Annotated in this window: 46 protein-coding genes (1 of these 46 running past the window's edge); 17 read left to right on the top strand and 29 right to left on the bottom strand. The window is 71.0% G+C overall.

What is annotated here, in order from left to right; genetic code table 11:
• Window positions 1-1,907 carry the 5' portion of an ATP-dependent DNA helicase UvrD2 gene (locus OO69_RS19695; RefSeq protein ID WP_078652488.1) on the bottom strand. The gene continues 292 nt to the left of window position 1, outside the view, so 1,907 of the gene's 2,199 nt are visible here — the first part of the coding sequence; the start codon lies at window positions 1,905-1,907; its stop codon lies beyond the left edge, outside the window.
• A 184-nt stretch (window positions 1,908-2,091) separates the two neighbouring features.
• Between OO69_RS19695 and OO69_RS19690 the strand changes: the two genes are divergently transcribed.
• The gene (locus OO69_RS19690) at window positions 2,092-2,349 is read left to right on the top strand and encodes a mycoredoxin (protein WP_033282031.1); all 258 of its coding nucleotides are present in this window, start codon (window positions 2,092-2,094) and stop codon (window positions 2,347-2,349) included.
• Between the two features lie 72 nt (window positions 2,350-2,421).
• On the opposite strand, the gene OO69_RS19685 is transcribed toward OO69_RS19690, so the two are convergent.
• The 6 genes from OO69_RS19685 to OO69_RS19660 form a co-directional block, all read right to left on the bottom strand.
• On the bottom strand, window positions 2,422-3,039 hold the full coding sequence (locus OO69_RS19685; RefSeq protein ID WP_033282030.1) for a class I SAM-dependent methyltransferase: 618 nt from the start codon (window positions 3,037-3,039) through the stop codon (window positions 2,422-2,424).
• A 31-nt stretch (window positions 3,040-3,070) separates the two neighbouring features.
• Complete coding sequence (gene nudC / locus OO69_RS19680) at window positions 3,071-4,015, bottom strand: NAD(+) diphosphatase (protein ID WP_033282029.1); 945 nt, start codon at window positions 4,013-4,015, stop codon at window positions 3,071-3,073.
• 155 nt (window positions 4,016-4,170) lie between these two features.
• Window positions 4,171-5,583, bottom strand: a complete 1,413-nt coding sequence (locus OO69_RS19675) for a dipeptidase (protein ID WP_033282148.1) — start codon at window positions 5,581-5,583, stop codon at window positions 4,171-4,173.
• 10 nt (window positions 5,584-5,593) lie between these two features.
• Window positions 5,594-9,166, bottom strand: coding sequence for an ATP-dependent DNA helicase (locus OO69_RS19670; RefSeq protein WP_033282028.1), 3,573 nt, complete (start codon window positions 9,164-9,166; stop codon window positions 5,594-5,596).
• A gap of 100 nt (window positions 9,167-9,266) precedes the next feature.
• Window positions 9,267-12,665: an ATP-dependent helicase gene (locus OO69_RS19665; RefSeq protein WP_078652487.1), complete on the bottom strand. Its 3,399-nt coding sequence runs from the start codon at window positions 12,663-12,665 to the stop codon at window positions 9,267-9,269.
• Between the two features lie 257 nt (window positions 12,666-12,922).
• Window positions 12,923-13,309 carry an MGMT family protein gene (locus tag OO69_RS19660; RefSeq protein WP_033282026.1) on the bottom strand — a complete coding sequence of 129 codons (387 nt, stop codon included), beginning with the start codon at window positions 13,307-13,309 and terminating at the stop codon, window positions 12,923-12,925.
• Between the two features lie 186 nt (window positions 13,310-13,495).
• On the opposite strand from OO69_RS19660, the gene OO69_RS19655 reads away from it, so the two are divergent.
• The 3 genes from OO69_RS19655 (at window position 13,496) to OO69_RS19645 (ending at window position 19,594) form a co-directional block, all read left to right on the top strand.
• The gene (locus OO69_RS19655) at window positions 13,496-16,258 is read left to right on the top strand and encodes a lysylphosphatidylglycerol synthase transmembrane domain-containing protein (RefSeq protein WP_033282025.1); all 2,763 of its coding nucleotides are present in this window, start codon (window positions 13,496-13,498) and stop codon (window positions 16,256-16,258) included.
• Window positions 16,259-16,354: 96 nt separating this feature from the next.
• Complete coding sequence (locus OO69_RS19650) at window positions 16,355-17,899, top strand: alpha/beta hydrolase (protein ID WP_033282024.1); 1,545 nt, start codon at window positions 16,355-16,357, stop codon at window positions 17,897-17,899.
• A gap of 138 nt (window positions 17,900-18,037) precedes the next feature.
• Window positions 18,038-19,594, top strand: a complete 1,557-nt coding sequence (locus OO69_RS19645; protein ID WP_033282023.1) for an alpha/beta hydrolase — start codon at window positions 18,038-18,040, stop codon at window positions 19,592-19,594.
• Window positions 19,595-19,692: 98 nt separating this feature from the next.
• On the opposite strand, the gene moeZ is transcribed toward OO69_RS19645, so the two are convergent.
• The 12 genes from moeZ to OO69_RS19585 form a co-directional block, all read right to left on the bottom strand.
• Window positions 19,693-20,871, bottom strand: coding sequence for an adenylyltransferase/sulfurtransferase MoeZ (gene moeZ / locus OO69_RS19640; protein ID WP_033282022.1), 1,179 nt, complete (start codon window positions 20,869-20,871; stop codon window positions 19,693-19,695).
• Window positions 20,872-20,934: 63 nt separating this feature from the next.
• Complete coding sequence (locus tag OO69_RS19635) at window positions 20,935-21,684, bottom strand: spherulation-specific family 4 protein (RefSeq protein ID WP_033282021.1); 750 nt, start codon at window positions 21,682-21,684, stop codon at window positions 20,935-20,937.
• Window positions 21,672-22,631, bottom strand: coding sequence for an NAD-dependent epimerase/dehydratase family protein (locus OO69_RS19630; RefSeq protein WP_033282020.1), 960 nt, complete (start codon window positions 22,629-22,631; stop codon window positions 21,672-21,674). Before OO69_RS19630 ends, OO69_RS19635 begins: the two co-directional genes overlap by 13 nt.
• 143 nt (window positions 22,632-22,774) lie before the next feature.
• On the bottom strand, window positions 22,775-24,166 hold the full coding sequence (locus OO69_RS19625; RefSeq protein WP_234444482.1) for a hypothetical protein: 1,392 nt from the start codon (window positions 24,164-24,166) through the stop codon (window positions 22,775-22,777).
• Between the two features lie 410 nt (window positions 24,167-24,576).
• Window positions 24,577-26,310, bottom strand: coding sequence for a DUF3492 domain-containing protein (locus OO69_RS19615; RefSeq protein WP_078652499.1), 1,734 nt, complete (start codon window positions 26,308-26,310; stop codon window positions 24,577-24,579).
• A gap of 325 nt (window positions 26,311-26,635) precedes the next feature.
• Window positions 26,636-28,261, bottom strand: coding sequence for a dipeptide ABC transporter ATP-binding protein (locus tag OO69_RS19610; RefSeq protein ID WP_033282016.1), 1,626 nt, complete (start codon window positions 28,259-28,261; stop codon window positions 26,636-26,638).
• Complete coding sequence (locus tag OO69_RS19605; protein WP_033282015.1) at window positions 28,258-29,256, bottom strand: ABC transporter permease; 999 nt, start codon at window positions 29,254-29,256, stop codon at window positions 28,258-28,260. Before OO69_RS19605 ends, OO69_RS19610 begins: the two co-directional genes overlap by 4 nt.
• Entirely contained in the window at window positions 29,253-30,359 is a 1,107-nt protein-coding gene (locus tag OO69_RS19600) for an ABC transporter permease (protein WP_033282014.1), read from the bottom strand. Before OO69_RS19600 ends, OO69_RS19605 begins: the two co-directional genes overlap by 4 nt.
• Before the next feature lie 4 nt (window positions 30,360-30,363).
• Complete coding sequence (locus OO69_RS19595) at window positions 30,364-32,082, bottom strand: ABC transporter substrate-binding protein (protein ID WP_033282013.1); 1,719 nt, start codon at window positions 32,080-32,082, stop codon at window positions 30,364-30,366.
• Window positions 32,083-32,290: 208 nt separating this feature from the next.
• On the bottom strand, window positions 32,291-32,383 hold the full coding sequence (locus OO69_RS53730) for an Ms4533A family Cys-rich leader peptide (RefSeq protein ID WP_317773309.1): 93 nt from the start codon (window positions 32,381-32,383) through the stop codon (window positions 32,291-32,293).
• A gap of 56 nt (window positions 32,384-32,439) precedes the next feature.
• Window positions 32,440-34,311 (bottom strand): DUF3152 domain-containing protein, encoded by a 1,872-nt coding sequence (locus OO69_RS19590; protein ID WP_420707893.1) that lies wholly within the window; start codon window positions 34,309-34,311, stop codon window positions 32,440-32,442.
• Window positions 34,312-34,725: 414 nt separating this feature from the next.
• The gene (locus tag OO69_RS19585) at window positions 34,726-35,919 is read right to left on the bottom strand and encodes an alpha/beta fold hydrolase (protein ID WP_051801123.1); all 1,194 of its coding nucleotides are present in this window, start codon (window positions 35,917-35,919) and stop codon (window positions 34,726-34,728) included.
• A gap of 163 nt (window positions 35,920-36,082) precedes the next feature.
• Between OO69_RS19585 and OO69_RS19580 the strand changes: the two genes are divergently transcribed.
• The 4 genes from OO69_RS19580 to OO69_RS19565 all read left to right on the top strand — a co-directional run bounded on the left by OO69_RS19580 (window position 36,083) and on the right by OO69_RS19565 (window position 37,953).
• Window positions 36,083-36,268, top strand: a complete 186-nt coding sequence (locus OO69_RS19580) for a hypothetical protein (RefSeq protein ID WP_033282012.1) — start codon at window positions 36,083-36,085, stop codon at window positions 36,266-36,268.
• Window positions 36,269-36,475: 207 nt separating this feature from the next.
• On the top strand, window positions 36,476-37,120 hold the full coding sequence (locus OO69_RS19575) for a TetR/AcrR family transcriptional regulator (RefSeq protein WP_033282011.1): 645 nt from the start codon (window positions 36,476-36,478) through the stop codon (window positions 37,118-37,120).
• Window positions 37,121-37,264: 144 nt separating this feature from the next.
• A complete protein-coding gene (locus tag OO69_RS19570) occupies window positions 37,265-37,492 on the top strand; it encodes a DUF3107 domain-containing protein (protein WP_019072095.1) in 228 nt (75 codons plus the stop codon).
• Between the two features lie 191 nt (window positions 37,493-37,683).
• Entirely contained in the window at window positions 37,684-37,953 is a 270-nt protein-coding gene (locus OO69_RS19565) for a hypothetical protein (RefSeq protein WP_033282010.1), read from the top strand.
• On the opposite strand, the gene OO69_RS19560 is transcribed toward OO69_RS19565, so the two are convergent.
• The gene (locus OO69_RS19560) at window positions 37,954-38,691 is read right to left on the bottom strand and encodes a ferritin-like fold-containing protein (protein WP_033282009.1); all 738 of its coding nucleotides are present in this window, start codon (window positions 38,689-38,691) and stop codon (window positions 37,954-37,956) included. It abuts the gene before it with no gap.
• Between the two features lie 480 nt (window positions 38,692-39,171).
• On the opposite strand from OO69_RS19560, the gene OO69_RS19555 reads away from it, so the two are divergent.
• Window positions 39,172-41,808, top strand: coding sequence for a DEAD/DEAH box helicase (locus OO69_RS19555; protein WP_033282008.1), 2,637 nt, complete (start codon window positions 39,172-39,174; stop codon window positions 41,806-41,808).
• 130 nt (window positions 41,809-41,938) lie between these two features.
• On the top strand, window positions 41,939-42,817 hold the full coding sequence (locus tag OO69_RS19550; RefSeq protein WP_199810988.1) for an alpha/beta fold hydrolase: 879 nt from the start codon (window positions 41,939-41,941) through the stop codon (window positions 42,815-42,817).
• A gap of 4 nt (window positions 42,818-42,821) precedes the next feature.
• Here the strand turns inward: OO69_RS19550 and OO69_RS19545 are convergent, their stop codons facing one another.
• The gene (locus OO69_RS19545) at window positions 42,822-43,715 is read right to left on the bottom strand and encodes an NYN domain-containing protein (protein WP_033282007.1); all 894 of its coding nucleotides are present in this window, start codon (window positions 43,713-43,715) and stop codon (window positions 42,822-42,824) included.
• Window positions 43,716-43,911: 196 nt separating this feature from the next.
• On the opposite strand from OO69_RS19545, the gene OO69_RS52520 reads away from it, so the two are divergent.
• The gene (locus OO69_RS52520; protein WP_019058373.1) at window positions 43,912-44,064 is read left to right on the top strand and encodes a hypothetical protein; all 153 of its coding nucleotides are present in this window, start codon (window positions 43,912-43,914) and stop codon (window positions 44,062-44,064) included.
• 140 nt (window positions 44,065-44,204) lie between these two features.
• Here OO69_RS52520 and OO69_RS19540 read toward each other — a convergent pair whose 3' ends face one another.
• The 3 genes from OO69_RS19540 to OO69_RS53010 all read right to left on the bottom strand — a co-directional run bounded on the left by OO69_RS19540 (window position 44,205) and on the right by OO69_RS53010 (window position 46,541).
• Window positions 44,205-44,810 (bottom strand): MarC family protein, encoded by a 606-nt coding sequence (locus OO69_RS19540; protein WP_033282006.1) that lies wholly within the window; start codon window positions 44,808-44,810, stop codon window positions 44,205-44,207.
• A 59-nt stretch (window positions 44,811-44,869) separates the two neighbouring features.
• Entirely contained in the window at window positions 44,870-45,727 is an 858-nt protein-coding gene (locus tag OO69_RS19535) for a PHP domain-containing protein (RefSeq protein ID WP_033282005.1), read from the bottom strand.
• Between the two features lie 172 nt (window positions 45,728-45,899).
• Entirely contained in the window at window positions 45,900-46,541 is a 642-nt protein-coding gene (locus OO69_RS53010) for a DUF6758 family protein (RefSeq protein WP_033282004.1), read from the bottom strand.
• A 170-nt stretch (window positions 46,542-46,711) separates the two neighbouring features.
• Here OO69_RS53010 and OO69_RS19525 point away from each other — a divergent pair, with 170 nt between their 5' ends.
• Window positions 46,712-47,950 carry an MFS transporter gene (locus OO69_RS19525; protein WP_033282003.1) on the top strand — a complete coding sequence of 413 codons (1,239 nt, stop codon included), beginning with the start codon at window positions 46,712-46,714 and terminating at the stop codon, window positions 47,948-47,950.
• Window positions 47,951-48,003: 53 nt separating this feature from the next.
• Here OO69_RS19525 and OO69_RS19520 read toward each other — a convergent pair whose 3' ends face one another.
• The gene (locus OO69_RS19520; RefSeq protein ID WP_033282002.1) at window positions 48,004-48,600 is read right to left on the bottom strand and encodes a suppressor of fused domain protein; all 597 of its coding nucleotides are present in this window, start codon (window positions 48,598-48,600) and stop codon (window positions 48,004-48,006) included.
• Between the two features lie 520 nt (window positions 48,601-49,120).
• On the opposite strand from OO69_RS19520, the gene OO69_RS19515 reads away from it, so the two are divergent.
• On the top strand, window positions 49,121-50,239 hold the full coding sequence (locus OO69_RS19515; RefSeq protein WP_033282001.1) for a magnesium and cobalt transport protein CorA: 1,119 nt from the start codon (window positions 49,121-49,123) through the stop codon (window positions 50,237-50,239).
• A gap of 22 nt (window positions 50,240-50,261) precedes the next feature.
• Window positions 50,262-50,780 (top strand): hypothetical protein, encoded by a 519-nt coding sequence (locus tag OO69_RS19510; protein ID WP_033282000.1) that lies wholly within the window; start codon window positions 50,262-50,264, stop codon window positions 50,778-50,780.
• A 46-nt stretch (window positions 50,781-50,826) separates the two neighbouring features.
• Here OO69_RS19510 and OO69_RS19505 read toward each other — a convergent pair whose 3' ends face one another.
• Complete coding sequence (locus OO69_RS19505; protein WP_033281999.1) at window positions 50,827-51,546, bottom strand: hypothetical protein; 720 nt, start codon at window positions 51,544-51,546, stop codon at window positions 50,827-50,829.
• 209 nt (window positions 51,547-51,755) lie between these two features.
• Between OO69_RS19505 and OO69_RS19500 the strand changes: the two genes are divergently transcribed.
• The 3 genes from OO69_RS19500 to OO69_RS19490 are packed head-to-tail and all read left to right on the top strand — an operon-like array spanning window position 51,756 to window position 54,823.
• Window positions 51,756-53,063: a magnesium transporter MgtE N-terminal domain-containing protein gene (locus OO69_RS19500; RefSeq protein ID WP_033281998.1), complete on the top strand. Its 1,308-nt coding sequence runs from the start codon at window positions 51,756-51,758 to the stop codon at window positions 53,061-53,063.
• Window positions 53,053-53,646 carry a DUF1003 domain-containing protein gene (locus OO69_RS19495; protein WP_033281997.1) on the top strand — a complete coding sequence of 198 codons (594 nt, stop codon included), beginning with the start codon at window positions 53,053-53,055 and terminating at the stop codon, window positions 53,644-53,646. The genes OO69_RS19500 and OO69_RS19495 overlap by 11 nt, the downstream gene beginning before the upstream one ends.
• Before the next feature lie 43 nt (window positions 53,647-53,689).
• Window positions 53,690-54,823, top strand: a complete 1,134-nt coding sequence (locus OO69_RS19490) for an Mrp/NBP35 family ATP-binding protein (protein ID WP_033281996.1) — start codon at window positions 53,690-53,692, stop codon at window positions 54,821-54,823.
• 79 nt (window positions 54,824-54,902) lie between these two features.
• Here the strand turns inward: OO69_RS19490 and OO69_RS19485 are convergent, their stop codons facing one another.
• From OO69_RS19485 to OO69_RS19475, 3 genes are all read right to left on the bottom strand, one after another.
• Window positions 54,903-55,562: a hypothetical protein gene (locus tag OO69_RS19485; RefSeq protein WP_033281995.1), complete on the bottom strand. Its 660-nt coding sequence runs from the start codon at window positions 55,560-55,562 to the stop codon at window positions 54,903-54,905.
• A gap of 235 nt (window positions 55,563-55,797) precedes the next feature.
• Complete coding sequence (locus tag OO69_RS19480) at window positions 55,798-56,226, bottom strand: sec-independent translocase (protein WP_033281994.1); 429 nt, start codon at window positions 56,224-56,226, stop codon at window positions 55,798-55,800.
• A gap of 201 nt (window positions 56,227-56,427) precedes the next feature.
• The coding region (locus OO69_RS19475) for a S1C family serine protease (protein ID WP_033281993.1) at window positions 56,428-57,671 on the bottom strand (1,244 nt) is incomplete at its 5' end.

Here is a 57,671-nt window from a genome sequence, read left to right as displayed (position 1 = left end):
TCGGTGAGAGTGCGGCCGCAGACCCGGCAGCGGGCCACGGTGCGCTGCGTCCGCCGTGGGACGGCTTTGGGGCCGCTGCCCGTGAAGCCGCGCTCGATGCCTCCGGGGGCCACCGTGCCGGGCCTGGCCGCACCGCCGGTCGAGCCGGGGCGCAGGCCGTCCAGGAAGCGGCTGGGGCGGCGGTTGGGGCGTCCGCCGGGTGAGCGGGAGAGGGCCCAGGAGACGTGGAGCCGCTCTCTGGCGCGGGTGACGCCGACGTACAGGAGGCGGCGCTCCTCCTCGATCTGTTCGTCGGTCTTCGCGTACGTGATGGGCATCATGCCCTCGGCGACGCCGACCAGGAAGACGACGTCCCACTCCAGTCCCTTGGCCGAGTGCAGGGAGGCGAGGGTGACGCCCTGGACGGTCGGGGCGTGCTGGGCGTTGGCCCGCTCGTCGAGTTCGGCGACCAGGTCGGCGAGGGTGGCCCCGGGTTTCGCCGCGGCGAAGTCCTGGGCGAGGTTGACCAGGGCCGCCAGCGACTCCCAGCGCTCTCTGACGGCGCCGGAGCCGGCCGGGGGCTCGGTGGTCCAGCCCTCGCCGGAGAGGACGGCACGGACCTGGGAGGGCAGGTCGATGACGTCGTCCAGGAGGGAGTCGTTGCCGCCGAAGCGGGCCGCGCCGCGCAGGGCGATGCCGGCCTTGCGCACCTCGGGCCGGTCGAAGAACCGCTCGGCGCCACGCAGTTGGTAGGGCACCCCGGCGTCGGCGAGGGCCTGTTCGTAGGTCTCGGACTGGGAGTTCGTGCGGACCAGGATCGCGATCTCGCTCGCCGGGACGCCCGCGTCCATGAGGTCGCGGATGCGGCGAGCGGCGCCCTCGGCCTCGGCGGGCTCGTCGGTGTACTCGACGTAGACGGGCTCGGGGCCCGCGGCACGCTGGGAGATCAGCTCCAGCCGGTGGTCGGCGGCACGGCCGCGGGCCTGGGAGAGCAGGCCGTTGGCGAGGTGGACGACCTGGGGGGTTGAGCGGTAGTCGCGGACCAGCTTGACGACGGTGGCGCCGGGGTGGCGGGTGCGGAAGTCGAGCAGGTGGTCCGGCGTCGCCCCGGTGAAGGAGTAGATCGTCTGGCTGGCGTCGCCGACGACGCACAGACTGTCGCGGTCGCCCAGCCACAGCTCCAGGAGGCGCTGCTGGAGCGGGCTGACGTCCTGGTACTCGTCGACCACGAAGTGCTGGTACTGCGAGCGGACCTGCTCGGCGATGTCCTGCCGGTCCTGGAGGACGGCGACAGTCAGCAGCAGGACGTCCTCGAAGTCGATGACCGCGCGGTCGCGCTTGACGTCCTCGTAGGCGGCGTAGAGCTGGGCGATCTCGGCGGGGGTGCGGGGGACGTCGCGGCCTGCCTTGGCCGCCGCCGCCGGGTAGTCGGAGGGCACGGTCTGGGTGACCTTGGACCACTCGATCTCACCGGTGACGTCCCGCAGTTCGCCGCGGTCGAGGCGGATGCGGCAGGCGGCCGCCGCGTCGGCGACGAGCTGGATCTTGCGGTCGACGAGCCGGGGCATGGCGCCGCCGATCGCTTTCGGCCAGAAGTACTGCAGCTGGCGCAGCGCGGCCGAGTGGAACGTGCGTGCCTGGACTCCGGTGGCGCCGAGCTGGCGCAGTCGGCCGCGCATCTCGCCGGCGGCGCGGTTGGTGAAGGTGACGGCCAGCACGCTGGAGGACTGCAGGACACCCGCGCGCACTCCGTAGGCGATCCGGTGGGTGATCGCCCGTGTCTTGCCCGTGCCGGCGCCCGCCAGCACGCACACCGGGCCGCGCAGGGCGGTCGCCACCTCGCGCTGCTCGGGGTCGAGTCCTTCGAGCACCGCGTCGGCCGAGTCCGGTACCTGCGGGAAGAGGGAGGAGTGCGTTGCTGCTGTCACACGGCCATGCTGCCAGGTCGCCGGAGACAGATGAGTCGGTTGTCCACAGGGAGGCCCCCGCAGTCGTACTTATGCGGCAGGCGTCACGTGCCGCTGGACTCCCCCGGCGGGAATGGAGGCCGTGTCGCGTACGTTTCCACGTCTGCGAGGTCGTATCCCCCGAGCTGTTGAGGAGCGCGAGAGAATGTCGGGCACTGTGACGATGTACAGCACAACGTGGTGCGGTTACTGCCGTCGGCTGAAGAGCCAGATGGACCGCGAGGGAATCGCGTACAACGAGATCAACATCGAGCAGGACCCGGCTTCGGCGGCGTTCGTCGAGAAGGCGAATGGCGGGAATCAGACGGTGCCCACCGTTCTGGTGGTTCCCGCCCAGGGCGGCTCCGAGGTCGTCATGACGAACCCGAGCCTTGCCCAGGTGAAGCAGGCGCTCGGCGCCTGAACGACGGTCGGCGCACACGGCTCCAAAGAGGGCGGTCCCTGATGTCAGGGGCCGCCCTCTTTGTCGTTCTCCTCAGGAGACCGGTTTGTCCCACACGGCGACGTAGCGCCACAGGAGTCGGCGCCGGAACCGGGCCCCTGGCAACATGCGCCGGACGGCTGCGCGCGCCTCTCCCCAGCACATGGCCGAGTCCTCGACCGGCATGCCGACGGGTCCGAGTTTGCCGCCGTTCCGTCGGGTCAGGAACCGGCTAACGGGCAGTCCGCAGCCGCTGATCACCCAGTCCAGGAGCGTGCGGTTGTACGCCATGCCGACGATCACCAGTCGGCCGCCGGGAGCCAGCAGACTCACGAGCCGTACCACCGCGTCCTCGAACTCCGTGTGGTGGACGACGGCGACCGCGCTGACGAAGTCGTACGTGCCTTCGGCGAGTGAGGTGGCGTCGAGGTAGTCCGCCTCTACGAAGGTGACGTTTTCCGGCGCGTCCACGTGGGCGAGCCGGATCATCTGCGGCGAACGGTCCACGCCCGTCACGGACCCGGCTCTGCCCGCCAGCTTGCGGGCCAGCAGGCCGTCCCCGCAGCCGACGTCCAGGGCTGTGCGGCAGCCGGCGGGCACGGCGTCCACCACCACGGGGTGGTAGTGGACATTGTGGTTCCAGTACGGGTCGGTCGTCCGCACCCCACTCATCCGCGCCCCGCCATCCGGCCTCCGGGCCGCCTCAGACGAAGGTGCGCGTCGGCAGGGGCTTGCCGTACCAGAGCTCGATCAGGCGGGCCGCGATCGAGATGCCGTACGGAGGCAGCACCTCTTCGGACTCGAAGGCCGCCCGCAGTTCCTCGCGGGAGAACCAGCGGGCCTCGTGGATCTCGTCGCCGTCCACGTTGATGTCGGTCGAGGTGGCGCGGGCCATGAAGCCGAGCATGAGGCTGGACGGGAAGGGCCAGGGCTGGCTGGCGACGTACTCGACGTGGCCGACGGTGATGCCGGCCTCCTCGAAGACCTCGCGGCGTACCGACTGCTCGATGGACTCGCCGGGCTCCACGAAGCCGGCGAGCGTCGAGAAGCGGCCCTCGGGCCAGTGGACCTGGCGGCCGAGCAGGATGCGGTCCTCCTCGTCGGTGACGGCCATGATCACGGCGGGGTCGGTGCGCGGGTAGTGCTCGGCGCCGCAGGCGGGGCAGCGGCGGATGTGGCCGGCCGCGGCGATCACCGTGCGCTCGCCGCAGCGGGAGCAGAAGCGGTGCAGGCGCTGCCAGTTCTCCAGGGCGACCGCGTGCACCATGAGGCCCACGTCCCGGGCGGACAGCAGGAGGCCCGCCTCGCGCAGGCCCGCGGGGCGCGCCGACTGGTCGATACGGCCGGGCAGGGCGTCCTTCTGGAGGGCGAAGTAGCTGACGCCGTCGTCGTCGGTGCCCAGGAAGTAGCGGTGGGCCTCGGTGAGGGGGGCCTCGAAGGACGGGGTCATGACGAGTTCGGTCTTGCCGTCGGGTGTCTCGTCGATGAGGACCTGGCCGCCGGAGACCACGAAGCAGCGGGTGGTGGGGTGGCTCCACGCCGCGGCGAGCCAGGCCTCGTCGAGCCGGTGGTGGGCGGCTCGGTCGATGCCGCTCGGGGCGGTGAGCGAGATGGGTCGGTCGGCTGTGTGGTCGGTCCAGGTGGTCACGGGTGCTTCCAACTCCCCCGGCAATGCGGATTGTTTCGGCGGGCGGTTCAGCGGGACGTACGGCAGGAGGCGACCGGGTCCGGCGGGGACGGGGTGTGCGGGGCGGTTCTTCCAGTGTGCCTCGCGCGCGTGGCCGTTCCGGTCGCGCGGGATCGTCAGGGCGCGCGGCGCCAGGTGTCGGCGAGGTCCCCCCACAGGTGGGCGGTGGTTTCGACGCCCTTCAGGAGAAGGTCGATCTCGACCTTCTCGTTCGGGGCGTGCCAGCCGTCGGAGGGGACGGAGATGCCCAGGAAGAGGACAGGTGCCCCGAGGACTTCCTGGAGGTCGGCGGCCGGTCCCGAGCCGCCCTCGCGGGTGAAGAGGACCGGTTTCTCGAAGGCGCGGCCCATCGCGCGGACGACGGACTGCAGGGCCGGGTGATCGAGGGGTGTCAGGCACGGACGCGTGGCCGCGCTGAAGGTGATCTCCTGCCGGATTCCGTCGGGCACCTGCTCGGCGGCCCAGGCTCGGACGACCTTCTCGATGTGGTCGGGGTCCTGGCCCGCGACCAGCCGGAAGGAGAGCTTCACCATGGCCGAGGACGGGATGATCGTCTTGCTGCCGGGGCCCTGGTAGCCGCCGCCGATGCCGTTGACCTCAGCGGTGGGGCGGGCCCAGACGCGCTCCAGGGTGGTGTGTCCGGCCTCGCCGTGGGTGGCGTGCGACTTGGCGGTGCGCAGCCACTCCTTCTCGTCGAAGGGCAGCTCGGCGAAGAGCTCGCGCTCCTGGTCGGTGAGTTCGACGATGCCGTCGTAGAAGCCGGGCACGGCCACGCGTGCGTGCTCGTCGTGCAGTGCGGCGACGAGGCGGGCGGCTGCGGTCGCCGGGTTGGGCACGGCGCCGCCGAAGGAGCCGGAGTGGATGTCCTGGTCGGGGCCGTGCAGCCGGATCTCGCACTCGGCGAGGCCGCGCATGCCGGTGCACACCGTGGGGGTGTCCTCGGACCACATGCCGGTGTCGGAGACGATCACGGAGTCGGCGGCGAGCCGGTCGGCGTGCTCCTCGACGAGCGCCCGGAAGTGCGGGGAGCCGGACTCCTCCTCGCCCTCGACGAGCAGCTTCAGGTGCACGGCCGGGGCGGTGCGGCCGGTGGCGGCGAGGTGGGCGCGGACGCCGAGTGTGTGGAAGAACACCTGGCCCTTGTCGTCGGCCGCCCCGCGCGCGTAGAGGCGGTTCCCGCGGACGACGGGCTCGAAGGGCTCGCTGTCCCAGCCGTCCTCGCGGGCGGCGGGCTGGACGTCGTGATGGCCGTAGACGAGGACCGTGGGTGCCTCGGGGTCGTCGGAGGGCCACTCGGCGAAGACGGCGGGGGCGCCCGGGGTCGGCCAGACCTCGGTGGTGGGGAAGCCGGTCTCCCGGAGCGCGGCGGCGAGCCAGTCCGCGCTGCGCCGGACGTCGGGCGCGTGGTCGGGCTGCGCCGACACGGACGGGATGCGCAGCCACTCGGCGAGGTCGTCGAGGAAGACCGCGCGGTGCTGCTCGATGTACGTGCGGACCGCGCTGACGGCACTGTCAACGGTGTGGCTCATGGTCACGAGCCTATCGGCCCGCACTGACATCCTCGGTGGGCGGTTCCTCACAGTTTGCTTGCGCGCCCGGCTCCTCCAGCAGCAGCCGCTCCAGCGCGGCCCGGTCCGGGAGGTTCTCCGGCCGTACGACCTCGCCGCCGCGCACGTACAGGAACGTGGCCGCGACCGCCTCCAGGGGCACGCCCTGCCGCTCGGCCCAGGCCAGCCGGTAGATCGCGAGCTGGAGCGAGTCGGCGGTACGGCTGCGGCTGGTCTTCCAGTCGAGGATCTCGTACGTCGCCCCGTCGCCGTCGCCTTCTTTGTAGACGGCGTCGATACGGCCCCGTACGACGCGGCCGGCGATCGCGAGCTGGAAGGGGGTCTCGACGCGGTAGGGCGTGCGCCGGGCGTACTCGGTGCGCTCGAAGGCTTCCTTGAGGGCTTCCAGGTCGCGTTCGTCGGCGATCTCGGCCTCGCTGCCGGGCAGTTCGTCCGGTTCCAGCATGGGCAGGGTCAGCTCTTCGAAGCGTGATTCCACCCAGGCGTGGAAGCGGGTGCCCCGGCGTGCGGCGGGTTGCGGCGGGCGCGGCAGCGGGCGGGCGAGCTCCTGGGCGAGGGCGTCCGGGTCGGCGGCCAGGAGCATCAACTGGGTGGCCGTGAGGGTGGCGGGCAGGGGGACGTCGGTGATTCCCCGGCGGGTGCGCAGGAGTTCGCCGGTGAGGGCGTCGAGGTCGCGGTCCCAGGAGTCGATGGCGCGGGCCTCCTCCGGGGTGAGGGGCGTGCCGGGCGGATCCGTGGGGTGCGGGCGTGCGCCCCCTGGTGCACTGGAGTGTTCGGCGGCGTGCGGGGCCGTCGCCTGGTGCGGGACGGTCGGGCGGTCCGTGGTCCAGGCGTCCCAGTCGGCGGGGTCGTCCTCCGGGAGGGCGTCTTCGGCTTGAACGTCCGTCTCGGAGAGGGATTCCTCATAGGGAGGCTCCCCGAAGGGGGGCTCGTCGTAAGGCGGTTCGTCGTCCTCCGGTGGCGGGGGCCAGTCCGGGTCGTCGTGGACGTTCGGGTCGTGCGTGGCCGCGGGGTGGCCCTCGTCGTGGGAGGCGAGGTACTCCAAGTGGTTCATGACCAGCTTGGCGGCCTTGTGGCGGTGGGCCATCGCCGCGTCGTCCAGGGGTAGCGGCCAGGCCTGGTCGGCGGTGGCCGTGTGCAGGGCGGGGTTCTCCTCGCCCTCCTCGGGTTCGTCCGCCCAGGCCTCGATCTCGCCGTACCCGGCCGCGCAGTGGTCGTACAGGGCCTGGAGGAAGTCGGAGGGGCCGCGGGGCTTCTTCTGGGTGGGGCCCCACCAGTGGCCGGAGCCGAGCAGCAGCGAGCGGGGGCGAGTGAAGGTGACGTAGCCGAGGCGGAGTTCCTCGGTGTGCTGGTGGTCCTTCATGGCCTCCTGGAAGGCCTTCAGGCCTCTGGAGTCCCAGGACATGACGTCGGGCAGGGTGGCGGTGTCGCCGCGCAGCGCGTGCGGCAGGACCTTGCCCTGGGCGGTCCACTTCTCGCGGCCCTGGCTGCTGGGGAAGGTGCCGGTGACCAGGCCGGGGACGGCCACGACGTCCCACTCCAGACCCTTGGACTTGTGCGCGGTGAGCACCTTGACGGTGTTCTCGCCGCCGGGCAGAGCGTTGTCGAGGCCCTTCTCGTACTGGGCGGCGGTGCGCAGGAAGCCGAGGAAGGCGAGCAGGGTCGCCTCGCCGTCGCCCGCGGCGAAGGAGGCGGCGACGTCCAGGAAGTTCGACAGGGTCTCGCGGCGGCGGGCGGCCAACGCGTGCGGGGACGCAGCGAGTTCGACCTCCAGGCCGGTGACGGCGAGGACGCGGTGCAGGACGTCCATCAGGGGGTCGGACAGGGAGCGGCGCAGGTCGCGCAGCTCGGTGGCGAGATGGGCGAAGCGCACGCGCGCGTCCGGTGAGAAAGGCAGCCCGTCGTCGTCCCCGGTGCGGTCGGCGCCGTAGAGGGGTGTCTCCAGGAACGTGTCGAGGGCGTCGGCGAGCGATATCACCTCCGAGGGGTCGACCCCCTCGACGGCCTCGGCGAGTCGGCGGTCGGGGTCTTCGTCGTCCCCCACGCGCGCGTGGGACACCAGGAGGCGGGCGCGCCGGCCCAGGAGGGCGAGGTCGCGCGGGCCGATGCGCCAGCGCGGGCCGGTCAGCAGTCGGACCAGGGAGGCGTTGGCGCCGGGGTCTTGGAGGACTTCGCAGACGGCGACGAGGTCGGCGACCTCGGGGAGGTGCAGCAGCCCGGAGAGCCCGACCACCTCGACCGGGATGTCGCGGGCGACGAGGGCGCCCTGGATCTCGGCGAAGTCGCCGGCCGTGCGGCACAAGACGGCGATCTCGCCGGGCGCCTTGCCGGTCCGTACGAGGTGGGCGATGGAGTCGGCAAGCCAGTCGATCTCCTCGGTGTGGGTGGGCAGCAGCGCGCAGCGGACCATGCCGTCGCGCTCGGCGCCGGGGGCCGGGCGGAGGGCCTCCACGCCCGCGTGCATGGCGCGCAGGGGCTCGGCGAGGTTGTTGGCGAGGTCGAGGAGGCGGCCGCCGCTGCGGCGGTTCTCGCTGAGCGACTGGCGGGCGGCGGGGCGGCCGTCGGCGTGCGCGAAGTGCTCCGGGAAGTCGTCGAGGTTGGCGACGGACGCGCCGCGCCAGCCGTAGATCGCCTGGCAGGGGTCGCCGACGGCGGTCACCGGGTGGCCCGTGCCGGCCCCGAACAGGCCTGCCAGGAGGATGCGTTGGGCGACCGAGGTGTCCTGGTACTCGTCGAGCAACACCACCCGGAACTCGTCGCGCAGGATGTCGCCGACCTCGGGTCGGGTGCGGGCCAGGGTCGCGGAGAGGGCGATCTGGTCACCGAAGTCGAGCAGATCGCGCTCGCGCTTGGCGGTCCGGTAGCGGCTCACCAGCTCGGTGAGTTCACGGCGCGCGGCGGCCGCCTCGGGAACCTTGCGCAGCTCGGCGTTGCTGAGCTTGCGGCCCTCCAGGTCGCGCAGCAGTTCGGCGTCGTAGGCGCGCAACTCCTCGGGGCGTACGAGGTGTTCGGACAGCTCGCCGTCGAGGGTGAGGAGGTCGCTGACGAGGTCCGGGAAGGAGCGGGTGAGCGCCGGGTACGGGCCGGGGGCCTCGCGCAGCACGCGCGCGGCGAGCTGGAAGCGGGTGGCGTCGGCGAGCAGGCGGGCCGTCGGTTCCAGGCCGATGCGCAGGCCGTGGTCGGTCAGGAGGCGGCCCGCGAAGGCGTGGTAGGTCGAGATCACGGGCTCGCCCGGGGGGTTGTCCGGGTCGATGACGTCGGGGTCGGTGACGCCTGCCTTGATGAGCGCCTTGCGGACGCGCTCCGCGAGTTCACCGGCGGCCTTGTTGGTGAAGGTCAGGCCGAGGACCTGCTCGGGGGCGACCTGGCCGGTGCCGACCAGCCACACCACGCGGGCCGCCATCACCGTCGTCTTGCCCGACCCGGCTCCGGCCACGATCACCTGCGGGGCGGGCGGCGCAATGATGCAGGCCGTCTGCTCCGGGGTGAACGGGATGCCGAGGAGCTCCTTGAGCTGGTCGGGATCGGTGATACGGGCGGGCATGTCGGGAAGGCTAGCGGCGGCCACTGACAGTCGAGGACCAATCGCCCTCGGGGGTAGAAGAAGCGCAGGTCAGCACATGTGGTGCGATACGTCACGCGAGTTACTCGACGACGTGCCGTCCTTCGGACCGCGCGCTGCACGAGGCCCGGAACGCGCAGTGCGCGCAGTGCTGTCCGGCCGTGGGTGTGAACCGCTCGTCAAGGACCTTGCCCGCGGCCGTGGCCAGCAGCTCACCGGCCCACTCCCCCTCCAGGGGCTCCTGGGCCTGCACCTTGGGCAGGGTCTCGCCGCCGTCCCGTACGGGGGCGCCCTGGCGCAGCTGGACGAGTTCGGCGCCGCCCGGTTCGGGACGCACCCCGTCGAAGGCCTCGTCGACGGCGCCCTCGCGGACCGCGAGCTGGTAGACGGCGAGTTGGGGGTGCCGCTCCACCTCGCGGGCGGTCGGCGTCTGCTTGCCGGTCTTGAAGTCGACCACGTAGGCGCGTCCTTCGCCGTCCGCCTCGACGCGGTCCATGGAGCCGCGGATGCGCACTTCGTAGTCGCCCGCTCCGAGGGTGACGTCGAAGTCGTGCTCGCTGGCGACCGGCGTACGGCCGGTGCGGACGCCGTTGGAGTCGACGTGCCACTTCAGGAAGCGTTCGAGCGCCACGCGCGCGTTGTCCTTCTCCTGTACCGACTTCCAGGGCGCGTCGAAGGCGAGCGCGTTCCACACGGTGTCGAGGCGTTCCATGAGGGCGTCGAGGTCGGCGGGGGTGCGTCCGGAGGCGACCTCGTCGGCGAGGACGTGCACGACGTTCCCGAAGCCCTGGGCGGCGGTCGCGGGCGCGTCGGCCTTCACCTCGCGGCCCAGGAACCATTGAAGGGCACAGGTGTTGGCGAGCTGGTCGAGGGCGCTCCCGGAGAGCACGACGGGCTGGTCGCGGTCGCGCAGCGGCACCTTGCTCTCGGTCGGGTCGTACATGCCCCACCAGCGGTACGGGTGCGCGGACGGGACCAGCGCGCGGCCCTCCTCGTCGGCGAGCGCGGCCAGCCGGGCCAGTCGGCGTGCGGCGGCCTCCCTGAGGGTCTCCGACACGCGCGGGTCGACGGTCGTGGCGCGCAACTCGGCGACCAGGGCGGCGACCGACAGCGGGCGGCGCGGGCGGCCGGTGACGTCCTTGGGCTCGACGCCGAGTTCGGTGAGGAAGCGGGAGGGCTGGTCGCCGTCGTCCGCGGGGGCCTTCACGGCGGTGACGACGAGCCGTTCACGCGCGCGTGTGGCCGCGACGTAGAACAGGCGGCGTTCCTCGGCGAGCAGGGCCCCCGGGGTGAGCGGTTCGGCGAGTCCGTCGCGGCCGATGCGGTCGGCCTCCAGGAGGGAGCCGCGTCGGCGCAGGTCCGGCCACAGGCCCTCCTGGACGCCGGCCACGACGACCAGGTTCCACTCCAGGCCCTTGGAGCGGTGCGCAGTCATCAGGCGTACGGCGTCGGGGCGTACGGCACGCCGGGTGAGCGTGTCGGCGGCGATGTCCTCGGCGTCGATCTCCTCCAGGAAGTTGAGGGCGCCCCGGCCCCCGGTGCGCTCCTCCGCGCGGGCGGCGGTCGCGAACAGCGCGCACACCGCGTCCAGGTCGCGGTCCGCGTTGCGTCCGGCCGCGCCGCCGCGCAGTGCGGCCCGCTCCAGGCGCCCGGGCCACGGTGTGCCCTGCCAGAGGTCCCACAGCGCCTCCTCGGCCGTACCGCCGCCCGCCAGGCGCTCGCGTGCCTTGCGCAGCAGCGCGCCCAGGCGCTGGGCTCCCCGCGCGTACGTCGGGTCGTGCGCGACCAGCCGCTCCGGCTCGGCGAGCGCCCGCGTGAGCAGCTCGTCCGAGGGCGGCGGCACGGGATTGCCACCGGCCCGCTCCTCCTCGCGCAGCGCCCGGCCCAGGCGCCGTAGATCGGCGGCGTCCATGGCTGCGAGGGGAGAGGCGAGCAGGGTGAGGGCGGTCTCGGTGTCGAGCCAGGAGGGGGCGACGGGCTCTTCGGGGTCGGCTTCCGCCGCGGCCTCTGCGTGGTCGGCGTCGTCGGCGTCGTCGGCGTCCTCCGTGGCTCGCGCGGCTTCGGTGTCGTCCTCGGGCCGGGTCGAAGCTTCCGCGGTCGCCACCGCCCGCAGGGCCGTCAGCAGCGGTGCCACCGCCGGTTCGTGGCGCAGGGGCAGGTCGTCGCCGTCGATGTCCAGGGGGACGCCGGCCGCTGTGAGGGCGCGGCGGATCGTTGGGATGGTCCGGGAGCCGGCGCGCACCAGGACGGCCATGTCGTTCCAGGGGACGCCGTCCTCCAGGTGAGCCCTCCGGAGGATGTCAGCGATGTTGTCCAGCTCCGTGCCGGACGTCGGGTACGTGTACACCTCGACGCGCCCGCCGTCCCGTACCGGGGACAACTCGCGGTGGGCGCGCACCTTCTGCGCCGGGAGCCTGGTCAGGGGCATGCGCTGGGTGAGCAGGCGGGTGGCGGTCAGCAGGGCGGCACCGGAGCGGCGGGAGGTCCGGAGCACCTCTACGGGCGCCGGATGCCCGTCCGCGCGCGGGAAGGCGTTCGGGAACTCCAGGATGCCGTTCACATCGGCGCCCCGGAACGTGTAGATCGACTGGTCGGGGTCGCCGAAGGCGACGAGGGTGCGGCCGCCGCCGGCGAGGGCCTGCAGCAGTCGTACCTGGGCCGGGTCGGTGTCCTGGTACTCGTCCACGAACACGGCGTCGTACTGCGCGGCGAGCCTCTCGGCGGCCTCGGGGCGGTGGGCGAGGAGCACCGCGCGGTGGACGAGTTCGGCGTAGTCGAGCACTCCTTGGAGGTCGAGTACGTCGAGGTACTCGGCGAGGAAGGCGGCGGCGGCACGCCAGTCCGGGCGGCCGATGCGGCGCGCGAAGGCGTCCAGGGAGCCGGGGCCCAGGCCCAGTTCGCGGCTGCGGGCGAGGACCGCGCGGACCTCGTCGGCGAAGCCGCGGGTGGTGAGGCAGGCCCGCAGTTCATCGGGCCAGCGCACGTGGGCGAGGCCGAGCCGCTCCAGGTCGGGCTGGCCTGCGAGCAGTTCGCGTACGGCGACGTCCTGTTCGGGGCCGGACAGCAGCCGTAGGGGCTCGACGAACAGGTCGCTGTCCTGGTGGGCGCGGACCAGGGCGTAGCAGAACGAGTGGAAGGTGGTCGCCCGTGGCGCGCGGGCGGCGCCGATGCGCAGCGCCATGCGGTCGCGCAGCTCGACGGCCGCCTTGCGGCTGAACGTCAGCACGAGGATCCGCGCGGGGTCACCTCCCCGGGCGATCCGTGCGGCGACGGACTCCACGAGGGTGGTGGTCTTGCCGGTGCCCGGACCTGCGAGGACGAGCAGCGGGCCGGTCCCGTGGTCAACCACGGAGCGCTGTGGCGCGTCCAGGTGAGGGGGAGCCGGCCGGGTCGGCGGGGTACGCACCAGTCGGTAAGCGCCACGGTTCCCCTGTCGCACCTGGGGGTGCGACAGGCGCCTGGTGGAGGAAGAGGAGCTCACGTGTTTCGCCGGTCCTGGTGGGTGTGCTGGTTGCCTGACCACCGCGTGTGGAGTGCGGTGGCCGCGAGGTGAGGGGGACAGGTGCAGCCGACGCTACGCCGACGGGTCGCCGGGAAGCAGGACTTCCGCGCGTTCCCTCACGGCTCGCGCGCCCCTCGCGTCCCTCGCCCCTCGAACGTACGGCATGGCACGGACGTGCCGGGTTTCCCCCGTACGGGCCACAGGTCGCCCCGGGGCGCGTCCGATGGCGGAAGCTGTCAGGTGTGACCGTCCGCGCGCTCGCCGCCGTCCCATCGCGCCCGTTTCATGTCGACGCGCGGCAGGTGACCCTCGGCGGCTCTGCTCGCCTCCTTCAGGGGCGTGCCCTCCTCGCGGTAGTTGTCGAGCGCCCGCAGCTCGTGGCCGGGGAGCAGCATGCCGTCCGCGCGGACGACCCGCCACCACGGAACGGCTCCCCCGTAGAGGGCCATCACCCGGCCGACCTGGCGCGGGCCGCCCGCCTCCAGCCATTCGGCGACGTCCCCGTACGTCATGACGCGCCCGGGCGGAATCCGTTCGGCCACGTCGAGGACGCGCTCCGCGTACTCGGGCAGCGCGTCGCCGTGCTCGGGGCCGGTGTCGTCCGGAAGGCTCTCCTCGCTCATCCGTCCCATCCTGCCGCACCCCACCGACAATGCGACGCGCTGGCGACTGTGCGTATCCCTCGCCCCGGAGCGGCGCGTGGGGCAGACTGTGCGCCCCCGCATTTGCACCCTGATGCCCCCGTGTGTCGGTGGGGCATGCCACCATCGTGCGGGCGGTGACCGGTGATACGAGATCAAGAAGAGACGATGAAGCAGCAGGGTGTGCACCCCGAAGACGCGGAGGGCACCTCTGACGCTGCGTCGCGCCCGGACACCGCCGAGGCCCACGAGCAGGACCCCCCGGAGGGGTCCGCCGAGACGCCCGTGACCGACCCCGTTCCCCCTGCGCCGGGCCTGGACGACTGCGGCGACGACCCGCACGTCGAAGAGGTCGAGGGCGACGAACCGCTGCTCCCCGCGCGCGTGCACCGCCCCTCGGATCTCATGCGCCTCCTGGTGGGCTTTCTCGCGATCGTCGTACTACTCGCGATCGCCGCGTTCGCGCACGGCACGACCTCGGGGCTCGAGCAGGACATCAACAAGGGCACCGGGCAGGCGCCCGACCTGCTGATCAAGATCGCGGGGCTGGCGTCCAGCATCGCCATCCTGCTGGTGCCGGTCGCCTTCGCGATCGAGCGGCTGATCAAGCGGGACGGGCTGCGCATCGCCGACGGCGTGCTCGCGGCGGTCCTCGCCCACGGAGTGACACTCGCCACGGACCTGTGGGTCGCCAAGGCCGCCCCGGGCTCCATCCAGGAGGCGCTCACCCAGCCCTCCCCCGGCGACATCCACGCCCTCACCGACCCGGTGCACGGCTATCTGGCGCCCGTCATCGCCTACATGACGGCCGTAGGCATGTCCCGGAGGCCGCGCTGGCGCTCCGTGCTGTGGATCGTGCTGCTGCTCGACGCCTTCTCGATGCTGGTCACCGGGTACACGACGCCGTTCTCGATCATCCTGACGGTGCTCATCGGCTGGACCGTCGCCTACGGGACGCTGTACGCGGTGGGTTCGCCGAACGTCCGTCCAACCGGACGGACGCTGATGGCGGGCCTGCGGACGGTCGGCTTCCACCCCGTGGGCGCGGCCCGCGAGGAGGTCGTCGACACGGAGAACGGCGATCGCGGCCGGCGCTACTTCGTGACCCTGGAGGACGGTCCACCCCTGGACGTCACCGTGGTCGACCGCGAACAGCAGGCCCAGGGGTTCTTCTATCGTGCGTGGCGCAATCTGACGCTGCGCGGCTTCGCGACCCGCAGCAGCCTCCAGTCGCTGCGCCAGGCGCTGGAGCAGGAGGCCCTGCTGGCGTACGCGGCGATCGCGGCCGGGGCCAACGCCCCGAAGCTGATCGCGACCTCGGAACTCGGCCCCGACGCCGTGATGCTCGTCTACGAGCACACCGGTGGGCGTACGCTCGACTCGCTCGCGGACGAGGAGATCACCGACGATCTGCTGCGCCTGACCTGGCACCAGGTGCAGGCGCTGCAGTCGCGGCGCATCGCCCACCGAAGGCTCGCCGGTGACGCGATTCTGGTGGATCGTTCCGGCACGGTGATCCTCACGGACCTGCGCGGCGGTGAGATCGCGGCCGGTGAGCTGCTGTTGCGCATGGACGTCGCCCAGTTGGTGACGACGATCGGCCTGCGGGTGGGTGCCGAGCGGGCGGTGGCCTCGGCGGTCGGTGTCCTCGGGCCCGACGCGGTGGCCGACTGTCTGCCGATGCTCCAGCCGATCGCGTTGTCGCGCTCCACGCGCGCGACGCTGCGACGCCTGTCCAGGGAGCGGGCCCAGCGGGAGCGCGACGCGATCCTGGAGGCGTCTCAGCAGACCAGGCTGGCCCGCGCGGAGGCGGCTTCGGAGGGCTCCACGCCCGTTCTGGAGAAGCCCGACAAGAAGGCCGTGCGCGCGGAGCAGCGGGCCGAGAAGCGGGCCATCGACGAGGCGCTGGACGAGGCACGCGAGGAGGATCTGCTCACCCAGATCCGTCACCAAGTGCTGCTGATCAGGCCGCAGGCGCACGTCGAACCGGCCCGTCTGGAGCGGGTGCGGCCGCGCACGCTGATCAGTTTCATCGCGGGCGCGATCGGCGCGTACTTCCTGCTGACGCAGCTCACGCACATCGAGTTCGGCCCGCTCGTCGCCAACGCCCAGTGGGGCTGGGTGGCCGCGGCCGTGCTGTTCTCGGCGCTGAGCTACTTCGCGGCGGCGATGGCCCTCCTGGGGTTCGTGCCAGAGCGCGTGCCGTTCCTGCGGGCCGTGGCGGCGCAGGTCGCCGGGTCGTTCGTGAAGATCGTGGCCCCGGCCGCGGTCGGCGGTGTCGCCCTGAACACGCGCTTCCTGCAGCGTGCCGGGGTGCGGCCCGGGCTCGCGGTGGCGAGTGTCGGCGCGTCGCAGCTGTTCGGTCTCGGCTGCCACATCCTGATGCTGCTGTCGTTCGGCTATCTGACCGGCACCGAGAAGACGCCGTCGCTGTCGCCGTCCCGGACGGTCATCGCCGGTCTGCTGACGGTGGCGGTGCTGGTGCTCGTGGTGACCTCGGTGCCGTTCCTGCGGAAGTTCCTCGTCACGCGCGTGCGGTCGCTGTTCGCGGGTGTCATCCCGCGCATGCTGGACGTGCTCCAGCGGCCGCAGAAGCTGGTCACCGGCATCGGCGGCATGCTGCTGCTGACGGCCTGCTTCGTGATGTGCCTGGACGCGTCGATCCGGGCGTTCGGCGACCAGTCGACGTCGCTCAGCCTGGCCAGCGTCGCCGTCGTCTTCCTCGCGGGCAACGCGCTCGGTTCCGCGGCCCCGACCCCGGGCGGTGTGGGTGCGGTCGAGGCGAGCCTGACCCTCGGTCTGATCGCCGTAGGCCTCCCCAAGGAGGTGGCCGCTCCGGCGGTGCTGCTGTACCGGCTGCTGACGCTGTGGATCCCGGTGCTGCCGGGCTGGCTGTTCTTCAACCACCTGTCCCGCAAGGGCTCCCTGTAGAGCGCGTTCGGGTCCGCACGGGGTGCACGCACGCGTGCGTACCTCTTACGGCCCGCGCCCCGAGCGCACCGCCGGGTACGACCGCAGGATGGGACCATGCCGAACCCCTCCCGGCTGCGTGCCGCTGCCCTGACCGCCACCGTCGTCCTGCTGTCCTCCACGCTGGCGGGCTGCGGCGGCGACTCCAAGGACGAGGATCCGACGGCCCAGAAGCTGAGCTGGAAGGACTGTCCGGCCCCGTCCGAGGCCGAGGGCGGCGGCGCCGCGCCGTCGCCGCTGCCGAACGGCACCAAGTGGCAGTGCGCCACCATGAAGGCGCCGCTCGACTGGAGCAAGCCCAAGGGCGACACGATCGGCCTCGCCCTGGTGCGGGCGAAGGCCAGCGGCGACAAGAGCAAGCGGATCGGATCGCTCGTCTTCAACTTCGGCGGCCCCGGCGGCTCGGGCGTCACCACGCTCCCCGCCTTCGGCGAGGACTACGCGACCCTGCGCACCCGCTACGACCTGGTGAGCTTCGACCCGCGCGGAGTGGGCCGCAGCGCCGGCGTCGAGTGCGAGAGCGACTCCCAGCTCGACCAGTACTTCCAGCAGGACGCCACCCCGGACACCGCGGCCGAGCGCACCAAGCTCCTGGCCAACACGAAGCAGTTCAACGCGGCCTGCGAGAAGCACTCCAAGAAGATGCTCCCCCAGGTGCGCACCACCGACGCGGCCCGCGACATGGACCTGATGCGCCAGGTCCTCGGCGACGACAAGCTGCACTACTTCGGCATCTCCTACGGCACCGAACTCGGCGGTGTCTACGCCCACTTGTTCCCCAAGCACGTGGGCCGCGCGGTCTTCGACGCGGTCGTCGACCCCACCCAGAACTCCGAACAGGGCTCTCTGGGGCAGGCCAAGGGCTTTCAGCTCGCGCTCGACAACTTCGCCGACGACTGCACCTCGAAGACCACGGACTGCCCCGTCGGCGACACCGCCCAGGACGTCAAGGACCGCATCGCCAAGCTGCTCAAGAGCCTCGACAGCAAGCCGATCCCGGGTATCTTCCCGCGCCAGCTGACGCAGACCGCCGCCACGAACGGCATCGCGCAGGCGCTGTACTCGAAGGACTTCTGGGAGTACCTCACCGAGGGGCTCGAACAGGCCTACAGCGGCGACGGCAAGGTCCTCATGGCGTTGTCCGACTCGATGAACGGGCGCAGCGAGAACGGTGAGTACAGCAACATCACCGCGGCGAACATCGCCATCAACTGCGCCGACGACAAGCCGAGATACACCGCCGCCGATGTGGAGCGGAAGCTGCCCGAGTTCCGGGCCGCCTCTCCCCTCTTCGGTGACTTCCTCGCCTGGGGCATGGTCAGCTGCACCGACTGGGCCGTGCCGGGCGCGGCCGACCATCCCGATGTGAGCGCGGCCGGTTCGGCGCCGATCCTCGTCGTGGGCAACACCGGTGACCCGGCCACGCCGTACGAGGGCGCGCGGAAGATGGTGGACGCGCTGGGCAAGGGCGTCGCGGTCGAGCTGACGTACAAGGGCCAGGGGCACGGTGCGTACGACAGCAAGAACAAGTGCGTGCAGAGCGCGGTGAACGGCTATCTCCTGAACGGGAAAGTCCCGGCGGCCGGCACCGTCTGCTCCTGAACCCACCTCCCGAAATCCGGGCAAAATCGCAGGTCAAACGGTTATCCACAGGCTGTCACGGGCTCGGCTCGCGCCGCCTACTATGGCCTGACCGCCATCCGCTGCGTGACGCGGACGGCCTGCGAGGGGGGAATGCACATGGCGCGATTCGTACGGTGGACGGCCCTGATGGCCGCCGCCGCACTGCTGACGGCCGGCTGTAGCAGCGGCTCGTCCGACGACGGCAAGGACGGCGCGGGCGCGGGGGACGCCAAGCCGTCCGCAGCCGGCTCGTCCTCTTCCACGACGGCCGCGCTGCCCGCGTCGCTGACCGGACAGAAGCTGGACTGGGGGCGCTGCAAGGCCACCGCCGACTCGGCCGCGCCGAGCAGTGACTGGCAGTGCGCGACGCTCAAGGTGCCGCTGGACTGGGCGAAGCCGGGCGGCACCACGATCGGGCTCGCGCTGATCCGCTCCAAGTCGACCGGCGGCGACCGCATCGGCTCGCTCCTGTTCAACTTCGGCGGCCCCGGCGGCTCGGGCGTGGACTACATGCCGGCCTACGCCACCACGGTGTCCGCGCTGCACGAGCGCTACGACCTGGTGAGCTGGGACCCGCGCGGGGTCGCCGCCAGCGAGGGCGTCCGCTGCCGCAGCGACAAGGCGATCCAGGCCACCGAGGACATCGACGCCACGCCGGACACGCCGGCCGAGGAGAAGGCGTACTTCCAGGACGCCGTCGACTTCGGCAAGGGCTGCGAGAAGGCCGCCGGGAAGCTGATGGCGCATGTGTCGACGACCGACACGGCGCGCGACATGGACCTGATGCGCCAGGTGCTGGGTGACACGAAGATGCACTACTTCGGCATCTCGTACGGCACCGAACTCGGCGGTGTCTACGCCCACTTGTTCCCGAAGAAGGTGGGGCGGCTGATCCTGGACGCGGTCGTCGACCCGAGCGCCGACTCGGTGGGCCACGCGCTGAACCAGACCCGGGGTTTCCAGCGAGCGCTGGACGACTACCTCAAGTCGACGGACCAGGACCCGGCTCAGGGCTCCAAGAAGATCGCGGCCCTGCTCAAGCAGATGGACGCCAAGCCGCTGGCGACCTCGACCGGGCGGAAGCTGACCGAGACACTCGCGCTGACCGGCATCGTCCTCCCGCTCTACAGCAAGGAGAGCTGGCCCACGCTGACCAGCGCCCTGAACTCCGCGGAGGAGGGCGACGGTTCGGAGCTGCTGGCACTGGCCGACGGCTACAACGACCGTGACAGCGCGGGGCACTACGGCACGACGACCCATTCCCAACGGGTCATATCGTGCTTGGACGACAAGCAGCGGCCGACGCCCGCGCAGACGGAGAAGCTGCTGCCCGAGTTCGAGAAGATCTCCCCCGTGTTCGGCGACTTCCTGGGCTGGGACACGGCCGGGTGGTGTCACGACTGGCCGGTGGCCGGGCAGTACGACACCCCGGAGGTGAGCGCACCGGGTGCGGCGCCGATCCTGGTGGTCGGCAACACCGGGGACCCGGCGACGCCGTACGAGGGTGCGCGCAAGATGGTCGACGAGCTGGGCAAGGGCGTCGGTGTGGAGCTCACCTGGAAGGGCGAGGGACACGGGGCGTACGGGAGCGGGAGCGACTGTGTCGACTCGACGGTGGACGCGTATCTGCTGAAGGGGACGGTGCCCAAGGACGGCAAGGTCTGCGCCTCGTAGCGCGCACGCCCGCCCGGACCGCTGCCCGAACTTCCGCCCGGGCAGCGGAAAGGGGCCCGGCACCTGTGGTGCCGAGCCCCTCCCGGGAAAGCGTGGGTCTAGTAGACGGGCTTGTCGGGCTCGATCTGGTTGACCCAGCCGATCACGCCGCCGCCGACGTGGACCGCGTCCGCGAAGCCGGCCGACTTCAGGACGGCGAGGACCTCCGCACTGCGGACACCCGTCTTGCAGTGCAGGACGATCTTCTTGTCCTGCGGAAGCGTCTCCAGGGCGGTGCCCATGAGGAACTCGTTCTTGGGGATCAGCTTGGCGCCGGGGATCGAGACGATCTCGTACTCGTTGACCTCGCGGACATCGATGATCTCGATGTTCTCGCCGTCGTCGATCCACTCCTTGAGCTGCTTGGGAGTGATCGTCGAGCCGGCCGCCGCCTGCTGGGCCTCCTCGGAGACGACGCCGCAGAAGGCCTCGTAGTCGATGAGCTCGGTGACGGTCGCGTTCGGGCCGCAGACCGCGCAGTTGGGGTCCTTGCGGACCTTGACCTGGCGGTACTGCATCTCCAGGGCGTCGTAGATCATCAGGCGGCCGACGAGCGGGTCGCCGATGCCGGTGAGGACCTTGATCGCCTCGGTGACCTGGATGGAGCCGATGGACGCGCACAGCACGCCCAGGACGCCGCCCTCGGCGCAGGAGGGGACCATGCCGGGGGGCGGGGGCTCCGGGTAGAGGCAGCGGTAGCAGGGGCCGTGCTCGGACCAGAAGACCGAGGCCTGGCCGTCGAAGCGGTAGATCGAACCCCAGACGTACGGCTTGTTCAGCAGTACGGCGGCGTCGTTGACCAGGTAGCGGGTCGCGAAGTTGTCCGTGCCGTCGACGATCAGGTCGTACTGGCTGAAGATGTCCATCACGTTCTCGGCCTCGAGCCGCTCTTCGTGGAGGATCACGTTCACGTACGGGTTGATGCCCAGCACGGAGTCGCGCGCCGACTCGGCCTTGGAGCGGCCGATGTCGGCCTGGCTGTGGATGATCTGGCGCTGCAGGTTCGACTCGTCGACCTCGTCGAACTCCACGATGCCGAGCGTGCCCACGCCCGCCGCGGCCAGGTACATCAGCGCCGGCGAGCCCAGACCGCCGGCGCCCACACAGAGCACCTTGGCGTTCTTCAGCCGCTTCTGCCCGTCCATGCCCACGTCGGGGATGATCAGGTGGCGGGAGTACCTGCGGACCTCGTCTACGGTGAGCTCGGCAGCCGGCTCGACCAGGGGTGGCAGCGACACGGGGACTCCGTTGGTCGGTCAATCACTACAGTTGTCCTCCCCGGAACACTGCCATGCCCTTCTTCATTCCGAGACACCCGTTCCGATCCGCGAGACGATCTCGTCCCAGTAGCCGGGCATGGTCTCCCAGGGGTCGGTGCGGCCGCCGTGATCGGTGCGGTCGGTGAAGTAGATGGTCGAGGCGCCCTGCCAGCGGGCGATGCGCAGCGCCTCGTCGAGATGGCCGCGCGGGACTCCGTGCACGAAGTGGCAGAAGCGCTCGGGCGGGTAGTCGGCGGTCCACTCGGCGACCTGGGACCAGCGGTAGTCGCTCCAGGGGCCGGAGAAGGTCACCAGCTGGTCGGCGCACTCGGCGTATCCGGGGTACGGGTGGGTTCCGTGCCCCAGGACGATGTGGGCGCCGTCACGGATCTCGCGGAGCGCGCCGACCGTGCGGCGGGCCTCGGGCAGCGCGGCCCGGTCGGTGGGGCAGCGGTCCAGGAGGAAGCCGTCGACCTGGTACCAGTCACGGTAGCGGTGCGCCTCGGAGATCAGATCGCCGAAGGTGCGGGCGCCGTGCGCGGCGTCCAGGTGGCCGAGGACGCGGACGCCGGTGTTGCGGAGCCGCCCGGCCGCCTCCAGGCAGTGCGGGTCGGGGCGGGTCCCCGGTCCGGAGGAGACGTTGAGGACGACCCAGTCCAAGGGGGTGCCGGGGCGGGTGAGTTCGCCCCATTCGTTCGGCGCGACCAAGGGATGCGCGTAGCCGGGGATACCGAAGCCGGTGCGGACGCCGGTGCTCGCGGTGCCCGGGGTCGTGCTGGTCAGATGCGGCATGCCGCCTCCATCCAGATGTCGGCGAGGGACTCCTCCAGGTTGATCCGGGGCCGCCAGCCGAGCCGGTCGCGCGCGGTGCGCACATCGGCCTGCTGCCAGCTCCCGCAGCCGTCCGGGTACGGGTACGCGACCGGGGCCGCGTGGTCGGGGTCGGTGCGGGGGTGCCCGATGGCCGCCCTCAACGGGCCGGGCGGGCCGTCGAGTTCGTGCAGCGCGCCGCCGTATCCGGCGACGCGGGCGAGGACCGCGGCGGCGTCGCGCAGCCGGACCGCGCGGCCCGAGCCGATGTTGATGACGCCCTGCGCGGCGGAGAGCGAGGCGGCGTGGACCGCGCGGGCCACGTCCCGTACGTCGACGAAGTCGCGCTGTGCGCCCAGGCCGCCGAGTTTGAGTTCGCCGTCGCCGGACTGCATGGCCCGGCGCATGGCCTCGGCGAGCCGGCCGAGCGGGGAGCCGGCGGGGGTGCCGGGTCCGGCGGGCGAGAAGACGCGCAGGACCACGGCGTCGAGACCCGAGCCCAGGACCAGTTCGGTGGCGGCGAGTTTGCTGACGCCGTACGGGCCGCCGGGGCGGGGTACGGCGTCCTCGGCCGTGGAGGAACCGGGCTGGCTCGGGCCGTACTCCGCGCCGCACCCGATCTGCACCAGCCGCGCCCCGCAGCCACTGCGGCGCAGGGCCTCGCAGACGGTGGCGACGGCGACGGTGTTGTGCCGGGTGAGTTCGCGGGCGCCGCCTCTGGTGGCACCGGCGCAGTTGATGACGACTCCGGGGTGGACGGCGTCCAGGAAGCGGGTGAGCGCTCCGGGGCTGCCAGTCGCGAGGTCGAAGCGGACGTCGGCGTCGTCGCCGCGGCCGAGCGCGGTGAGCTGGACGGCCGGGTCGGCGAGCAGGCGGTCGGCGACGAAGCGGCCGAGGTAGCCGTTGGCTCCGATCAGCAGGACCCTCATCGGACGGCTCCCCGGGCCGACTCTCCGGATCGGGAGGTGATCATCTGGTGTTCTCCTTCACAGGGTGATGCGGTTGCCTCCGGCGGTGGGGCCGGGCGCCTGCGGCCGGGTGACAGCTCTGGCCGGTGCGGGTCATGGCGGTGTCACCTCGGCTCGTTCGCCGGCGCGTGCGCGGAGGCTCTGGTCAGCGTGCGGGTGGTGTGGAACAGGAGGGCCAGGGCGGCTGCTCCGCAGGCCAGGGCGGGGATGCCGCCCGGGCCCCAGGAGCCGAGGACGGTTTCGACGGGGGTGGCCAGGAAGCCGCAGCCGGGGAGCCGGCCGATGAGGTCCGTGGCCAGGGCCGCCCCCTCCGTCGCGGCCGCCGCGCCGAGCGCGAGGGCCGGGGCGCGGGTGAAGCCGTGGACGGTGAGGAGGCGGGCGAGCAGCAACAGGGCGCCGAGCGTGAGGGCTTGGCCGTACGCGGCGGGCTCGCCCAGGGCCGTGCCGCAGAGGGCGAGGAGGGCGGTCAGGGCGCACAGGAACAGGGCGAACGTGCCGAGCAGCAGCGGTCGTACGGAGTCGGCGAAGTCCTCAAGTCCACGGCTGGTCGCGAGCTTGCGCCGGGCGCGTACGGCGAAACGGTGGGCGCACCAGGCGGCGGGGGCGCAGGCCAGGGTGAGGGCCAGGACCGGTGCGGTGGCCGTGGGCCAGGCTCCGCCCGCGACGCCGGTCGGCAGGCCGTCGGGGCCGCCGTCGTCGGCGGCGCGGAGCAGTCCGTCGCCGAGGAGGGCGTAGGCGAGCAGCCAGTACGTCCACAGGCGGGTGCCGGGGTGCGTGCGCCACGCGTGCGTGCCGGGCGGGTTGCTCAGCGGGCCGCGCCGGAAGGCCAAGCGCACGCCTAGCGCCACGGCGAGAACACCGCCGACGGCCAACGCCAGCCGCAGCCGACCGTCCGTGAGCCGCACACCGGTCACGGCCGCGGCGCAGAGGACTCCGGGCAGGAGGGCGAGTACGGCCCAGCCGGCGCGGGGTGGTTGCACGGCCACGGCGTCGCGAGGCGGGGCCCCCGCGTCGTCGCGGGACACGCGTGCGTACATCTCCTCGGCGAGCGAGAACACGTCCCGGTGCCGGAAGCGCGCGGCGGTCCGATCGGTGACGCCGTGTGCCTCCAGCCCCGCGGCGATCTCCAGCGGGTCGACGGCCCGTTCGCACAGCTCGCCGTGACGGTGCATCAGCGCCTTCACCGGGTCGGCGGCACCGCGGCGGGTGGGGGCGGGCTTGCGGTCGGTCGCGCGCGAGGTCGATTCGGGCGCCGTACGCGCGTGTGGCTGCTGCGCGTCAACTCCGGGGCGGGCGGCGGTGATCCGGGCGGTGTCGTAGAGGTCAAGGCCGGCGGCCGGTGGGGCTTCGGCACGGTCTACGGCGGCAGGGGCGTCACCGGTGTCCTGGCCGGCGACCGGCGCGGCTCCGTCGCGGTCGGCGGCGACACGGACGTGACCGTTGCCCTGGCCGGCAGCCGGTGACGGGACTTCGTCGGCGGCGACAGCACCACGCACGGCACCTGCGTCCTGCCCGACTACTGGCACGGCTCCGTCGCGGTTGGCGGCGGCTCGGACGTGACCGTTCCCCTGGCCGGCAGTCGGCGATGAGCCTTCGTGGGCGGCGACGGCACCACGCACATCACCGGCGTCCTGCCCGACAACCGGCACGGCTCCGTCGCGGACGGCAGCGGCTCGGACGTGACCGCCGCCCTGACCAGCAACCGGCGATGGACCTTCGTCGGCGGCGACAGCACCACGCACGGCACCTGCGACCTGCCCGACAACCGACAGCTCACCCGGCGCCACTCCCTCCGCCTCCGTCGCCGCCTCCGACTCCCCACTCCCCCCGAGCCACCCCTCCGACCGCGCGTCCCACGCCTCCGCGCTCCCAGGCGTCCCGGGGCGGTCGAGTTCGCCGAGGCCGCTCATCGGGCTGCCTCCGTGGCGGGCAGGGGAGGTGTGGCGCGTACTGGCGTTCCGGTCGCCCACGTGGGGCCGCCGCGGGCCACGACGCGGGCCATCGGGCCGGTCCAGCGGCCGGGGACGTGGGACTCGGCCGGGGCTGCGAAGGGGAGGGGTTCGCCTGCCTCGTTCAGGACGACGCGGCGGACCGGGGAGTGCGAGACGATCTCCAGGTAAATGCTGTGAAATGCCGCGATGTTCTGCTCGACGGTGAACAGTTCGAGCGCTCGGGCGCGCGCGGCGGCGCCCAGGCGCTCACGGCGCTCGGAGTCGCGCAACAGGCTCACGCACGCCTCCGCGAGCGCCCGCGGATTGCGCGGGGGCACGACCAGCCCTGTACCGCCGATGACCTCGACCACCGCGCCGACGTCCGTGGACACGGTCGCCCGGCCGCAGAACATGGCCTCGACCAGGCTGAGCGGGAAGCCTTCGACGACACTCGACAGGACGATCACCGTGCCGGCCGCGTACGCCTCGGCGAGCGTGGGGGCGTCCGGGCCGCCGATCTCCTCGAAGGACACCGGGTTGTCGCCGACCGCGTGCACGCCCTCGGCCTCGTCGGGGAAGAGCTGGGCGGCCAGCGCCCTGCAGTGGCCGAGGTAGGCCTCGCCCTCGGCGCCGGCGGGCGCGCCGACGATCCGCAGGTGCGCCTTGGGCTCGTCCTTGCGGATCTCCGCGAAGGCGTGGAGGAGGGAGATCAGGTCCTTCGCGGGTTCGACACGGCCGACCCACACCAGCGTGTCCGGGTCCGCCCCGTCGGGTGCCTCGCCGACCTCCGCGAAGCGGGTCGCCTCCATGCCGGGGTGGACCGTGCGGAGCTTCGCGCGGTCGGCGCCGCAGCGTTCCTGCCAGCGGCGGGTGTGGCTGTTGCCCGGGGTGATCAGCGTGGCCCGCCGGTAGGTCTCGGCGGCCAGCCTGCCGTGGAAGGCGGCGAGCAGGGCCCGTACGGCGGGCGGCGCGTCGGCGGAGGCCAGGTAGTGCGTGCGCAGCTGCACGCCGTACTCGGTCACCAGCAGCGGTACGCCGGCGAAGTGGTGGGCGAGCAGTCCGGGCAGGGCCGCGGTGCCGCCGGCGGTCGCGTGGCAGAGGTCCACGGAGCCAAGGGCGTCGTCCTCGTACCAGTCGAGCGAGAGGGGGCGCAGGGCGCGTTCCAACTGCGCGGCGACGGTGAGGAGTTCGGGCACACGCGCCTCGCGTGCCGGGCGGAGTGCGCCGGGCGCACGACAGGCGCGTTCCAGCGCACGTACGGCGCTTTCGGAACGCAGCGCGCCTACGAGTCCGCCCTCGCCGCGGGCGAGTTCGGCGAGCCCGTACAGCGCGTTGGCGAAACGGTCCGCCACATCGGCGGAGGGCACCTCCTGCTCGCCCGGCGCCCCTTCCGCCACCTCCAGGGAGGCCTGGCCGTCGCCCTCGCACAGCACGGCCGCCAGCTCCTGGTAGCACTCGGCGAACCGCCGGCGCGCGCGGCGTCCGAGGGTCACCCCGTCGTCCTCGGCGGTCCACAGCGGCGCGGTACGCACCCGGGCGACCTGGGGCGGCAGTTCGAGCCAGCCCTCGTCCTCCTGGCGCTCGCTGCGGCTGAGCGCGTAGATGTCGAACTCGTGCTGCCCGAGCCCGCGTACGAGCCGGTCGCACCAGAGTCTGGCGTCACCGCTCACATACGGATAGCCACCCTCCGTAAGCAGTCCTATGCGCACGGGCACACCCCCGATCTCCCATATGGGGAGCCGCCGTTGACCCGGCGGCTCGCAGCGGGACGAACGTATGCGGACAAGGCGGTGGCGCGACGGACGGTTGTCCATCGCGCCACCAAAAGGGGTGAACGGGCGTAACTTTCCTGTGCGGTTTGCGTTCCGTCGCGCTAAGAGATCAATCGCGCACGGAACGTCAGACCGCCGTCGGGCCGTCGCTACGGTGCCGTAGCGACGAGCCCGTCACGTCTCGGGGACGGCACAGTCCCGTCGTCGGGACGGCACCGTCTCGTCGTCGGGACGGCACCGTCACGTCGTCGCGACGGTACCGTCACGTCGTCGCCAACTCCCGTCTGGCCGCCCTGCGTCGGGCCGCGACCTGGGGATCCAGGGCCGGTACGGCGGCCAGGAGCTGCTTCGTGTACGGGTCCTGGGGGGCGTCGTAGACCTCGTCGGCGGGGCCTTGTTCAACGATCCTCCCGCGTCGCATCACCGCGACCCGGTCGCTGACCTGGCGCACGACGGCGAGGTCGTGGGCGACGAACACGAGCGCGAGGCCGAGTTCGCGCTGGAGTTCGCCGAGCAGGGCGACGACCTGGGCCTGTGTGGTGACGTCGAGCGCGGAGACCGGCTCGTCGCACACGATCACGCGCGGGTCGGCCGCGAGCGCCCGCGCGATGCCCACGCGTTGGCGCTGGCCACCGCTGAACTCGTGCGGGTAGCGGTCGTAGTGCGCCCCTTCGAGCCCCACGCGCTCCAGGAGTTCGCGTACGCGCCCCCGGATGCTCTCCTCGTCGCGTTCGCCACGCGCGCGGAGCGGGTCGGCGATCGACTCGCCCACGCTGCGGCGGGGGTTGAGGGAGGAGACGGGGTCCTGGAAGACCATCTGGACGTCGGGGCGCACCCCGCCGCCGGGCTTGATCTCGCCGGCCGTCGGCTCCAGGAGCCCGACCAGCATCCGGCCCAGCGTCGTCTTGCCGCTGCCGCTCTCGCCCACGATGCCGAGGGTCTCGCCCCGGTGGATCGTCAGCGACACGTCGTCCACGGCCGCGAACGCCCGCTTCCCGCGCCCGAATTCACGCCGCAGGCCCGTCGCCTCCAGGACGACCTCCGCGGGCGCCGAGGACGCCGCTGAGCGGGCGCGCGGGGCGTCCACACGTGGGACCGCGCCGAGCAGATCCCGGGTGTACGTCTCGGTCGGCGCCCCGAGCACGGTGTCGACCGGCCCGTGTTCGACGGCCCGCCCGTGCCGCATGACCAGGATCTCGTCGACGCTCTCGGCGGCGACACCCACGTCGTGCGTGACGAGCAGCAGCCCCAGGCCGGTCTCCTCGCGCAGCGTGTGCAGCAGGTCCAGGATCTGGGCCTGGACGGTCACGTCGAGCGCGGTCGTGGGCTCGTCGGCGATCAGCAGATCGGGCTCGCACGCCAACGCCATGGCGATCAGGGCGCGTTGCCGCATGCCGCCGCTGAACTCGTGCGGGCGCGAACGGGACCGCCGTACCGCGTCCGGAATGCCGACCCGGTCCAGCACGTCGACGGCACGCGCGCGTGCGGCCCGACGGGACACGCGCGTGTGCACCCGGTACACCTCGGCTATCTGGTCGCCGATCGCGTAGTACGGGTCCAGGGACGACAGCGGGTCCTGGAAGACCATCGCGGCCTTCCCGCCGCGCAACCGGTGCAGGTCCGCGTCGGACGCCTCCTGTACGTCGATGCCGGCCACCCGCACCGAGCCGCCGACGTCGGCGCCGGTGCCTCGGTGCAGCCCCAACAGGGCCGAGGCGACCGTGGACTTGCCCGATCCCGACTCGCCGACCAGGCCGAGGGCGGCGCCCTTCTCCAGCCGGAAGGAGAGGCCGTCCACGGCCCGCAGGGACCCGAACCCGACCGTCAGGTCGGTCACTTCCACCAGGACGTCCGCCGAGGCGTCTGTCGAGCCGTCCAGCGAACTCATGCGAGCACCACCCGTCGGTCGGCCACCGCGTACAGCACGTCCGCGACGGCGTTGGCGATGACCACGAAGAAGCCGATGACCAGGACCATGCCGACGACCACCGGCAGGTCGACGACATTGACGGCGTGGACGAGTTCCTGTCCGATGCCGGGCAGCCCGAAGAGCGTCTCGGTGAGCACCGCGCCGCCGACCGCCGAGCCGACGTTGTTGGCGTTGAGCGCGATGATCGGCGCGAGTGCCCCGCGCAGCGCGTGCCGCCCGATGATGGACCGCTCGCCGACGCCGTACGCGCGGAAGGTCCGGATGTGGTCCTCGGCGAGCGTCTCCAGCATCGACGCCCGGGTGAGCCGGGCGAACGTGGCGGCCTCGATGAGGGCCAGGGAGAGCCACGGCAACAGCAGGTTCCAGGCCCACTGTTCGGGGTCGTCGGTGAGACTCACGTACTGCGGGAAGGGCAGGAGCTGCAGCTGCCCGCAGACGACGATCATCAGCACCAGGCCGATCACGAACACCGGGGTGGCGACGCCCGCGAGGGTGATGCCGGTCAGTAGGCGCTCGGTGAACCGGCCGCGCCGCCACGCGGAAAGGATGCCGGTGCCGACGCCGAGAATCAGCCACAGGACCATCGCGCCGAACACCAGGGACAGGCTGACCGGCAGCTTCGACAGGATCAGCTGGGTGACCTGCTGGTCGCCCTGGTACGACTGCCCGAGGCAGGGCGCCGAGCAGTGCTCCACGGAGGTGCCCGTCGAGTAGTCCTGGCCGACGAGGATGCCCTGGAGGAAGTGCCAGTAGCGGAGGTACAGCGGGTCGTCGAGCCTCAACTGCTGGGAGACCTGGTGCACTTGCTCCGGGGAGCAGCGCGGGCCGCAGGTGATCTGGGCGACGTTCCCGGGGGTGGCGTAGAAGACCACGTAGATGATCACCGAGATGGCGAGCAAGGTGATCACGGTGCCGATGGCCCGGCGCAGGACGAAGCCTCCGAAGCCGCTCATGCCGGGTCCTCCTTCGCGGCGTTGGCGTCGGCCGACTTGATCGTGTTGACGCCTTGATCAACTGTTGACTGGCCGGAACCGGCGTCCACCGCGGGCTTCTTGCCGCTCGCGTCCGCCTTCGCCTCGCGCTTGCGCCCCGTGCCGACACGCAGGCGGGAGGCCGCGCGCGGGTCGAGGGCCGTGCGGACGCCGTCGCCGAGGACCGTCAGGGAGAGCACGGTGACGAAGAGCGCGCCGGCGGGCAGCAGCAGGTACTGCGGGGCGGCCTGGTACCAGACGTCGGCGGCGGTGAGCATCTGCCCCCAGGAGGGCGTCGGCGGCTTCACGCCGACACCGAGGAAGGACAGCGCGGCCTCGGCGCTGATGTTCATCGGGAAGAGGAGCGCGGAGTACGTGATGACGGGCGCGGCCAGGCCGGGCAGCAGTTCGCGGCGGGCGATGCGCCAGGTGCCCCAGCCGCTGAGCCGGGCGGCGGCGACGTAGTCGAGTTCCTTCAGGGTGAGCGTCTGGGCGCGCACGATCTTCGCGACGTTGCCCCAGGCGATCAGGCCGATGACCAGGGCGACCAGCAGGGGGCGCGGAAAGCTGTCGGGGACGATCGCGAGCAGCGCCAACGACATGATCATCAAGGGCATCGCCACGATGATGTCGGTGACCCGGCTCAACACTTGATCAACCCATCGGTTCCCGAGCCCGGCGGCGACGCCGATCACGACACCGACGAAGACCTGGACGACGGTCGCCCCCAGCGCGACCCCCAGGGAGACCCGGGCGCCGTAGACGAGACGGGCGAACAGGTCGCGCCCGGTCTGCGGTTCGACGCCGAGCCAGTGGCCGCCGGTGATGCCCCCGAAGGAGCCGGTCGGCACGCCCCCGCGCGCGGAGTCGATGAGCGAGGGGTGGTAGGTGAACGGGTCCTGGCCCTCGATCGCGGTGAGCAGCGGCGCGGCGAGCGCGACCAGGACGAGCAGGGCGACGACGGCCGCCGCGACGAGGGCGGCGCGCTGCGCTCGCAGCCGCCGCCAGAACTGACGGGCCCCCGAGACCGCCGGGACGGAGAGGTCCGTCCCGGCGGTCTGGGAGGCGACAAGTGCCTCGCTCATGGGGTTACTTGACCGCGACCTGGGAGATGTCCAGGACGCCGGTCCAGTCGCTGATCACGACGTTCCTGATGTCCTTGCCGACCAGCCGCTTGTAGACGGGGTGGAACAGCGGCACGGTCAGGGCCTGCTCGCCGATCTTCTTGTCCAGTGCACCCCACCGCTTGGCGGCCTCGTCAAGATTCGTCAACTTGTTGATCGAATCAATCTCCGCATTGACCGACTTGTCATTGAGCAGGCCGGTGTTGAAGTTCGCGCCGTCCTTGACGATCTGGCGCCCGTCGAAGATCGGGGCGAGGAAGGGACCGCCGGAGGGCCAGTCGGCACCCCAGTGGGCGAGGAAGAAGCCCGGCTCGGTCTTGACGCTGTGGATCTTGTCCTTGTAGTCGTTGATCTCCAGGCCCTGGAGCTTGACGGTGATGCCGGCCTTCTTGAGCGCGTCCTGGATCGCGGTCGCGATCTCGGGGCTGGTCTCGAAGTCCTTGTCGTTGGAGTGCGTCAGCGTGACCGTGATCCCCTTCGGGTAACCGGCCTCCTTCAGCAGCTCCTTGGCCTTCGCCGCGTTGCCGGACGCGCCCGCCGGGAAGAGGTCGTAGGGGTCGTACCCGAACGACTTCTGGTTCGGCAGGAAGGTGGTCGCGGCCTCCGCCAGCGACGAACCGCCCGCCGCGTTCACCACCGACGACCGGTCGATGGCGTACGAGATCGCCTGCCGCACCTTGACGTTGTTGAACGGCGCGACCTTGGGGTTGAACGCGATGTAGTTCGTGTAACCGAAGTGCCCGGTGCCGACGCGCGCCGCGAGCTCCTTGTCACCGGTCACCTTGGCGAGCTCGGCGGGCCCGAGGTTGGTGTCCGTCGTGACAGCCGCGGCGTCCGCACCCTGAGACGCGGACAACCGCTGGTTGATCACGGACGAGTCGAGCCCCGACTTCACGTCGATCTTGTCCGGGTAGGCCTTGCGCTCGGCGTCGGTCGCCGTGGACCAGTACTTGTTGCGCTCCAGGACGATCGTCTCACCGTCGTTCTGGTTGCTGACGACCTTGTACGGCCCCGACGAGACCGGGTGCTCCTCGTACTTGGTCCCCGTGTCCTTGCCCTTCGGGACGGGCGTGAACTGCGTCTGCGTGGCGAGGTACGGGAACTCGCCCTCGGGCTTGTTCAGGTGGAAAACGATGGTCCGGCTGTCAGGAGTCTCGATCGCGCTGAGCCCCTTCTTGTCCTTGTACGGCCCCTGGTAGTCGGCCGCGCCGACCAGCCAGTCCCGCAAGTAGGGCGCGCCGCCGGAGAGTTCGGGGGCGAAGGAGCGCTCGATGCCGTACTTGATGTCGGCCGAGGTGATCGCGGTCCCGTCCTCGTACTTGAGGCCCTTCTTCAGGGTGTACGTCCACACGGTCGCGTCCTTGTTGGGGCGCCCGGTGTCGGTGGCGAGGTCCGGGACGACCTTGGCACCGGCCGCGCCGTTCTCGCGGTTGCGGGTGGTGAGGGTGCGGAAGACGAGGGAGGGGACGTTGCCGCCGCCGGAGGTGTACAGGCGGGCGGGGTCGAAGTCCTCCTGGGGCTGCGCGTTCAGGACCGTGAGCGTGCCGCCCTTGTGGGGCGTGGAGTCACCGCCGGAGCCCTTGGCATCGTTGTCCTTCGGCCCGCAGGCGGCGGCGCCCGCCGCCACGGCCAGGCTGACGGATGCCACGGCCACGCGCCGGGCTATGACGGACGGTTGACGCATCGGAATGACGACCTCTCGAGGGGGGGACCTTCGGGGATCTTTCGCGGATCTCGCGCAGATCTCTCGAATAGTGAGACGGATGGACGAGGAGTGAGACGGGAGTGAACAGCCGTCTGCCCCGGCGTCAGGTCGTCGAGAAAGCCCTGCCGAGGTCACACGGGCAAGGGCGCGGTGGTGCGGGTCGCGACACGAACGCCAGGGGCGGTGTTCAGCGACAGAGGATGTCGGCCACGCAGAGCGGGGTCACGCCGATGAGCGCCAGCTCGATGGCGGCGCGGTTCGGGACATGACTAGACCACATGCGCAAAAATATGATGGAAGTTGCGGCTCGTGTCAATGTGACATAAGCGTCGCCCGTCAACTGCCCGGGTACGGCCAGGGGTTCGGCAGACAGTGGATCCCGTCATGATCGAGGAACTTGGTCTGCTGCTGCATGACCGGCGCCAACTCGCCGTCCTTGTCGCAGGTGACGTGCCCGTAGCCAAGACGATGACCGACCTCATGGTTGATCAACATCTGTCGATACGCGTACATCTTGTCCCCATATGTTGACGACCCCTGCGCCCATCGATACGCGTTGATCATCACGCGTTCGGTGGCCGCCGAGTCGCACGACACATTGTCCTCGGTGGTGTCCAGCCCGGACTTGGCGCACCACGTGGCGGTGGTACCAGGACTGGCCAGGGTGATCACGAAGTCCGGTTTGCCGGTGTAGATCCGCTCGAAGGTACGGGCGCCGTTGTGGGCCCAACTCCGCTTGTCGTTCAGCGTCTTCTGCACGGCCTGCGCGAAGAGCGTCCCGTCCAGCCCGAGCCCCTGCTCCACGTCGACGCGGTACGTGTACTTGCGCCCCTTGCCGGGCGCCTTGTCGACACCGGGCACCGCGTCGAACTTGTCCGGCCCCTTGAGCTTGGCGCCGAGCGGATACTTCTTCGCCATCTTCTGGGCGTACGTCAGCGCCACCAGCCGCGGCGAACCGGACGGGCTGACCTCCGGCGAGGCCGACTCCCTGGCATCCCGGGCCCGATCGGTCGCCGCCTGCGACCGCGCCGCGTCACCGTCACCGCCCTTGGCCACCTGCCCGGCCACGATGACGGCCAGCACGGTGGTGACGGCGGCGGCCGCGATACCGGTGTAGGTCCGTCCTTTACGGCCCTTGGCGACCCCGGGCGCGGAGTCGAGGTCGGCGGGGGGCTCGTCGTCGGCGTCTGCGTCGCTCTCGGGGGTCCAGGTGGTGACGGAGCCGTACGGGTCGGAGGGGTGCATCGCGACGCCGGTCCGGGACGCGAAGACGTCGTCGTCCCCTTCGAAGGCGTCGACGTAATCCTGCCGAGGCCGGGCCCTACGACCGCTCTGGCCGCCTCCCCCGGGACCGGCTTGAGGAGCCTGGCGCTGCCGCGGGATGGGCAGCCCGGGGGCCGAACCGGCGACGGGGGACTGGGGCGTGCCGGGGGTACCGGGTGCGCCGGGCGAGGCTTGAGAGGCGCCGAGCGGGCCGCCCGGTGTACCGGGTCCCACACCGCTCCGTCCCCTCAACTCACCCCAGGCGCCCCCGGATTCAGCCTGCTCAGGATGACCGGCACGCGCGCGTGGAGAGCCATCGGGCAGCCTGGAGACACCGCGCGCGGGAGTGCCGTCGGGCAGCCTCGGGAAACCGTGGGCCGGCGTGCCGTCGGGCAGCCTCGGGAAACCGTGGGCCGGCGTGCCATCGGGCAGCCTCGGGAAACCGTGGGCCGGCGTGCCATCGGGCAGCCTCGGAAACCCGTGGGCTGGAGTGCCGTCGGGGAAACGGGCGGTGCCGTGCGCAGGGGTGCCGTCCGGCGCACGCGGAACACCGCGAGCCGGGGTGCCATCCGGCAACCTCGGAAAACCGTGGGCCGGGGTGCCATCGGCCAACCTGGGAAACCCATGGGCCGGCGTGCCGTCCGGAAGCCTGGGAACGCCGTGCGCCGGAGTGCCCTCAGCGGAACGCGGCGCACCCTGCGCCGACCAACCGTCCGGCAAACGCGGCACCCCGCGCGCGGGAGTGCCATCAGGGAGACGCGGCCCTCCAGCCGCAGGACCGCCCCCGAAGAAACGCGGCGACCCGTGAGCCGGGGTCCCATCAGGAAGACGCGGTCCACCTTGAGCGGGCGGCTGCCCTTGGAAACGCGGTACACCGTGAGCGGGTGTCCCCTCCGGGGGACGCGGCCCACCTGGAGCCGACGGCTGACCCTGGTGACGCGGCATCCCATGAGCAGGCGTCCCGTCCGCGGAACGCGGTGCGCCCTGCGCTGGAGGCGCCCCCTGGAACCGCGGCACCCCCTGAGCCGGAGTCCCACCCGTAAAACCCGGTATCCCCCGAGCCTGCGCCCCACCTGGAACGCTCGACCCCCCGTACCCCGTATCCCCGCTCCCTGAAGACCGCTGCGGCTGCTGTCGGCCAGGTATCACCCCAGGCCCAGAACCAGGAGAAGCCCCAGGCCGTCCCCCCTGCCCCCTCTGCGACTCCCGAGCCCCCTGAGGCCCCCGAGCCCCCGGCACGCCCTGAGCGTCCCCAGGCGCACCCGTCCCGCCCTTCCCCACCCCCGTGCCCGTACCCACGTCCGCGGCGTCACCCTTCGCAGGGGACCTACGGCGACTATGGCGTCCCACGTCGCCCCCTCAACTCCCCGCGTTCGTATCGTCGTTGCCATCGCCCCCGGCACCTGAACCCGATCCTGGTCCCGATCCCGCGCGGCCGGCATCACTCACCGTACTCACCGAACCGCCGCCCCGGGACCCCCGCGCACCACCCCCGCCACCTCGGCCGAAACCATCCCCTTCGGCAGCACGACGCCCCCGCACGGCACCGGCGTCCGCCGGCTTCCCGAACTCTCCCGGTTCTCCCGGCTCCCCCAACTCCCCCGAATCCGCGAGAAGTTCACGGAACGCCGCCGCCACCGTCTCCGGATACTCCATCATCGCGACGTGCCCCGCGTCCGGCAGGGAAAGCAGGCGGGAGTCCCGGAACGTGCGGGCCGCGCGCTGGGCCATGCGGTAGCCGACGAGCTGGTCGCGGCCGCCGTAGACGAGGAGGGTGGGGGCGAGGACACGTTCGGCCTGGCGCCAGAGGCCGTGTTGGCCGCCCAGGGTGTACGCGTTGACGATGCCCCGGGAAGAACGGGCCATCGCGTCCCAGAAGTAAGGGAGTTGGAGGCGCCGCTCCAGCTCCTCGACCGCGTACCGGAACGCCTCCGGGGTCACCATGCCGGGATCGCCGTAGCAGAGGCCCAGGACACCGCGGACGCGCTGTTCGGCTGTCCACTCCCTGCTGATGCGGGTGAACAAGGAGGCGATCCCCGGTACGCCGAGCAGCGCCGTCGGCAGGGCCGAGCGCTGGACGCGGATCTCCGGCAGGGCCGGGGAGATCAGCGTGAGTGTGCGGACGAGGTCCGGGCGTACCGCGGCCACGCGGGTCGTGATCGCGCCGCCCAGGGAGTTGCCGAAGAGGTGCACCGGGCCGCGCCCGGCCGCGTCGAGGTAACGGATGACCGCGCGCGCGTGCCCGGTGACGGAGTAGTCGCCGTCGTCCGGTGGCGGGGAGTCGCCGAAGCCCGGCAGGTCCAGGGCCTCGCTGTCGACCAGGCCGTCGAGCTCGGCCATGAGCTGCGACCAGTTCTGCGAGGAACCGCCGAGCCCGTGGACGTACAGCGCGGGCGGCAGTCCTTCGCGCACGGCCGCTCTCGACCGCACCGTCAGCGTGATCCCCGGCAGCCCGACCGACCTGAGCCGCTCCCCCTCGCCGACCCTGACGGGCGCCACCTTGGGGAGCACGCTGGTGACGGCCGACACGGAAGGCAGCTCTGTCGAAGACATGCGGCAATGTTACGAGACGATCACGCAATGGCTCGTGTGTTCGCCATCACAAGCCCCATGGCAGCCCTGCGACAGCCCTACGACCGACAGCCCCGAGGCTTCCGCCATGGCACCCCCGCCCGCTGTCTCCTAGGCTCAGGACGTACCAGGAAGGGAGCCCGCCATGACCGTCGACCCCAGTGATCCTGCGACGTTCGAGGACGAGAGCGACACCCCGTTCGATGTCGAAGCCCCCGAGGACGACATCACCGACGAACAGCCGACCGACCTCGACCCGGACAAGGCCAACGAGGCCGACGTCGCCGAACAGGCCCGCGTCGTCGCCCTCGACGAAGACGACTACCGGTGACGTGACGCCGAACAGGCCCCTTCAGTAAGAAGAAGCCACTTACCTGCGACTCCCGGCGCCCCCTACATCCCTTCTAGGGGCATTCGCACGGCTTTCACCATCGTCCGGTACGTGAAATTCTGCGCTCGCACCGCGCACACCGGGGTTACCGAAAAGTACGATGGCGGCGCGGCGCTCACCGCATGAGGACGACATTTGGGAGGCGGCGTGACAGCCATCGAGCAGACAGAGGCGGCGCGCCCGCGGGGCACCCGCCTGCCGCGCCGTGCCCGACGGAACCAGCTGCTGGGCGCCGCCCAGGAGGTCTTCGTCGCACAGGGTTACCACGCGGCCGCGATGGACGACATCGCCGAGCGCGCCGGCGTCAGCAAGCCGGTGCTCTACCAGCACTTCCCGGGCAAGCTCGACCTCTACCTCGCCCTCCTCGACCAGCACTGCGAGTCGCTGATCCAGGCGGTGCGCACCGCGCTCGCGTCGACGTCGGACAACAAGCAGCGCGTCCGGGCGACCATGGACGCGTACTTCGCCTACGTCGAGGACGACGGCGGCGCCTTCCGGCTGGTCTTCGAGTCGGACCTGACGAACGAGCCCGCCGTGCGCGAGCGCGTCGACAAGGTGACGAACGAGTGCGCCGAGGCGATCTGCGAGGTCATCGCCGAGGACACCGGCCTCTCACGGGCCGAGTCGATGCTGCTGGCCTCGGGTCTGGGCGGTCTCGCCCAGGTCGTCGCCCGCTCCTGGCTGCACAGCGACCGCAGCGTCCCGCGCGACCAGGCGGTCCAGCTGCTGGCCTCGCTGGCGTGGCGCGGCATCGCCGGTTTCCCGCTGCACGGCAGCGAACAGCACCACTGACCGCCGTAGAGCCGGGTTTGTTCCCGTGCGTTGTTCGCTCTTGGCGTTCCGGCGCGGAACATCTACGTCCTCTCGCCGGGCTAGTGTGTGCTGCGTACGGCGCGGAAGATCGCGCACTTTGCTGACCGTCGGAGGGACATAGCCGTGGAGGTCAAGATCGGCGTGCTGCACACGCCTCGCGAGATCGTTCTGGAGACCGGTCAGAGCGCCGAAGAGGTCGAGCAGGCCGTGGCCGAGGCGCTGACCGGGAAGGCTCCGCTGCTGAGCCTGGTGGACGAGCACGGCCGCAAGGTCCTCGTCCCCGCCGACCGGCTCGCCTATGTCGAGCTCGGCGAGGCGGCCCCGCGCAAGGTGGGCTTCGGCGCGCTGTAGTCGCGAACGGACGAGGGGCCCGGTGACCGTCGAGGTCACCGGGCCCCTCGCGTTTCCGCCGCTGTTCTTATCTGCGTTTTCACCACAGATGGAGCACAAGTCACCCACAGGGGAGGATTGCATTCCGCAGGTCACGGGTATGACCGGCTACGACCGAACAACGCACGCCGGCCGTGGGAGGGACCCCCGTGATGATCCTGGAAGCGCTCGGCTCCGCCGTGCTGGGTGTGCTGCTCGCCTGGGCCGCCACACACCGGCTCGCACACCGTCTGCCGGCCCGCTCCCTGGTGTTCTCCACGGGCGTCGCCGGAGCCCTTTTCGGTGACTTCGTCACCCACAGCGCGCTCGGCCCCGGCAGCGGCCTCGCGAGCCTGCTCGGGGCGGCCGTCGTCTCGGCGGCCTCGCTCTCGCTGCTCCTTCGGCCCTCGCGGCGACTCCGGGGACGGTCCGCGCCGGCTTAGCTAGGCGGCGAGCCCCAGGGCCGCCATCCGCTTGGTGTGCGCCTCGGTGATCCGGGAGAACATCCGACCCACCTCCGCGAGGTCGAACCCGTCCGCCACGCCACCGACGAGCATCGTCGACAGCGCGTCCCGGTCGGCCACCACCCGCTGCGACTGCGACAGCGCCTCACCCATCAACCGCCGTGCCCACAGGGCGAGTCGGCCCCCCACACGCGGGTCCGCGTCGATCGCCGCGCGCACCTTCTCCACGGCGAAGCTCGCGTGCCCCGTGTCGTCGAGAACCCCGAGCACCAGCAGCCGGGAGTCCTTGTCGAGGCGGGCGGCGACCTCGCGGTAGAAGTCACTGGCGATCGAGTCGCCGACGTACGCCTTGACGAGGCCTTCCAGCCAGTCCGAGGGCGCCGTCTGCTTGTGGAAACCGTCGAGCGCGGCGACGAACGGCTGCATCGCGTCGGTCGGCTCGGCGCCGATCTCGGTGAGCCGGTCCCTGAGCTGCTCGAAGTGGTGGAACTCGGCCGACGCCATCTTCGCCAGCTCCGCCTTGTCCGCGAGCGTCGGCGCCAGCTTGGCGTCCTCCGCGAGCCGCTCGAACGCCGCCAGCTCGCCGTACGCGAGCGCGCCGAGCAGGTCCACGACCGCGTTGCGGTACTGCGGGTCGACGGAGGCCGTGGCCCAGTCCTGGGCGGCGACTCCGGTGGGTTCGGCGGGCGCGTCGGAGGCGTTGTCAGCGGTCGTCATGAAGCGCACAATAGCCCGCTCACAGCACGGCGGAAGTCCCTGGTCAATCAGTGTGACGACGACAACGTGACCAAATCGGCCAACGCATGTGCGTGATTCCGGGGTATGGTGGTAATGCGCCCGCCGAGTATTCGCCGGGCCGCACGAATGAGGATGCCCGGTCGGTGGCCCGATCGGCTCCGACCCGACAGCCCTCCTCGCCCGTACGGCACGTTGCGTACGTCGTTCGGAGGGGGACCCTCAGCGGTACGAGCGCTAGAGCGTCGGCAGTGGTCCCGTGCAGTACGGCTTGCCCTCACGGGTTGTCCGTAAGGCAGCCGACGTCCCCGGCACGGTCCTGACACGACCCCCGCGCTCGCCTCGCACCGCGCACACAGAAGAGGCAGCACCCTGACTACTTTCCGAGAGCTCGGAATCCTTCCCGAGACCGCTGAGGCCCTTGAGGCCGTCGGTATCGTCTCCCCCTTCCCGATCCAGGAGATGACGCTCCCCGTAGCCCTTTCCGGCACGGACGTCATCGGCCAGGCCAAGACCGGCACCGGCAAGACGCTGGGCTTCGGCCTCCCGCTCCTGGAGCGCGTGACCGTCCCCGCGGACGTCGAGGCCGGCCGGGCCAAGCCCGAGCAGCTGACCGACGCCCCGCAGGCGCTCGTCGTGGTCCCCACGCGCGAGCTGTGCACGCAGGTCACGAACGACCTGCTGACCGCGGGCAAGGTGCGTAACGTCCGCGTCCTCGCCATCTACGGCGGCCGGGCCTACGAGCCGCAGGTCGAGGCGCTCCGCAAGGGCGTCGACGTCATCGTCGGCACCCCGGGCCGACTGCTCGACCTCGCGGGCCAGAAGAAGCTCGACCTCAAGCACATCAAGTCGCTCGTCCTGGACGAGGCCGACGAGATGCTCGACCTGGGCTTCCTGCCCGACGTCGAGAAGATCATCAACTTCCTGCCGGCCAAGCGTCAGACCATGCTGTTCTCGGCGACCATGCCGGGCGCGGTCATCGGTCTCGCGCGCCGCTACATGTCGCAGCCCACGCACATCCGCGCCACCTCGCCGGACGACGAGGGCGCGACGGTCGCGAACACCAAGCAGTTCGTCTACCGCGCGCACAACATGGACAAGCCCGAGCTCGTCGCCCGCATCCTGCAGGCCGAGGGCCGGGGCCCGGTCATGGTCTTCTGCCGTACGAAGCGCACGGCGGCCGACCTCGCCGACCAGCTCCAGCAGCGCGGCTTCGCCTCCGGCGCGGTCCACGGCGACCTCGGCCAGGGCGCCCGCGAGCAGGCGCTGCGCGCGTTCCGCAACGGCAAGGTGGACGTGCTCGTCTGCACCGACGTCGCCGCCCGCGGTATCGACGTCGAGGGCGTCACGCACGTCATCAACTACCAGTCCCCCGAGGACGAGAAGACCTACCTGCACCGCATCGGCCGCACCGGCCGCGCGGGCGCCAAGGGCATCGCGGTCACCCTCGTCGACTGGGACGACATCCCGCGCTGGCAGCTCATCAACAAGGCGCTGGACCTCGGTTTCCCGAACCCGCCGGAGACGTACTCCACGTCCCCGCACTTCTTCGAGGAAATGAACATCGCCGCGGGCACCAAGGGTGTCCTGCCCCGCTCGGAGCGCACGCTCGCCGGGCTGGCGGCGGAGGAGGTCGAGGACCTCGGCGAGACCGGCGGACGCGGCGGCCCGCGTGGCCGGGGCGGCCGCGACGGCGGTCGTGGTGGCCGCGACAGCGGTCGTGACGCCGGCAGGGGCGGTCGCGACAACAGCCGCGACAGCCGCAACGAGTCCCGTTCCGCCGACACCGAGCGCGCGGCACGCACCCCGCGCCGCCGCCGTCGCACCCGCAACGGTGCCCCGATGGAAGGGACTTCAGCGGCTACGGCCGTGACGTCGTCCACTCCGGAGGAGACCGCGCTGGCCGCGTCCGAGGACACCGCGACCCGCACCCCGCGCCGCCGTCGCCGCACGCGCAACGGAGCGGCGGGAGAGCAGCTGCCGGCCACGGCGGTCACCTCCACGCCGGTCACGCCCGTGTCCGAGGCCGCGGAAAGCGCCGTAGCTACGGCTGAGACTCCGGCCCTGGACGCCCCGACGACGTCACGCCGCCGCCGTACGCGGAAGTCGGCGGAGCCCGCGGTCGAGACGGCGGCAGTGACCCCGGTGGCCGAGGCCCCCGTGGTCGAGACCCCGGTCGAGGAGACCAAGCCGCGCCGCCGGACCCGCAAGGCCGTACAGGCCGCGGAGCCGGTCGAGGCCGCGAGCCCCGTCGCTGCCGAACCCGCCGCCGTGGCCGCGGTCGACACGGCCGAGGCCGTCGAGGCCAAGCCGCGCCGGACCCGGGCGCGGAAGACCGCGGCTCCGGTCGAGGCGGTCGAGGTCGTCAACACGGTCGAGGCCGTCGAGGAGACCAAGCCGCGTCGCCGTACGGCGACCCGCAAGGCCGTCGCCGACATCCCCGCCCAGGTGGTCGAGGAGGCCGCACCCCGGCGCCGTACCCGCAAGGCCGCGGAGCCGGTGGTGGAGGCCGTGGAGACGCCGGTCGTGGCGGAGACCAAGCCGCGGCGGACCCGGAAGGCAGCGGCTCCGGCCGAGGTCGTCGCCGTGGACACCGCCGAGGCTGTCGAGGCCAAGCCTCGTCGGACGCGCAAGACGGCCGCCGCTGTTGCCGTAGAGGCTCCGGTGGAGGTCGCCGAGGTCAAGCCGCGCCGCACCCGCAAGGCCGCGGTTGCCGCCGAGACCGCCGTGGACACGGTCGAGGCTGTCGAGAGCAAGCCGCGCCGGGCCCGTAAGACGGCCGCTGCCGTTGCCGTCGAGGCACCTGCGGAGGTCGTCGCCGAGACCAAGCCGCGGCGGACCCGTAAGGCAGCGGTCGCCGCTGTCGACACGGCCGAGGCCGTCGAGGCCAAGCCCCGGCGCACCCGCAAGACGGCCGCCACCGCCGAGATCCCGGCGCAGGTGGCCGAGGAGGCGGAGGTCAAGCCGCGTCGCCGTACGACCCGCAAGGCCGCCGAGGCCCCGGTCGTCACGGAGACGGCGGAGGCCACCGAGGCCAAGCCGAGGGTGCGTCGCCCGCGCAAGACGGCGGCAGCGGCGGCTGAGACCGCCGAGGGCTGACCGAACTCAGTAACGCCGATGGCCCGGTCCACTTCACGTGGGCCGGGCCATCGGCGTTCCACCAGCCCGTTAACCCTGGTTACACCCTCCCGTCCCCATCCCGCTCAGCCTCGCCGGTTAACCTCGACCCATGAGCAAGCCGCCCTCCTTCACCCCGCCCCCCGGCGCTCGCGCGTACCAGCTGCGGACCCCGCGCGGTGAGTTCGCCGTCGTGGACTCGCCCGTGGGCGACGGTGTCGAGGCGAAGGGGGTCGCGCTGTTGCTGCCGGGGTTCACCGGGAGCAAGGAGGACTTCAACCCCCTGCACGAGGCGTTCGGGGCGCGCGGGTACCGGACCGTGGCCGTGGACGGGCGGGGCCAGTACGAGTCGGACGGCCCGGTCGAGGACGAATCCCCTTACGCCCAGGACGAGTTGGCGCGGGACGTGCTCGCGCTGGCAGAGACCGTGGGCGCGCCGGTGCATCTGCTCGGGCACTCCTTCGGCGGGCAGGTGGCGCGAGCGGCCGTACTGCTGGACCCCACACCATTCGTGTCGCTGACGCTGATGGCATCGGGGCCGGCGGAGATCTCGGCCTCCCAGCAGCAGCGCGTGAAGCTGTTGCGGGACGCGCTCGCGGTGATGTCGATGGCCGAGGTGTGGGACGCGATCCAGGCGATGGAGGCACCGGAGGAGACCGAGACCGGCGGTGGGCTGGACGAGGGTCTCGACGACCGGGCCGACCTGCGCCGCCGCTGGCTGGGCACCAAGCCGGCCCAACTCCTCGCAGCGGGACGCCAGTTGTGCGTGGAGCCGGACCGGGTGGCCGAACTGGCCGCGGTCCCGCTCCCCGTCCACGTCCTGTCGGGCTCGCGCGACGACACCTGGCCGGTGCCGCTCCTGGACGACATGGCCGTACGACTGAAGGCGCGGCGGACGGTCATCGCGCGGGCCGAGCACTCACCGAACACGGACCAGCCGGCCGCGACGGCCAAGGCGATCGCCGACTTCTGGGACGCGACCGCCCCCTGAGGGATCAGTACTGCGTCTGCAGGTGCTCCCAGAACCCGTCCCGCAACGCCCGCCGCAGGTCGGCCTGTCCACGCAGCGAGTACTGCAGCAGCCCCTCCGCCTCGACCAGCAGATCCTGGTCGACGGACCCCGGCAGATACGGATGCCCGGGCAGCAGCTCCACCAGCGCCTCCCTCCCCCGCGCCGCGAGCCACTTCGCCGCGATCTGCGCGCCCACGAAGCGGACGTCGTCGCGGGTGGGCCGGGTGGCGGCGGCCTCGTAGACGGCGGACGCGCGCCGGGAGACGTACGGCTTGAAGAAGTCGAGGTCGAAGGTGCGCTGACTGTCGACCTCCCAGAGGAGCGGCTCCGCCTGGTTACGGCCCTCCGGCGCCTCGATGCCCCACAAGTGGACGCGGGCGCCGTACCCTTGGGCCGCCTCGACCGCCGAGACCAGGTCCTCGTCGCCGCCGATGAGGGCCGCGTCGCTGATGGCGCGGTGCCGGGCGAGGGACTCCAGGTCGGAGCGGATGAGTGAATCGACGCCCTTCTGCTGGTTGTTGGCGTTGAGATTGCCCAACCGCACCTTCACGTCCGGGAGTTCGGCGATGGCCTGCTGCTCGGCGGTGTGAATGCGCCGCCGAGCACCGTCGTACCAGTAGACCCGCAGCAGCCGGCTGTCCGCGAAGATCGTGCGGGCCTTGTCGATGAGCGCCTCGATGAGGCCCTCGGTGTCGAGGTCGAAGGTGCGTCGGTCCTCGGTCCCGGAGACGAGGCGGCCCGCGGCTGCATACAAATACCCGGCGTCGACGAAGATCGCATGCGTCGAGGGCGTCTTCGCCACTTCGGCGAGCATGCGCTGCAGCAGCTCGTTCGTGCGGTCGATGCGGGCGCTGAGGGCCGCGAGGTCGTCGTTCATCGCTTCCATTGTCCCGGCGGTCACGCTGCGAACACAACCGGTCCCGGTCAGTCTCGCGTCGATCTCTTACCGGTCAGTAATTAGGCGTTCGAAAAATTTCCTTAGCGTAGGGAATGTTTGTAACACGCATCCCGTTGACTACATACGTAACCAAGTAGTTCTCCTCAGGAGGATGACCAGACGAAGGGAGAAGCCAATGCGCTTCGAAATCATGCGTCTTGACGAGGTCGACGGCACCACCGTGGACAGCACCGTCGTGGACGCCGCCTCCGTCAATCGGATCGTGCAACAGGCCGCCGCCATTGGACAGCGCCTGTGGATCCGCCCCGCCGAGACCAAGGCCTCGTAACACTCGAGGCCGCGTAACACCGACGACGTAACGACCACGACCCTTACCCGCGACCCTTACGCGGATCGCAACCACACTTCAGAACCCCCGTACGGCACCGACGCCGTGCGGGGGTTCTGCGTATACCGGGCCTACGGCGCTCAACTCGCGCGAACGACCTGGGTGATCCCGTTGATGATCTGCTGCACGGCGATGGCGGACAGCATCATCCCGGCGAGCCGCGTCACCAGCACCACCCCACCGTCCTTGATGACCCGGATGATCAGCAGCGAGTACCGCATCACCAGCCACAGCACGACATGGATGGCGAGGATCGCCGTCCACACCGACACCTGCGTGGCCACACTGTCGGCCTTCTGCACGGCGAGGATGACGGACACGATGGCGCCGGGCCCGGCAAGCAACGGCATGCCCAGCGGCACGAGGGCGACATTGACGTCCTTGGTCTGCTTGGGCTCGTCGGTCTTGCCGGTGAGCAGATCGAGCGCGATGAGCAGGAGCAGCAGCCCGCCCGCGATCATCAGCGCGGGCACGGAGACGTGCAGATAGTCGAGGATCTGATGCCCGAGCAGCCCGAACACGGTGATGACACCGCCCGCGACACACACGGCCTGGAACGCCATGCGCTTCTGCACCTTGGACGGTCGTCCGGCGGTCAGCGCGAGGAAGATCGGGGTGATCCCAGGGGGATCCATGATGACAAAAAGGGTCAGGAAGAGGGAGCCGAAGACGGCGACGTCGAACATGGGTGAGCCACGAGCCTTGCAGGTGAGAGTGAGCGGAGACGAACGGACGGAGGCGGGAGTCAGACTCCCCCGGCCCCCGGCACCGGGAACGCCCCGGTGGCGCGCCGCGTGATCTCGCCGTACACCTCGGGATCGGTCGTGTACTCCCCGAGCTGCACGCTCTTCCGGCTCCCGTGATAGTCACTGGACCCGGTCGCCAGCAGCCCGAGCTCCTTGGCAAGCCCCCGCAACCGCACGCGAGTCTCGGCATCGTGATCCATGTGCTCGACCTCGATCCCGTCGAGCCCGGCGGCAGCCATCTCGGCGATGGCAGCCTCAGGCACGGTGTGCCCACGCTTACTGGCACCAGGATGCGCGAACACGGTCACGCCTCCCGCGGCCTTCACCAGCCGAATGGCTTCAAAGGGATCGGTCTCATGCTTGGCCACATGAGCGCGCCCCCCATCAGCCAGCCACTCCCCGGTGAACGCGTCATTCACCGTGGGCACAACGCCCAACTCGACGAGCGCGGTGGCGACATGAGGCCGCCCGACGGACCCTTCCCCGGCAATCCGGGCAACCTGCTCCCAGGTGACCGGCACCCCCAGTTCCTGAAGCCGCCCCACCATGGCCCGAGCCCGAGGCACCCGATCGTCCCGAACCAACTCCCGCTCAGCGAGCAGAGCCGGCTCCTCCGGGTCGAACAGGTAGGCCAACATGTGCATGGACACCCCGTCGATCCGACAGGACATCTCAGCCCCGGTGACGAGCGTGAGCCCCGAGGGCAACGCGTCGATCGCCTCCGCATACCCACGACTGGTGTCGTGATCGGTCAGCGCGACAACGTCCAGCCCAGCGGCACCAGCATTCCGCACCAGCTCAGCGGGCGTATCCGTACCGTCCGAGGCCGTGGAGTGGGTGTGCAGATCGATACGCACGCGCGGACTCCAAACGGCAACAGTAAAGAAGGGGACCACTCAAGGGTAACGGCATCCCAGGGGCCCCTTCGAACGCGCTGAGGCGGACCCCCTAAGGGGCGCGGGGAACTGCGCGACCAGCCACAACGAGCCCGCACCCGCCCCACAAACCGAACCCACCGCCCCCTAGGCGCTACGGCTCAAGCAACCGCGGCGACAACGCCCCACAGGGCACCAAATCAACCTCGGCACCGGCATCCCGCAAATCGGTCAGCACAAGCTCGTCATACATCAACAACCCCGACTGCTCAGGCCAGACAACGGCCCACAGCCACAACCCCAACGCCTCCCCCGCGAAAACGGCCCGATCATCCGGCGCCGTAGAAACATGCCACAACGGAGTAGGCCGCCCAGCCGCAAGCAACTTCGCCTGAGGAGGCTTCTCAACGTTCATGTAAGGCCCAGGATCCGGCCCATCGATCCCCGCATACCGCGCCCCGAGCCCAACCCCCAGCTCCTCGGCAACAAGGATCAACTCCCCGATCCCCCCAAGCGGCCCCGGCCCGGAACACGCAACAGCCGTAGCCCGCCCCCCACTACGGTCATCCCCGGCACAGGCCACGCCAGTGAACAGCCACCCCACCGGCAACGGCCACGGCATCCACACCGGCACCTTCGTCCGATGCACCACGACACTGAGCGCCTCGACGCTGGGCGGGATCACGGGCTGCAACGGATGCACCGTCCCGTGCACATCGCACTGCCAGGAATCGGCGAAGAGTCCGGGAGCCCTGACCCGGCCACCACACTTCGGGCAACTGGGTTCGCCCCTCATAGGGCCCCACGGTCCTACCCTCACCCGCGCACGTCAAGGACGATCACCCGTCCGGCCGGGACCACTCACGGAGCGAAACCGGACGGAAGCCGACCTCGAACTAGATGTAACTTGCATTCATTACCTTGCCTAACTTACTATGTGCATATACCAACTACTTGGGAGGAAGCATGGACGACCCCTTCGACAAGGGAGCCGACACCGGCTCGGGCAGCATCCTTCGGCAGCCCAAGGCGGTCTGGGCCACCGCGGGCGCCTCGGTCGTCGCCTTCATGGGCATCGGACTCGTCGACCCGATCCTGCCGTCGATCGCCAAGGGCCTGGACGCCACGGCGAGCCAGGTGTCCCTGCTCTTCACCTCGTACTTCCTGATCACCGCCATCGCGATGCTGGTGACCGGCTTCGTCTCCAGCCGCATCGGCGGCAAGAAGACCCTGCTGCTCGGCCTCGCCCTCGTCGTGGTCTTCGCCGGTCTCGCCGGCACCTCGGGCTCGGTCGGCGAACTCGTCGGCTTCCGGGCCGGCTGGGGCCTCGGCAACGCGCTCTTCGTCTCGACCGCCCTCGCCGTCATCGTCGGCGCGGCGGCCGGCGGCAGCGCCGCCGCGATCCTGCTCTACGAGTCCGCCCTCGGCCTGGGCATGGCCTGCGGCCCGCTCCTCGGCGCCCTGCTGGGCAACCAGAGCTGGCGCTACCCCTTCTTCGGCACCGCGTTCCTGATGGCGATCGGCTTCCTCTGCATCACGGTGTTCCTGAAGGAACAGCCGAAGCCGACCCAGAAGACGTCACTGCTCGACCCGCTGAAGGCGCTCGGCCACGGCGGCCTGGCCTCCGCAGCCGTGTCGTCGTTCTTCTACAACTACACGTTCTTCACCGTGCTGGCCTTCACCCCGTTCGTGCTGAACATGACCCCGTACAAGTCCGGTGCCGTGTTCTTCGCCTGGGGCGTCCTGCTCGCGGTCTTCTCGGTCTTCGTCGCCCCGCGCCTCCAGGCCCGGTTCGGCTCCCTGAAGGTGCTCGGCGGTTCGCTCGTACTGCTCGCCGTCGACGTGCTCGTCCTCGGCTACGGCAGCCACACCACCGCCATCGTCTGCACGATCCTGTCCGGCGCCTTCATCGGCGTGAACAACACCGTCTACACCGAGCTGGCCCTGGGTGTGTCGGACGCGCCGCGCCCGGTGGCGAGCGCGGGCTACAACTTCGTCCGCTGGTTCGCGGCGGCGGCCGCGCCGTTCTTCGCGCCGAAGATCGAGGGGTGGAGCAACATCCACATCCCGTTCGTGGTCGCGGCGGTCACCGCGGCGCTGGGCGCGCTGGTGGTCCTCGTACGACGGAACGCGCTCACGCACGAGGCCGAGGAGCTGGAGCCGAGGCACGCGGTGGAGGACAGTGTCGCGGTGTTCGCCAACTAGCCGATAACCGGCCGACGTTGGTGACCGCATGGGTGAGCTTGCTCACTCCGGTGTCAGTCGAGCGGGACGGACCTGCGGGAGGGATCCCGGAGGTCCGTCCCGTTCGTCAACCAGCGTTCCTGGAGGGCCTGTGCGCCGTGGACGCGTTTCCAGGCGGCCTCGTTCGGGGTCATGGGGAGCAGCGGCAGGAAGCGCACCGGGTCGAGGGGCTCGTCGAGTTCCAGGTCCTCGACCAGGCCGCCCGGCTCGGCGACCAGTACCGAGGTGAACGGGGCGCCGGGCCACAGCGGTTCGCCCACGTCGAGGGATGCGCCGGGGGCCACGATCACGCCCTCGACCTGCGGGGACGCGGCCAGCACGGCGAGGGGCCGTAGCACCTTGTCGGTGTCGGCGAGGCCGCCGCGGACGGAGAGGACCAGCTCGGCGCGGGGGCCCGCGACCGGGTCGGCGAGCATCACCGTGGGGTCACTCATGGGCTGGGCGGACATGCCGAGGGTGGCGTAGCGGACGACGGTGCCGTCCTGGTTGTCGTCCGGGAAACGCAGGACCTCGACGCGGTCCGTGCCGAGGAAGGTGACCGCGGCGCGGGCGTCCGGTTCGCCCAGCGCGGTACGCAACCGTGCCTCTACCAGAGCAAGAACATCAACCATGCGGTGAGCATAGAACTCGTCAGTACCGGGCAAAGCAGCGCCTTGACAGTTCAGTCGGCTGATAGTCTTGGCCGGTCGTTCGGGGCAGCACGCAGAAGCGTCGCGATCAAGTCCCGACGCCGTTGAGACTCCCCCACGGGGGACCGGCCGGAGGAGGTGGGGCTGCAATGGACCGAAGTCGGCCTGGCAGTACCACCCGCTCTTCCGGCCGCTGATGTCGTCGCTCTGGCTCTGCTTCTAGCCTCCAGCCGGCTGCCGCCGCCTCTCGCACTTCTTCACTGTCGCGGAAGAGCACTTCGTTTCTTTTTCCTGATCTGCCTGATCTGTCCGGTGTGTTCGATCCGACCGATCTGTCTGTTCCGAAGTCAGTGCCTGTATCAGTAGCGAAGTTCGCCACCGCGACGGTGCGGTGCTCCCCGCTTTGTGGACGTGCCAAACATCCGTACCTCAGGACGTCCCCATTCCGGGCAGTTCCAACCGTCGTTGGCGCCTTTCGTTGCTCGTCGCGAAGGAGCCCGCCATGTCGATGATCCGCGACCTGCGTGCCGTGGTCCGCCCGTCCCGTCCCTCCCTGCGCAAGGACGGCGGCGCGTACGACACGACCCGCGACCCCGGTACCCCCTCGGCCGTCGTCGACTGCGCCGTGTACCGCGACGGCGCCCGTGTCGACGCCGGCAAGCCGCTCACCCCGCACGAGGCGATGCGCCTGGTGCGCCGTGACGGCGGCTTCGTGTGGATCGGCCTGCACGAGCCGACCGAGGCCGAATTCGCCGTCATCGCCCGGGAGTTCGGACTCCACCCACTCGCCGTCGAGGACGCCGTACAGGCCCACCAGCGCCCCAAGCTGGAGCGCTACGACGACTCCCTCTTCACCGTCTTCAAGACCATCCACTACGTCGAGCACGACCAACTCACCGCCAACAGCGAGGTAGTTGAGACCGGCGAGGTCATGTGCTTCACCGGGCGGGACTTCTTCATCACCGTCCGGCACGGCGGCCAGGGCTCGCTGCGGGCGCTGCGGCACCGGCTGCAGGACGACCCGGAGCTGCTCGCCCGCGGTCCCTCGGCGGTGCTGCACGCGATCGCCGACCACGTCGTCGACGGCTATGTCGCGGTCGCGGACGCGGTGCAGGACGACATCGACGAGGTCGAGACCGAGGTGTTCACGCCGGGCCGCAAGGGCGGGGTCTCGCGCGGTGTCGACTCGGCGCGGATCTACCAACTCAAGCGCGAGGTACTGGAGTTCAAGCGCGCGGTGTCGCCGCTGCTGCGTCCCATGCAGCTGCTGAGCGAGCGGCCGATGCGGCTGATCGACCCGGACATCCAGAAGTACTTCCGCGACGTCGCCGACCACCTCGCCCGGGTCCACGAGCAGGTCATCGGCTTCGACGAGCTGCTCAACTCGATCCTCCAGGCCAACCTCGCGCAGGCGTCCGTCGCCCAGAACGAGGACATGCGGAAGATCACCGCGTGGGCCGCGATCATCGCCGTACCGACGATGGTGACGGGCGTGTACGGCATGAACTTCGAGCACATGCCGGAGCTGCACGCGAAGTACGGGTATCCGGCCGTGCTCACCTTCACCGTGGCCGTCTGTCTCACCATCCACCGCACGCTGAAGCGCAACGGCTGGCTGTGAGCGGCTGGATAGGCTGACGCCCATGACTAGCAGCGAGCCGCTCGACCAGGCCCTCGTCGAGGAGGCCACGAAGAAGTCCGGCCTCGTCTGGGTCAACGGTCCGGGCGTCCCGGCCCGCGCCCTGTGGCACGTCTGGCACGAGGGCGCGGCCTGCCTGATCGGCGACGGGCCGGGCGAGCAGCCGCTGCCGGGACTGACCGACGGCGGCCCCGCCGAGGTCACCGTCCGCAGCAAGGACAAGGGCGGCCGACTGGTCTCCTGGACCGCGAAGGTCGTAGAACTGGCGCCCGACTCCGAGGCCTGGGCGGCGGCCGTAGCCGAGCTGAAGGGCAAGCGTCTCAACGCCCCCGACGGCGAGGCTATGACCGCCCGCTGGGCCCGCGAGTGCAGGGTGCTCCGCTTGGAGCCGACGGGGGTGACTCTGCCGTTGCCCGACGGCGATCTGGCGGCTCGGCCGCTGCCGTCGCCGGCCACGACGCGTGAGCCGATCCCTGCGGGGCTGCCGAAACTGCTGGTGCGGCGCCGGAGAAGGGGCCAATAGTTCGGCTGCGGGCCGGTGGGGGCTCGTCGCGCAGTTCCCCGCGCCCCTAAGAAGACGGCAGTTGCTTGCCGTAGTCGACAGTGTCGTCGCCCTTCGGCTGCGTCACCGTGAAGCTCTTGCCCCAGTCCGAGAAGGTCAGCGTGCCCGCGCCGCCCGCGCGGACCAGCCGGAGCGGATACGGCTTGCCCTCGAGGGAGACGTCGAGGGTGCCGCCGGAGCCCTTGTCACCGGTGATGCGGATCGTCCGGACACCGTCCTGCGCGTGGTGCCCGTCCGTCGCGAGTGAGCCGTGCAGGGTCAGCAAGCTGGAGAGGAGCACGTCCTTGTCCGTGAAACCACTGAACTTCTTGTACGAGGGGTCCCCCTGCGGCACCTTCACGTACTTGCCGTGCAGCGAGTCGCCGGCGCCCGAGTCCCCGTTGCTGTTCCAGAAGTCCGCGTCGGCCTTCAGGTACAGCTCCTCGCCGATCCGCAGCAGCCCGAAGGTCGACCCCTTCGAGGTGACCGACCCGCTGCCGCCGTCGGACTTCAGCCGCATGTCGAGCGTGTACGTCTTCCCGCTGGTGACGACGGTCCCGGACAGCCGTACGGCGTCGGCGCCGCCCGCGGCCGTGACCGACCTGGACTGGATCTTGTCGGCGGCCAGCTTGCCGACCCCGTTCGTCCCCGCGTCCAGGTCCTCGCCGCCGCACCCCGCGAGGGCCAGGACACAGGCCGCGCCGAGCAGCGCCGCACGACGGTTTCGGACCTGGGGGATCGCAGTCACAGGTGGGTTGCCTTCCATGCGGGGGGCGATGGCGTACGGCAGCGTACCGGGGCCGCGAGGTGCCGGCGGAGCCAGTCCGTCCGGACCGCCCACCAGCGCGGATCACATGGGGACGGGCTAGCCTGAAGCCCGTCCGAGCAGGCATTTCGGAAGATCCGGAAACCACAGAATCCATCGGTGGACCAGCAGAGAAAGAAGGAGGTGCGGCCATGGCAGCCGGCGCTCCCCGAGTCTTCGTGTCGCACCTCTCCGGTGTCGCCGTCTTCGACCCGAACGGCGACCAGGTGGGCCGCGTCCGCGACCTCGTCGCCATGCTCCGCGTGGGCAACCGGCCCCCGCGGCTGCTCGGCCTCGTCGTCGAACTCTCCACGCGGCGCCGCATCTTCCTCCCGATGACCCGGATCACCGGCATCGAGTCCGGCCAGGTCATCACGACCGGCGTGCTGAACGTCCGCCGCTTCGAGCAACGGCCCACCGAGCGGCTGGTGTTCGGCGAACTCCTGGACCGGCGCGTCACCCTCGTCGAGACCCACGAGGAGGTCACCGTCCTCGACCTCTCGGTGCAGCACCTGCCGGCCCGCCGGGACTGGGAGATCGACCGGATCTTCGTCCGCAAGGGCAGGACCGGCGGAGCCTTCAGAAGGGCCAAGGGCGAGACGCTGACCGTGGACTGGTCCAGCGTCACCGGTTTCTCCCTGGAGGAGCAGGGACAGGGCGCGGAGAGCCTCCTGGCCACCTTCGAGCAGCTGCGCCCCGCCGACCTCGCCAACGTCCTGCACCACCTCTCCCCCAAGCGCCGGGCCGAGGTCGCCGCCGCCCTCGACGACGACCGCCTCGCCGACGTCCTCGAAGAGCTCCCGGAGGACGACCAGATCGAGATCCTCGGCAAGCTGAAGGAGGAGCGCGCGGCCGACGTCCTGGAGGCCATGGACCCGGACGACGCGGCCGACCTCCTCTCCGAACTCCCCGAGGACGACAAGGAACGCCTCCTCAACCTGATGCAGCCCTCCGAGGCGGCCGACGTACGCCGCCTGATGTCGTACGAGGAGCACACCGCGGGCGGTTTGATGACGACCGAGCCGATCGTCCTGCGGCCGGACGCGACCGTCGCCGACGCGCTCGCCCGGGTCCGCAGCGCCGACCTCTCCCCCGCGCTCGCCGCGCAGGTGTACGTCTGCCGCCCGCCGGACGACACCCCGACCGGCAAGTACCTCGGCACGGTCCACTTCCAGCGGCTGCTGCGCGACCCGCCGTACACCCTGGTCAGCGCGATCATCGACGACGACCTGCAGCCGCTGGACCCGGACGCCTCGCTGCAGCTGATCGCCGGGTTCTTCGCGACGTACGACATGGTCGCGGCGCCCGTGGTCGACGAGACCGGGTCGCTGCTCGGGGCGGTGACCGTGGACGACGTGCTGGACCACATGCTGCCGGAGGACTGGCGGGAGACCGAGTTCCATCTCGACGAGGGCGTGGACGAGAACGAAGACGAGGAGGTGGCGGCTCATGACTCCTGAGCGCGAGTCCACGCGGGAGAGGACACCGGCGGGCGCGACCGCCACCACCCGGACCCGGGCCCGGCTCGACCAGCCGCGTCCGCCCCGGCGCCGGTTCCTGCCCGAGTACGACCCCGAGGCCTTCGGGCGGATGTCGGAGCGGATCGCGCGGTTCCTGGGGACCGGGCGGTTCATCGTCTGGATGACGGTCGTCATCATCGCGTGGGTGCTGTGGAACATCTTCGCGCCGCGTGACGTGCGGTTCGACAACTACCCGTTCATCTTCCTGACGCTGATGCTGTCGCTCCAGGCCTCCTACGCGGCCCCGCTGATCCTGCTCGCGCAGAACCGGCAGGACGACCGCGACCGGGTCAACCTCGAACAGGACCGCAAGCAGAACGAGCGGTCGATCGCCGACACCGAGTACCTCACCCGCGAGATCGCCTCCCTGCGCATCGGCCTCGGCGAGGTCGCGACCCGGGACTGGATCCGCTCCGAACTCCAGGACCTGGTGAAAGAGCTCGAAGAACGGGAGAACGGCCACCACAAACACGTCGTATTCCCGGCGGAACGGTCGCACGGACGTGACGTAGACGACCGGTGACGGACTTACCGGGGGCCCCGCGCGGCGCCGTACCATCGACCCTATGGCTACGGAAGACGCGGTGCGTGAAGCGCTGTCGACGGTGAACGACCCCGAGATCAACCGACCCATCACCGAGTTGGGGATGGTCAAGTCGGTGGAGATCGGTGCGGACGGAGCGGTCGCGGTCACCGTGTACCTGACGGTCTCCGGCTGTCCCATGCGCGAGACGATCACGCAGCGCGTGACGGAGGCGGTCCTGGGTGTCGAGGGCGTCACCGGCGTCGACGTGACCCTGGACGTGATGAGCGACGAGCAGCGCAAGGAACTCGCGACCGCCCTGCGCGGTGGCAAGACCGAGCGCGAGGTCCCCTTCGCGCAGCCCGGCTCCCTCACCCGCGTGTACGCGGTCGCCTCCGGCAAGGGCGGCGTCGGCAAGTCCTCGGTGACGGTGAACCTCGCGGCCGCGATGGCCGCCGACGGCCTGAAGGTCGGTGTCGTCGACGCCGACATCTACGGCCACTCCGTGCCCCGCATGCTGGGCGCCGACGGCCTCCCCACCCAGGTCGAGAACATGATCATGCCGCCGTCGGCACACGGCGTGAAGGTCATCTCCATCGGCATGTTCACGCCGGGCAACGCACCGGTGGTGTGGCGCGGGCCCATGCTGCACCGGGCACTCCAGCAGTTCCTGGCGGACGTGTACTGGGGCGACCTGGACGTCCTCCTCCTCGACCTCCCGCCGGGCACGGGCGACATCGCGATCTCCGTCGCCCAGCTCGTCCCGAACGCCGAGATCCTCGTCGTGACGACCCCTCAGCAGGCGGCGGCCGAGGTCGCCGAGCGCGCGGGTTCCATCGCCGTACAGACCCACCAGAAGATCGTCGGCGTCGTCGAGAACATGGCGGGCCTGCCGTGCCCGCACTGCGGCGAGATGGTCGACGTCTTCGGCACGGGCGGCGGCCAGTCGGTGGCGGACGGCCTGACGCGCACGACGGGCGCGTCGGTCCCGGTGCTGGGCAGCATCCCGATCGACGTCCGCCTCCGCGAGGGCGGCGACGAGGGCAAGCCGGTGGTCCTGAGCGACCCGGACTCCCCGGCGGGCGCGGCCCTGCGAGCGATCGCGGGCAAGCTGGGGGGACGGCAGCGAGGCCTTTCGGGCATGTCGCTGGGGATCACCCCGCGGAACAAGTTCTAGGGGTCCCACCTCAGGGGCGCGGGGAACTGCGCGACCAGCCACGAACGGCCCGCAGTTCCCCACTCACCTCAATCCGCCGTCAGGCGGCGTACGTAGTGATGTCCTTGATCATGGCGAAGCCGAGCCCATACGCGCTCATGCCCCTCCCGTACGCCCCCACGTGGACGCCTTCCTGAGTCGACCCAGCCAGCACCCAGCCGAACTCGGACTCGCGGTAGTGGAAGGGCGTCGGCACGCCGTCCACGGGGAGGGACAGGGTCGACCAGTCGTCGCCGGCGAGGTCGTCCGCCAGGACCCAGGCCGTCTCGGTCTGCTGCTCCAGCCAGTCGTCCCGCAGGGTGTGGTCCATCTGCCCGGGCCAGGTGAAGGACAGCAGCCCCACACCGGCGAGCCAGGCCGCGGAGGACACCGACGTGGCCTCCAGGAGGCCCGTGCCGTCGGCGGTGCGCCGGGCGGGGTTGCCCGCGACGGTGACGACGACCGCGAACTTCTCCTTGTCCTCCGTGCCTTCGTTGCGTACGGAGGGCTCGTCGCCGTGCCCGATCGAACCGTGCTCGACGGCTCCGTCCGCCGCCATGCCCACCTGCATCAGCCAGCGCGGTCCCGTGAAGGCCTCGTCGAGGCCGTACCACGGGAAGGGCGCCAGCAGGTAGCCGTCGACCGTGCGCCGGGCGGAGGGGAGTTGTTGTCCACCCTCCGCGGCCGGCGCCTGCGCGCCTACCCGACTCGTCGTCTCCATGCTCCGGACGCCTCCTCGTTCTCGTCGGACCGGGGCGGCCCGCCCCCCTTCGGGCGACTCGCCCGGTCCGCACAACAACTCGGCAGCATAGCCACCTCGTGCGAGGCAGCCCGGAAAGCGCCCGGCGCGCGAGGCGCGAATGGGCCGTGTTCAGGCCGTACGAGGGCGTGGCAGGGGTATGAGACGCGTCACGTGAGCGGGGCTCGGGAGGTGCGGGGGATGTGCTCGGGGAGGGTCAGGTGGCGTCCGCGTCGAAGGGCGGGCGGTCGTCCTTCTCCGGCTCCTCGGGCTTCTTGGTCATGTCGAGCCGACCACTCGAAGAGGGCGAGGAACTCGGGGTGTCCGCGCTCTGGACCGCCTCCGTGACCTCGGCCATCTCCTTCTTCAGGTCGAAGCCGTTGCGGATCTCCTTGAGCCCCAGTTCGTCGTTGTCCAGCTGCTTGCGCAGGAACGTCTTGGGGTTGAGGTCCTCGAAGTCGAAGTCCTTGAACTCCGGACCGAGCTCCTCGCGGATGTCCGCCTTGGCGCTCTCCGAGAACTCTCGGATCTTCCGGATCGTCCGCATGACGTCCTGGATGACCTTCGGGAGCTTGTCCGGACCGAAGACGAGCACGGCGAGGACAATGATCGTCACCAGCTCTAGCGGTCCTATGTCATTGAACACCTGAAGCTCCTTGCGATGTCCTCGGTCCTCGGCCCTCGGTGGTCTGTGCGGGTCTTCCGTGGTCCGGGCCGGGTCCACGGTACCCGGCGATCCCACCCGACCGGTACTGTCCCGGGGGCTACGAGTGGGTGTACACCACCGGTTTTCCGGGTTGTTTGCCTAGTGGGACGGGGCGCGGGGCTCTCACCTGTGACGTTTCTGTCAATCACCGGTCGCCGAGCCCAGCACGAGCGACAAGGTCATGTCTTTGCCGCCTCGCCGCAGGGTCAGCCGCACGTGGTCGCCGGGCCGATGGGCGCGCGTCCTGACGATGAGCTCGTTCCCGGAGTGGACAGGCTCGCCGTCGACCTCGGTGATGACGTCGCCGGCCTTGAGTCCCGCCTCGGCACCGGGACCGCCCGCGGTGACGGCGGGCCCGTCGCCGCTGCCCTTCGTGGCGATACGGGCGCCGTCCCCCGCGTAGTCCAGGTCGAGGCTGACGCCGATGACCGGATGGGTCGCCTTCCCGGTGTTGATGATCTCCTCGGCAACCCGCTTGGCCAGATTCACGGGAATGGCGAACCCGAGCCCGATGGACCCGGCCTGCTCACTCTCCGTCCCGTCCCCACCCCCGTCCCCGTAATCGGCGGACCGAATAGCCGAGTTGACCCCGACCAGCCGCCCCCGCGCGTCGAGCAACGGCCCACCGGAGTTCCCGGGATTGATCGGCGCGTCGGTCTGCAGGGCATCGACATACGACACATCGCTCCCGTCCGACGCCTCTCCACCCGCCGTGATGGGTCGCTCCTTGGCGCTGATGATCCCGGAGGTCACGGTGTTGTCCAGATCGAAGGGCGCCCCGATCGCGACAACGGGGTCCCCCACCCGCACGTTGTCGGAATTCCCGAGCGGCATCGGCGTCAGCCCGCGCACCCCCCGCACCTGCACGACGGCGAGGTCGTACCCGGTGTCCCGCCCGACGACGGTGCCCTTGACGGTCTGCCCCCCACTGAACCTGACGGATATCGCCCCACCACCACCAGCGGGCCGCACGACATGGTTGTTGGTGAGGATGTGCCCCCGCGCATCCAGCACGATCCCGGTACCGGTCGCCGACTCCTCATCCCCGCTCACATGCAGGGTCACGACACTGGGCAGAGCCCGAGCAGCAATCCCGGCAACACTGCCGAGCGCGGGCTGAGCATCTTCTTTACCGACCTGCGGCAACACGATGGCCCCACCGATCCCGTCCCGCTCCAGATGCGCCCCTACGACCCCACCGACACCGCCGGAGACAAGAGCCAGGACGAGGGCGGAGACGGCGAGGAGTTTCCGGGTGCGGTGCTGTTCGGGGGTGAGGGGTGGGGTTGGGGTGCCGGTCTGTTGGAGGGGGGCGGGGGTGGCCCAGGGGTCGTAGCGGTGCCAGGGGTTGGTGGGTGGGGTGGGGGTGAGGTCTGCGGTGGGGG

It is taken from the genome of Streptomyces sp. NRRL F-525, assembly GCF_000716605.1.
Classification (GTDB): Bacteria; Actinomycetota; Actinomycetes; order Streptomycetales; family Streptomycetaceae; genus Streptomyces.
The sequence above is the reverse complement of the archived record's forward strand: the minus strand, read 5'-3'. Positions and strand labels throughout refer to the sequence as shown.

Coding starts and splice junctions, on each gene's coding strand:
- OO69_RS19515 (WP_033282001.1), top strand. CDS start 49,121: ATGTCGATGATCCGCGACCTGCGTGCCGTGGTCCGCCCGTCCCGTCCC.
- OO69_RS19660 (WP_033282026.1), bottom strand. CDS start 13,309: ATGAGCGAGGAGAGCCTTCCGGACGACACCGGCCCCGAGCACGGCGAC.
- OO69_RS19675 (WP_033282148.1), bottom strand. CDS start 5,583: ATGAGCCACACCGTTGACAGTGCCGTCAGCGCGGTCCGCACGTACATC.
- OO69_RS19655 (WP_033282025.1), top strand. CDS start 13,496: ATGAAGCAGCAGGGTGTGCACCCCGAAGACGCGGAGGGCACCTCTGAC.
- OO69_RS19520 (WP_033282002.1), bottom strand. CDS start 48,600: ATGGTTGATGTTCTTGCTCTGGTAGAGGCACGGTTGCGTACCGCGCTG.
- OO69_RS19555 (WP_033282008.1), top strand. CDS start 39,172: ATGACGCTCCCCGTAGCCCTTTCCGGCACGGACGTCATCGGCCAGGCC.
- OO69_RS19580 (WP_033282012.1), top strand. CDS start 36,083: ATGACCGTCGACCCCAGTGATCCTGCGACGTTCGAGGACGAGAGCGAC.
- OO69_RS19650 (WP_033282024.1), top strand. CDS start 16,355: ATGCCGAACCCCTCCCGGCTGCGTGCCGCTGCCCTGACCGCCACCGTC.
- OO69_RS19635 (WP_033282021.1), bottom strand. CDS start 21,684: ATGCCGCATCTGACCAGCACGACCCCGGGCACCGCGAGCACCGGCGTC.
- OO69_RS19495 (WP_033281997.1), top strand. CDS start 53,053: ATGACTCCTGAGCGCGAGTCCACGCGGGAGAGGACACCGGCGGGCGCG.
- OO69_RS19585 (WP_051801123.1), bottom strand. CDS start 35,919: ATGTCTTCGACAGAGCTGCCTTCCGTGTCGGCCGTCACCAGCGTGCTC.
- OO69_RS19560 (WP_033282009.1), bottom strand. CDS start 38,691: ATGACGACCGCTGACAACGCCTCCGACGCGCCCGCCGAACCCACCGGA.
- OO69_RS53730 (WP_317773309.1), bottom strand. CDS start 32,383: ATGTGGTCTAGTCATGTCCCGAACCGCGCCGCCATCGAGCTGGCGCTC.
- OO69_RS19525 (WP_033282003.1), top strand. CDS start 46,712: ATGGACGACCCCTTCGACAAGGGAGCCGACACCGGCTCGGGCAGCATC.
- OO69_RS19685 (WP_033282030.1), bottom strand. CDS start 3,039: ATGAGTGGGGTGCGGACGACCGACCCGTACTGGAACCACAATGTCCAC.
- OO69_RS19645 (WP_033282023.1), top strand. CDS start 18,038: ATGGCGCGATTCGTACGGTGGACGGCCCTGATGGCCGCCGCCGCACTG.
- OO69_RS19550 (WP_199810988.1), top strand. CDS start 41,939: ATGAGCAAGCCGCCCTCCTTCACCCCGCCCCCCGGCGCTCGCGCGTAC.
- OO69_RS53010 (WP_033282004.1), bottom strand. CDS start 46,541: ATGAGGGGCGAACCCAGTTGCCCGAAGTGTGGTGGCCGGGTCAGGGCT.
- OO69_RS19545 (WP_033282007.1), bottom strand. CDS start 43,715: ATGAACGACGACCTCGCGGCCCTCAGCGCCCGCATCGACCGCACGAAC.
- OO69_RS19610 (WP_033282016.1), bottom strand. CDS start 28,261: ATGAGTTCGCTGGACGGCTCGACAGACGCCTCGGCGGACGTCCTGGTG.
- OO69_RS19565 (WP_033282010.1), top strand. CDS start 37,684: ATGATCCTGGAAGCGCTCGGCTCCGCCGTGCTGGGTGTGCTGCTCGCC.
- OO69_RS19540 (WP_033282006.1), bottom strand. CDS start 44,810: ATGTTCGACGTCGCCGTCTTCGGCTCCCTCTTCCTGACCCTTTTTGTC.
- OO69_RS19485 (WP_033281995.1), bottom strand. CDS start 55,562: ATGGAGACGACGAGTCGGGTAGGCGCGCAGGCGCCGGCCGCGGAGGGT.
- OO69_RS19630 (WP_033282020.1), bottom strand. CDS start 22,631: ATGAGGGTCCTGCTGATCGGAGCCAACGGCTACCTCGGCCGCTTCGTC.
- OO69_RS19510 (WP_033282000.1), top strand. CDS start 50,262: ATGACTAGCAGCGAGCCGCTCGACCAGGCCCTCGTCGAGGAGGCCACG.
- OO69_RS19500 (WP_033281998.1), top strand. CDS start 51,756: ATGGCAGCCGGCGCTCCCCGAGTCTTCGTGTCGCACCTCTCCGGTGTC.
- OO69_RS52520 (WP_019058373.1), top strand. CDS start 43,912: ATGCGCTTCGAAATCATGCGTCTTGACGAGGTCGACGGCACCACCGTG.
- OO69_RS19595 (WP_033282013.1), bottom strand. CDS start 32,082: ATGCGTCAACCGTCCGTCATAGCCCGGCGCGTGGCCGTGGCATCCGTC.
- OO69_RS19600 (WP_033282014.1), bottom strand. CDS start 30,359: ATGAGCGAGGCACTTGTCGCCTCCCAGACCGCCGGGACGGACCTCTCC.
- OO69_RS19670 (WP_033282028.1), bottom strand. CDS start 9,166: ATGCCCGCCCGTATCACCGATCCCGACCAGCTCAAGGAGCTCCTCGGC.
- OO69_RS19590 (WP_420707893.1), bottom strand. CDS start 34,311: ATGCCGCGTCACCAGGGTCAGCCGTCGGCTCCAGGTGGGCCGCGTCCC.
- OO69_RS19690 (WP_033282031.1), top strand. CDS start 2,092: ATGTCGGGCACTGTGACGATGTACAGCACAACGTGGTGCGGTTACTGC.
- OO69_RS19490 (WP_033281996.1), top strand. CDS start 53,690: ATGGCTACGGAAGACGCGGTGCGTGAAGCGCTGTCGACGGTGAACGAC.
- OO69_RS19605 (WP_033282015.1), bottom strand. CDS start 29,256: ATGAGCGGCTTCGGAGGCTTCGTCCTGCGCCGGGCCATCGGCACCGTG.